At 34.6% G+C, this 57,671-nt stretch carries 53 protein-coding genes, 1 tRNA gene and 1 other annotated feature (2 of these 55 running past the window's edge); of the genes, 29 read left to right on the forward strand and 25 right to left on the reverse strand.

The features are described 5' to 3' along the window. The 7 genes from J3U63_RS06300 to hemA form a co-directional block, all read right to left on the reverse strand. Window positions 1-75: the beginning of a hypothetical protein gene (locus tag J3U63_RS06300; RefSeq protein WP_267370990.1), read on the reverse strand. The gene continues 1,305 nt to the left of window position 1, outside the view; only the first 75 of its 1,380 coding nucleotides appear in the window; the start codon lies at window positions 73-75; the stop codon falls past the left edge of the window. Window positions 76-1,545: 1,470 nt separating this feature from the next. Next, window positions 1,546-3,006: a hypothetical protein gene (locus J3U63_RS06305; protein ID WP_267370992.1), complete on the reverse strand. Its 1,461-nt coding sequence runs from the start codon at window positions 3,004-3,006 to the stop codon at window positions 1,546-1,548. Between the two features lie 943 nt (window positions 3,007-3,949). Further along, window positions 3,950-5,575 (reverse strand): hypothetical protein, encoded by a 1,626-nt coding sequence (locus J3U63_RS06310; protein ID WP_267370994.1) that lies wholly within the window; start codon window positions 5,573-5,575, stop codon window positions 3,950-3,952. A gap of 531 nt (window positions 5,576-6,106) precedes the next feature. After that, entirely contained in the window at window positions 6,107-7,750 is a 1,644-nt protein-coding gene (locus tag J3U63_RS06315) for a hypothetical protein (RefSeq protein ID WP_267370996.1), read from the reverse strand. Between the two features lie 475 nt (window positions 7,751-8,225). Continuing rightward, window positions 8,226-8,312 (reverse strand) — tRNA-Leu (locus J3U63_RS06320). Window positions 8,313-8,413: 101 nt separating this feature from the next. Then, a complete protein-coding gene (locus J3U63_RS06325) occupies window positions 8,414-8,653 on the reverse strand; it encodes a zinc ribbon domain-containing protein (protein WP_267334259.1) in 240 nt (79 codons plus the stop codon). A 395-nt stretch (window positions 8,654-9,048) separates the two neighbouring features. Next, complete coding sequence (gene hemA / locus J3U63_RS06330; RefSeq protein WP_267334258.1) at window positions 9,049-10,320, reverse strand: glutamyl-tRNA reductase; 1,272 nt, start codon at window positions 10,318-10,320, stop codon at window positions 9,049-9,051. A 161-nt stretch (window positions 10,321-10,481) separates the two neighbouring features. Here hemA and lolB point away from each other — a divergent pair, with 161 nt between their 5' ends. Together lolB and ispE are read left to right on the forward strand one after the other, a co-directional pair. After that, on the forward strand, window positions 10,482-11,102 hold the full coding sequence (lolB, locus tag J3U63_RS06335) for a lipoprotein insertase outer membrane protein LolB (RefSeq protein ID WP_267334257.1): 621 nt from the start codon (window positions 10,482-10,484) through the stop codon (window positions 11,100-11,102). 9 nt (window positions 11,103-11,111) lie between these two features. Continuing rightward, window positions 11,112-11,951: a 4-(cytidine 5'-diphospho)-2-C-methyl-D-erythritol kinase gene (gene ispE, locus J3U63_RS06340; protein WP_416379667.1), complete on the forward strand. Its 840-nt coding sequence runs from the start codon at window positions 11,112-11,114 to the stop codon at window positions 11,949-11,951. A 105-nt stretch (window positions 11,952-12,056) separates the two neighbouring features. Here the strand turns inward: ispE and J3U63_RS06345 are convergent, their stop codons facing one another. The 4 genes from J3U63_RS06345 to J3U63_RS06360 all read right to left on the reverse strand — a co-directional run bounded on the left by J3U63_RS06345 (window position 12,057) and on the right by J3U63_RS06360 (window position 16,460). Beyond that, the gene (locus J3U63_RS06345) at window positions 12,057-12,707 is read right to left on the reverse strand and encodes a DUF421 domain-containing protein (RefSeq protein WP_065634602.1); all 651 of its coding nucleotides are present in this window, start codon (window positions 12,705-12,707) and stop codon (window positions 12,057-12,059) included. 140 nt (window positions 12,708-12,847) lie between these two features. Beyond that, window positions 12,848-13,615 (reverse strand): transporter substrate-binding domain-containing protein, encoded by a 768-nt coding sequence (locus J3U63_RS06350; protein ID WP_267344071.1) that lies wholly within the window; start codon window positions 13,613-13,615, stop codon window positions 12,848-12,850. Between the two features lie 713 nt (window positions 13,616-14,328). Beyond that, the gene (locus J3U63_RS06355; RefSeq protein WP_267344070.1) at window positions 14,329-15,012 is read right to left on the reverse strand and encodes a response regulator transcription factor; all 684 of its coding nucleotides are present in this window, start codon (window positions 15,010-15,012) and stop codon (window positions 14,329-14,331) included. Between the two features lie 2 nt (window positions 15,013-15,014). Continuing rightward, complete coding sequence (locus J3U63_RS06360; protein WP_267370998.1) at window positions 15,015-16,460, reverse strand: sensor histidine kinase; 1,446 nt, start codon at window positions 16,458-16,460, stop codon at window positions 15,015-15,017. A 1,284-nt stretch (window positions 16,461-17,744) separates the two neighbouring features. Between J3U63_RS06360 and apt the strand changes: the two genes are divergently transcribed. The 4 genes from apt to J3U63_RS06380 all read left to right on the forward strand — a co-directional run bounded on the left by apt (window position 17,745) and on the right by J3U63_RS06380 (window position 21,500). Beyond that, on the forward strand, window positions 17,745-18,296 hold the full coding sequence (gene apt, locus J3U63_RS06365) for an adenine phosphoribosyltransferase (RefSeq protein WP_267334254.1): 552 nt from the start codon (window positions 17,745-17,747) through the stop codon (window positions 18,294-18,296). A gap of 338 nt (window positions 18,297-18,634) precedes the next feature. Further along, entirely contained in the window at window positions 18,635-18,862 is a 228-nt protein-coding gene (locus J3U63_RS06370; protein WP_267370999.1) for a PTS glucose transporter subunit IIA, read from the forward strand. Window positions 18,863-19,277: 415 nt separating this feature from the next. Beyond that, window positions 19,278-20,048, forward strand: coding sequence for a dimethylargininase (gene ddaH / locus J3U63_RS06375; RefSeq protein ID WP_267334252.1), 771 nt, complete (start codon window positions 19,278-19,280; stop codon window positions 20,046-20,048). Window positions 20,049-20,099: 51 nt separating this feature from the next. Then, entirely contained in the window at window positions 20,100-21,500 is a 1,401-nt protein-coding gene (locus tag J3U63_RS06380) for a basic amino acid/polyamine antiporter (protein ID WP_267334251.1), read from the forward strand. Between the two features lie 24 nt (window positions 21,501-21,524). On the opposite strand, the gene J3U63_RS06385 is transcribed toward J3U63_RS06380, so the two are convergent. Further along, window positions 21,525-22,271 carry a tRNA1(Val) (adenine(37)-N6)-methyltransferase gene (locus J3U63_RS06385; RefSeq protein ID WP_267334250.1) on the reverse strand — a complete coding sequence of 249 codons (747 nt, stop codon included), beginning with the start codon at window positions 22,269-22,271 and terminating at the stop codon, window positions 21,525-21,527. Continuing rightward, complete coding sequence (gene nfi / locus J3U63_RS06390; RefSeq protein WP_267371001.1) at window positions 22,261-22,932, reverse strand: deoxyribonuclease V; 672 nt, start codon at window positions 22,930-22,932, stop codon at window positions 22,261-22,263. Before nfi ends, J3U63_RS06385 begins: the two co-directional genes overlap by 11 nt. 54 nt (window positions 22,933-22,986) lie before the next feature. On the opposite strand from nfi, the gene J3U63_RS06395 reads away from it, so the two are divergent. Beyond that, window positions 22,987-23,568 carry an IMPACT family protein gene (locus J3U63_RS06395; protein ID WP_267371003.1) on the forward strand — a complete coding sequence of 194 codons (582 nt, stop codon included), beginning with the start codon at window positions 22,987-22,989 and terminating at the stop codon, window positions 23,566-23,568. Between the two features lie 1,055 nt (window positions 23,569-24,623). On the opposite strand, the gene J3U63_RS06400 is transcribed toward J3U63_RS06395, so the two are convergent. Further along, window positions 24,624-25,259 (reverse strand): hypothetical protein, encoded by a 636-nt coding sequence (locus J3U63_RS06400; RefSeq protein WP_267371004.1) that lies wholly within the window; start codon window positions 25,257-25,259, stop codon window positions 24,624-24,626. A gap of 314 nt (window positions 25,260-25,573) precedes the next feature. On the opposite strand from J3U63_RS06400, the gene J3U63_RS06405 reads away from it, so the two are divergent. Next, a complete protein-coding gene (locus J3U63_RS06405; protein ID WP_267334246.1) occupies window positions 25,574-26,068 on the forward strand; it encodes a GNAT family N-acetyltransferase in 495 nt (164 codons plus the stop codon). A gap of 49 nt (window positions 26,069-26,117) precedes the next feature. Next, the gene (locus tag J3U63_RS06410; protein ID WP_267371005.1) at window positions 26,118-26,876 is read left to right on the forward strand and encodes a rhomboid family intramembrane serine protease; all 759 of its coding nucleotides are present in this window, start codon (window positions 26,118-26,120) and stop codon (window positions 26,874-26,876) included. Between the two features lie 54 nt (window positions 26,877-26,930). Here the strand turns inward: J3U63_RS06410 and lolE are convergent, their stop codons facing one another. From lolE to lolC, 3 genes are read right to left on the reverse strand one after another with little or no spacing between them, the layout of a single operon-like run. After that, window positions 26,931-28,172 carry a lipoprotein-releasing ABC transporter permease subunit LolE gene (gene lolE, locus J3U63_RS06415; RefSeq protein ID WP_267344060.1) on the reverse strand — a complete coding sequence of 414 codons (1,242 nt, stop codon included), beginning with the start codon at window positions 28,170-28,172 and terminating at the stop codon, window positions 26,931-26,933. Between the two features lie 2 nt (window positions 28,173-28,174). Then, entirely contained in the window at window positions 28,175-28,891 is a 717-nt protein-coding gene (gene lolD, locus J3U63_RS06420) for a lipoprotein-releasing ABC transporter ATP-binding protein LolD (protein ID WP_267367123.1), read from the reverse strand. After that, complete coding sequence (gene lolC / locus J3U63_RS06425) at window positions 28,884-30,086, reverse strand: lipoprotein-releasing ABC transporter permease subunit LolC (protein ID WP_416379668.1); 1,203 nt, start codon at window positions 30,084-30,086, stop codon at window positions 28,884-28,886. The genes lolD and lolC overlap by 8 nt, the downstream gene beginning before the upstream one ends. Window positions 30,087-30,242: 156 nt before the next feature. Between lolC and mfd the strand changes: the two genes are divergently transcribed. The 4 genes from mfd to mmuM all read left to right on the forward strand — a co-directional run bounded on the left by mfd (window position 30,243) and on the right by mmuM (window position 37,667). Then, window positions 30,243-33,701 carry a transcription-repair coupling factor gene (mfd, locus tag J3U63_RS06430; protein WP_267344057.1) on the forward strand — a complete coding sequence of 1,153 codons (3,459 nt, stop codon included), beginning with the start codon at window positions 30,243-30,245 and terminating at the stop codon, window positions 33,699-33,701. Window positions 33,702-33,737: 36 nt separating this feature from the next. Continuing rightward, the gene (locus J3U63_RS06435) at window positions 33,738-35,243 is read left to right on the forward strand and encodes a YdgA family protein (RefSeq protein WP_267371009.1); all 1,506 of its coding nucleotides are present in this window, start codon (window positions 33,738-33,740) and stop codon (window positions 35,241-35,243) included. A 92-nt stretch (window positions 35,244-35,335) separates the two neighbouring features. After that, window positions 35,336-36,733, forward strand: coding sequence for an S-methylmethionine permease (gene mmuP / locus J3U63_RS06440; RefSeq protein WP_267367128.1), 1,398 nt, complete (start codon window positions 35,336-35,338; stop codon window positions 36,731-36,733). After that, window positions 36,726-37,667 (forward strand): homocysteine S-methyltransferase, encoded by a 942-nt coding sequence (mmuM, locus tag J3U63_RS06445; RefSeq protein ID WP_267371011.1) that lies wholly within the window; start codon window positions 36,726-36,728, stop codon window positions 37,665-37,667. Before mmuP ends, mmuM begins: the two co-directional genes overlap by 8 nt. 104 nt (window positions 37,668-37,771) lie before the next feature. On the opposite strand, the gene J3U63_RS06450 is transcribed toward mmuM, so the two are convergent. Next, a complete protein-coding gene (locus tag J3U63_RS06450; RefSeq protein ID WP_267334237.1) occupies window positions 37,772-38,386 on the reverse strand; it encodes a riboflavin synthase subunit alpha in 615 nt (204 codons plus the stop codon). A 428-nt stretch (window positions 38,387-38,814) separates the two neighbouring features. Between J3U63_RS06450 and crcB the strand changes: the two genes are divergently transcribed. Together crcB and J3U63_RS06460 are read left to right on the forward strand one after the other, a co-directional pair. Continuing rightward, a complete protein-coding gene (crcB, locus tag J3U63_RS06455) occupies window positions 38,815-39,192 on the forward strand; it encodes a fluoride efflux transporter CrcB (RefSeq protein WP_065634622.1) in 378 nt (125 codons plus the stop codon). A gap of 104 nt (window positions 39,193-39,296) precedes the next feature. Further along, on the forward strand, window positions 39,297-39,695 hold the full coding sequence (locus J3U63_RS06460) for a SulA-like leucine-rich domain-containing protein (protein ID WP_267334236.1): 399 nt from the start codon (window positions 39,297-39,299) through the stop codon (window positions 39,693-39,695). 222 nt (window positions 39,696-39,917) lie between these two features. Here J3U63_RS06460 and J3U63_RS06465 read toward each other — a convergent pair whose 3' ends face one another. Continuing rightward, a complete protein-coding gene (locus J3U63_RS06465; RefSeq protein ID WP_267334235.1) occupies window positions 39,918-40,247 on the reverse strand; it encodes a hypothetical protein in 330 nt (109 codons plus the stop codon). A gap of 763 nt (window positions 40,248-41,010) precedes the next feature. On the opposite strand from J3U63_RS06465, the gene J3U63_RS06470 reads away from it, so the two are divergent. Beyond that, window positions 41,011-41,442: a hypothetical protein gene (locus J3U63_RS06470; RefSeq protein WP_267334234.1), complete on the forward strand. Its 432-nt coding sequence runs from the start codon at window positions 41,011-41,013 to the stop codon at window positions 41,440-41,442. 3 nt (window positions 41,443-41,445) lie between these two features. After that, entirely contained in the window at window positions 41,446-41,907 is a 462-nt protein-coding gene (locus tag J3U63_RS06475; protein WP_267334233.1) for a MarR family winged helix-turn-helix transcriptional regulator, read from the forward strand. 538 nt (window positions 41,908-42,445) lie between these two features. Here the strand turns inward: J3U63_RS06475 and J3U63_RS06480 are convergent. Beyond that, window positions 42,446-43,078: a TetR/AcrR family transcriptional regulator gene (locus tag J3U63_RS06480; RefSeq protein WP_267371014.1), complete on the reverse strand. Its 633-nt coding sequence runs from the start codon at window positions 43,076-43,078 to the stop codon at window positions 42,446-42,448. Window positions 43,079-43,260: 182 nt separating this feature from the next. Here J3U63_RS06480 and J3U63_RS06485 point away from each other — a divergent pair, with 182 nt between their 5' ends. From J3U63_RS06485 to J3U63_RS06495, 3 genes are all read left to right on the forward strand, one after another. After that, window positions 43,261-44,469, forward strand: a complete 1,209-nt coding sequence (locus J3U63_RS06485; protein ID WP_267349013.1) for a Tm-1-like ATP-binding domain-containing protein — start codon at window positions 43,261-43,263, stop codon at window positions 44,467-44,469. Between the two features lie 12 nt (window positions 44,470-44,481). Continuing rightward, on the forward strand, window positions 44,482-45,309 hold the full coding sequence (locus tag J3U63_RS06490; protein WP_267371015.1) for a phosphoenolpyruvate hydrolase family protein: 828 nt from the start codon (window positions 44,482-44,484) through the stop codon (window positions 45,307-45,309). A 233-nt stretch (window positions 45,310-45,542) separates the two neighbouring features. Further along, window positions 45,543-45,827 (forward strand): hypothetical protein, encoded by a 285-nt coding sequence (locus tag J3U63_RS06495; RefSeq protein ID WP_065634630.1) that lies wholly within the window; start codon window positions 45,543-45,545, stop codon window positions 45,825-45,827. Window positions 45,828-45,960: 133 nt separating this feature from the next. Here J3U63_RS06495 and J3U63_RS06500 read toward each other — a convergent pair whose 3' ends face one another. The 3 genes from J3U63_RS06500 to J3U63_RS06510 form a co-directional block, all read right to left on the reverse strand. Then, window positions 45,961-46,851, reverse strand: a complete 891-nt coding sequence (locus tag J3U63_RS06500) for a DUF4261 domain-containing protein (protein WP_065798263.1) — start codon at window positions 46,849-46,851, stop codon at window positions 45,961-45,963. A gap of 73 nt (window positions 46,852-46,924) precedes the next feature. Next, window positions 46,925-47,806 (reverse strand): DUF4261 domain-containing protein, encoded by an 882-nt coding sequence (locus J3U63_RS06505; RefSeq protein ID WP_267371017.1) that lies wholly within the window; start codon window positions 47,804-47,806, stop codon window positions 46,925-46,927. A gap of 129 nt (window positions 47,807-47,935) precedes the next feature. After that, on the reverse strand, window positions 47,936-48,838 hold the full coding sequence (locus J3U63_RS06510; protein WP_267334229.1) for a LysR family transcriptional regulator: 903 nt from the start codon (window positions 48,836-48,838) through the stop codon (window positions 47,936-47,938). Window positions 48,839-48,978: 140 nt separating this feature from the next. Between J3U63_RS06510 and J3U63_RS06515 the strand changes: the two genes are divergently transcribed. Then, window positions 48,979-49,392: a DoxX family protein gene (locus J3U63_RS06515; RefSeq protein WP_267344049.1), complete on the forward strand. Its 414-nt coding sequence runs from the start codon at window positions 48,979-48,981 to the stop codon at window positions 49,390-49,392. Window positions 49,393-49,850: 458 nt separating this feature from the next. Here the strand turns inward: J3U63_RS06515 and J3U63_RS06520 are convergent, their stop codons facing one another. Then, the gene (locus J3U63_RS06520; protein WP_267371019.1) at window positions 49,851-50,408 is read right to left on the reverse strand and encodes a hypothetical protein; all 558 of its coding nucleotides are present in this window, start codon (window positions 50,406-50,408) and stop codon (window positions 49,851-49,853) included. Window positions 50,409-50,529: 121 nt separating this feature from the next. Next, window positions 50,530-51,081, reverse strand: coding sequence for a cysteine hydrolase family protein (locus J3U63_RS06525; protein ID WP_267371020.1), 552 nt, complete (start codon window positions 51,079-51,081; stop codon window positions 50,530-50,532). 107 nt (window positions 51,082-51,188) lie between these two features. On the opposite strand from J3U63_RS06525, the gene J3U63_RS06530 reads away from it, so the two are divergent. The 8 genes from J3U63_RS06530 to hisF all read left to right on the forward strand — a co-directional run. Beyond that, window positions 51,189-51,581: an Lrp/AsnC family transcriptional regulator gene (locus J3U63_RS06530; RefSeq protein WP_267371021.1), complete on the forward strand. Its 393-nt coding sequence runs from the start codon at window positions 51,189-51,191 to the stop codon at window positions 51,579-51,581. A 191-nt stretch (window positions 51,582-51,772) separates the two neighbouring features. Next, window positions 51,773-51,898 (forward strand) — a sequence feature (His leader region). 37 nt (window positions 51,899-51,935) lie between these two features. Continuing rightward, complete coding sequence (hisG, locus tag J3U63_RS06535) at window positions 51,936-52,835, forward strand: ATP phosphoribosyltransferase (protein ID WP_267334224.1); 900 nt, start codon at window positions 51,936-51,938, stop codon at window positions 52,833-52,835. Between the two features lie 5 nt (window positions 52,836-52,840). After that, window positions 52,841-54,136, forward strand: a complete 1,296-nt coding sequence (gene hisD / locus J3U63_RS06540) for a histidinol dehydrogenase (protein ID WP_267334223.1) — start codon at window positions 52,841-52,843, stop codon at window positions 54,134-54,136. A gap of 15 nt (window positions 54,137-54,151) precedes the next feature. Further along, complete coding sequence (hisC, locus tag J3U63_RS06545; protein WP_267334222.1) at window positions 54,152-55,210, forward strand: histidinol-phosphate transaminase; 1,059 nt, start codon at window positions 54,152-54,154, stop codon at window positions 55,208-55,210. An 8-nt stretch (window positions 55,211-55,218) separates the two neighbouring features. Then, window positions 55,219-56,286 carry a bifunctional histidinol-phosphatase/imidazoleglycerol-phosphate dehydratase HisB gene (gene hisB / locus J3U63_RS06550; protein ID WP_267334221.1) on the forward strand — a complete coding sequence of 356 codons (1,068 nt, stop codon included), beginning with the start codon at window positions 55,219-55,221 and terminating at the stop codon, window positions 56,284-56,286. Beyond that, on the forward strand, window positions 56,286-56,873 hold the full coding sequence (gene hisH / locus J3U63_RS06555) for an imidazole glycerol phosphate synthase subunit HisH (protein WP_065634642.1): 588 nt from the start codon (window positions 56,286-56,288) through the stop codon (window positions 56,871-56,873). The genes hisB and hisH overlap by 1 nt, the downstream gene beginning before the upstream one ends. Before the next feature lie 2 nt (window positions 56,874-56,875). Next, a complete protein-coding gene (gene hisA / locus J3U63_RS06560; protein WP_267371023.1) occupies window positions 56,876-57,628 on the forward strand; it encodes a 1-(5-phosphoribosyl)-5-[(5-phosphoribosylamino)methylideneamino]imidazole-4-carboxamide isomerase in 753 nt (250 codons plus the stop codon). Next, window positions 57,610-57,671: the start of an imidazole glycerol phosphate synthase subunit HisF gene (hisF, locus tag J3U63_RS06565; protein WP_267371024.1), read on the forward strand. It continues 715 nt past the right edge of the window; only the first 62 of its 777 coding nucleotides appear in the window; the start codon lies at window positions 57,610-57,612; the stop codon falls past the right edge of the window. The genes hisA and hisF overlap by 19 nt, the downstream gene beginning before the upstream one ends.

The raw sequence follows: 57,671 nt of genomic DNA on the forward strand, positions 1-57,671 counted from the left end.
TTCACTACCTTGAATGATTTTAATAGTAACAGCCGAAAGTGCCTTTACATTAAATGAGCAAAACAATAATATCAATACAACTACAAAAAAAAGCTTAAAAAACAAACGTGATATTAAAGAAAATAAACAAGATAAAAGTAATACTGAAAAGAATTTGGAACTTAAAACATAGATCTGATAATGCCTGTAGCCATAATAATACTGCATAACATTTCATCCGTCAGTTGTTATTGTTTTATTTAAGTTTTTTTACCTTCCATTATTTATAAAAATATCTAAATCCATTTGTTGAAAAGTATAATTCTTTAATAAAAAATAATCACCTATTAACACAATAGATTTGTAAAGAAATGTAAATTTTAGATAATTATTTAGTAGTAATCAAAATTAAGTGATTAGTGTAATCAACTTTTTAGATTAAAGCGTTCAATAATATTTATATAAATATAATATTTTCCGGTCAAAATTAAGGATGCTTTTTTATTATTACATACTGAAAAAATTAGAAATTTAACTATATCAAGCATTTTAGGCTCTTCAATATTATTCTTTATTGCTAAAAAGCAGCCAGCATCTACATAATTGTTATGTTGTCTATTTTCACACCTTAAGCTTGAAACTAGCGGCTTGCAACAAAACAGGATTCACTTAAAATGACCAACAAAGTAACAGATCATTTAACTTACAAACTGTGCTGACTGTATTGGTAGTTTAATCTACCGTCGGAGCGGTTTTTACAATTAAAGTCTGTGCGCTAGTTTACTAATGATCATGTGCTTTACCATTCATTGGTGAAATTAAAATAATCGTCTAGTTCTAAGTGTATTAATAGCAATAGAGGAATATCTGTTCGGTTGCCATGAGGATAAAATAATTAATGTTACACGGTTATAGCCTTATTTATAATTTATGTTACTAACCCCTATTTTATTTGTCTGTTGATAATGAGTAATAATTTTAGATCATGATTGAATGATTAATTCATCATTTGTTACCGTTTTGCTTGTTTGCTCAATATTGGATTGCTTTGATTTTTTATTTAACATTGTAGTTGGTGGTATTGGTATAGCTAATCGTTTACTTCTTTATACTTCAAATGCCATAGTAGCGAGATTAGTAGCCGCGGCGGATTTAAAATCCACCGCTGTTATCTAAATCATCATTCGTTATTGACTCGTAAGTACAAATGATAGAGGACTACATTTGGATAGCATTAATTAATGAAATTTTCCTAAAAATCACCATGGATAATAATTTGATCAAATTTTTCATAAATTAAACTATCGGTTCGAACTTAAACCACAATAATTACTTAATCACATAAAACGATTGAAGAAATGCTTTTAAAAGCATTTCTTTTATCAAGACAAGAATTCCACTTTCTCTTAATGCTAATTTTTTTAATTTTATTTATACAGCGTTTGATTGCTCTTTTTTGGAATCGGCAACTTGGTCTGCTCGGGTTACCCCTGCCGCTACAACTTCCCATTAGCAGTTTATCCTTTATTACCTATTATCTACTACCCACCACTTAAGGACTAAGCACTAAGGATAGACGCAAACCAACCATTGTTGATCATTTTTGGTAAAACGGTTAACGGCGCCGTTGCCAGCATAAGCAGCGAACAACAAGTCCGAACCATCGCTAGCGGTAGCCCAGTAGGGGCCTATGTAGAAACCGGCAGAGAGATAGTAATGCCAGTAGTACATATCTCCCCATTCAGTAAAGAGACCAGCACCGATATTACGCTCATAATAATCACCACTGGATGGCGGTATGCCGGGTGTCGGTAACGGCTGCTTCCCACCACTACACACAGAAGTCGCCCAACACCAATCAGAATGTCCAATTGAGTTAGTTAACTCTTTTACCAGTGGCAGACGATAACCACCACCTAAACTGTCACACCAGGATAAGGCGTTATCAAGTGCGAGAGGATCGCCTTGGCGGTTGACGAACCACTGCTTTAACTCAAAACCATAGCTTAATACCGTTTTATTACGACTATCTTTACCCTCTATCACAAAAGTCTGCGGTAAGCTAGGTGTAGCCAAACTACCCGGTAATGCTGAATCCTGTTGGGCTTTTGTTGCTGCTGGACCAGTAAGCGTGACGCGTATGAAATTTGGATTAGCGGGTGATGGTGTCATGGTAGCGGTAATACCACCTTGAGTGACAGTTGGCCAGGTTAATGTAGAGCTATCAATATTTTCTATGTCTAAATCAAAAAACAGATTATTAGCACCGGTAGTCGGGAAGTTAAGCTTGTACTGTGATGGCCCAGCTGCTTGCTTTACAAAACCCCGTTTTGGATCAAAAGGGCCGTCTTTGCGGTGTCGGGAAATGAGCATATTCGGCCTGGCGTAACAGATTTTAGGCACGGATTTAGGTCTGGTGATATAATAGGCAGCCGTGCTACCACTAAAATTACCACTATTTGGTACTCCATACTGGGTGGTTAAACTACCATCAGTACTGGTTAATTCTACTTTATAAGGTGCCATACAGCTATCTATGTTGGCACTATGCGTCACGGCTCGATTCAATTTATCGGTAATGCTCACGCTTAAATTACCAGTCGCGGTAATTCCATTAGTACCCTGACCATCACCATCATCATCCCCCCAATAATTGTAAGGCTCACCAATTAAATCGTTTAAGGCGATAGCGTTAACAGTGGCAGGAACCAGCATACCAATATCGCTAAAGTGTTCATTAGCTTCTGGGAGAACGATTGGATTATCCGCGGTTGAAGTATTATTGTCCGGTGTGTAGGTGGTTTGAGTAGTGCCGTCAGAAACGGTAATACCTAACAGCCCCTCAGTCGTAGTGACCTTAGTGACCCCATTATCAGAGGTTAAATACGGCGCACTACCATGAATGACTTGCGCCGTCGTTGCCGACAACGCTTGAGCCGTAGCGGCATACAGCAATAATAACCATGGTATCGATGCTAAAGCCAGTTTAGATAACGGGCCTGATGCTTGAGTTGGCGTAAAAAACAAGGTTAGACGTAAGATTAACCTTAAATTTATCGCTTTAATTAAGCGATAGCATAACGCTAAACTAAATGTGCATCTTTTGCTTACTCTGATTGCTGAAAAACGATGGTGAGTTACCTTACTTTGATGAAATAAGTTAGGTGTAGAAGTAAGCGTTGAATTAAATTTTAGCCTAAAGAGAGATTGGGGAGTTTTTAAAACATTGTTTTGCCAGCGCTGGTGTCTGGTGTCTGGTGTCTATAATTATACTGCATGGCGTTCCATCCGTCAACTAATCTGTTATTTTATTTGATTTTTCTATGTTAAATGGCTATAAATCGAGCTTAAATAAGCTTAATTTTTTGAAATTATAAGGCTATGATAAAAAAAAGTCACTCATTCAGCTGAATTATTTGTAAAGAAATGTAAATAACACCATAAATAATAAATGTTAATAGCCTTTAAATAGTCAAATATAGTTAAAATATAGCGGATTATTTTTTTATTCAAAAATATATCACCCGCTTGTTTATTAAAGTTCTGAATAGATTTTATGGAATTTATATGGGTTAAGATTGTTGATTTTTAGTCGTTCATCTAAAACGATGTAAAAAGTAAAATAACTGAAGAAACACAATGCAACACTTTTTTCACTCAATAACGTTAACGTTTGTAAGGAAGATCTAAAATATAATCAGTTAGTTACTGTTTTAAATGAATATATTTCCATTATAAATCTTTAAAATTAAGATTATTTTTCCTAAAAAATTTATTTTAGTCTTTAAAATCGTGGTTTTGATCATTTAATAATTTTTAAGCGGAATTTAGGACCTTCTATCCCCGCTACTCAACTTTCTTGCGATAAACACACAACCCATTCGCCTCAATCGAGGCGAATGGGTTAAGTTTCGACATCATAAAGTTTTGGAAAATCTACGCTATTTTACTCTCCCCCAAAAAATAAGAACTAAGGTTTGAGTTCTGAAGCACAAATCCCGTAGTACAAACCTGCAGGCGTTACCCAATGAATAAGTCCGTAGTCGCCGTGCGCATAATACCAGTAGTCGCCATGGGAGTATTTGTCGTTAGTCCAATAATACCAATAAAAGTTAGCATTAGTGTAATATAGCATATAACCCCACTCAGAAAAAAGACCAGCCCCGATGTGACGTTGGAAATAATTACCCGATGATACAGGTGTAGCACTAATTATATCGTCATATGGATAAACAGCATTGGTTAAATCCCTTACATTAGGAAGTTCATAACCTATATTTTTACACCAAGATAGTTGGTCGTTGTAATTTCCCATAACGGTTCCACGATTGACAAACCACTGCTTTAATTCAAATCCATATTTAGCGACAGCGTTACCACTACTGTCACGACCAACTAACTCGAATGTCTGGGGTAAAGATGGTTTAGCTATTTTATCCGGCACTCGGGAATTCCATTGTGATGAGGTTGCAGCAGGACCAGTTAAGGTAACGCGAACACTAGTTTTTGTTGAATTAGTCATCGTCGCTGTAATTCCACTATGAGAAACCGGCTCCCAAGTTAATGCCTGATCAGTATTGCTAATATCTAAATCAAAGAACAAACCATTAGCTCCAGTAGTCGGGAAATTTGAACTATAAGATGATGGTGTAGCTGTTTGAGTTAGGAAACCTTTATTATAATGCCAGATATTTTCGGGACCTGCATAGATACCTATGTTATATACCAAATTACTCGGTTTAGCAAAACAAACCCCTGGTGATTCTTTAGGATTAAAATAATAGCTAACATTACCTGCACCGAACTTAATGCTATTAGGAAAGCCATAACGAGTGGTCAATGTGCTTTCGGCACTAGTTAATGTAGCTTTATAAGGCGCGTTACAATACATTGGTACAGTATTTCGTGATACAGTTCTATTATTTTTATCAACAATAGACAAACTTAGACTGCCTGTAGCTGTAACATCAGAATCACCATCATCATCCCCCCAATAATTATAATTTGAATCAATAAGAGTATTTAAATCGACGGAATTAGTATCAGTAGGAACCAACATCCCTATATCAGCAAAACTCTGATCTGCACCAGGTAAGACGATTGGTGTTACAGTTGAAGGGTTGGTTGAAGGTGTGTATTGTGTACCGTCGGATAAAGTAATACCTAACAGCCCCTCAGTCGTGGTGACTTTAGTTACCCCATTATCAAAAGTTAAATAGGGTTCACTACCATGAATGACATGCACCGTAGTCACCGATAACGCTTGAGTCGTAGTGGCATACAGCAATAGTAACCATGGCATCGATGCTAAAGCCAGTTTAGATAACTGGCCTGATGCTTGAGTTTGCGTATAAATCAATGTTGGACGTAAGATTAACCTTAAATTTATCGCTTTAAGTAAGCGATAGCATAACGCTAAACTAAATGTGCATCTTTTACTTACACTGACTGCTAAAAAACGATGGCGAGTTACCTTGCTTTGATGAAATAAGTTAAGAGTAGAAGTCAGAATTGAATTAAGCTTCAACCTAAAGAGAGATTGGTGAGTTTTTAAAACATTGTTTTCCCGTCGCCGAGGGCTATAATTATATTTCATGGTGCTCCATTAGTAAACTAATCCGTTATTTTATTTTATTTTTTTATGTTAAATGGTCATAATTTAAGCTTAATGAACTTAAATGAAACTTAAATAAAGCTTAAATAAGCTTAACTTTTGGAATTATAAGGTTATGATAAAAAAAAGTCACTCATTAAGCCGGATTATTTGTAAAGAAATGTAAATAATACCATAAATAATAAACTCTCATAGCCTTTAAATAGTCAGATATCTTTGAAATATAACGGAATATTTTTCTATTCAAAAATATATCACCCGCTTGTTTATTAAATTTCTGAATAGATTTTATGGAATTTAGATGGGTTAAAATTTCGGACGTTGCTTGTTTTGTAACGTTTTCTTTCGGTGAAAACACCCGAGTAAAGAGGAGTTTATGTGCCCTTCCCCAAATTACTCGTACCATCCATTTTTGCTAACCAACTCTGTCGGCTCGGCTTACCCCTGCCGCTGCAACTTTACATTTGCAGTTTAGCCTTTATTACCTCTTATTGCCTTCCTGTAATTTAAAGATTAAGGATAGGCGCAAACCCCAATATAAAAGTTGCGAGGACCGTCGCCTCGAGCGAGAACACTACCATCGGTAATCTTAACAATAAAGCTTTGAGAATTGTCATTGCCAATTGCCCAAATAGAGCCGCTAGAATTATTATTCAGGTCATTTCCCCATTCAGGGATCAAACCTGCACCAATATTACGATTTGAATAGTTACCTGTTACTGATGATGGTACCCCACCAGTCCAGGATCCTCCGGTGGCGTTTGTTAAATCTTTTATCTTTGGCATACGATAGCCTATCATTGCTGAACACCAGGAGTTTTGATTCGCAAAGGAAACACCTTTACTGAACCCTCGCAGGATAAACCACTGCTTTAATACAAATCCATATTTTAATACCGCTGTATTATTACTATCATAACCGACTATTTCGAAGGTTTGTGGCAAACTAGGAGTAGCAACAGAACCTGGCGATGCTGAATTCTGTTGGGCGGTTGTTGCCGTCGGACCATTGAGAGTGACTTCAACATAATATGGAAAATTTGGATCTGTTATCATATTGGCGGTAATCCCACCATGAGAAACGGGTGGCCACGTTAATGATGTGACATCAATACCACCTAAGTCAATATAAAAAGATAGTTCATCAGCACCGGTTGTAGGAAAATTACGACTGTAGCTTGCTGGCTCAGTTGATTGTACAAAAAAGCCTTTATACGGATCCCAGATATTGGTCGGACCGTATAAATTTTCAGGATAGCTCATCAGATCTGAACTTGGTTTAATGGCACAAATGGTCGGAGTACCTTTAGAATTAATATAATAAGTGGCACTACTACCCACGAAACTACGATTATTTGGTACCCCATACTGCGTAGTTAAACTAACATCAGTACTAGTTAATTCTAATGTGTAAGGCGCATCACAGATATTTAATATTTCATTACGATTACTTTGAAACAGTTCATATTTATTAGTAATATTGACACTTAAGCTACCCGTAATTGTAACGCCATTAGCACCCTGGCCATCACCATCATCATCCCCCCAATAATGATAAGGTTCGCCAATAAAAGCACTTAAGTCAATGGAATCGGCATCGGTAGGTACCAACATATCAATATCGGCAAAGCTCTGGTTAAGTTCTGGGAGTATTATTGGTTTAGCTTTGCTTGATGTGTTATTAGCTGGAGTGATGCGGGTACCATCGGATAAGGTAATACCAAGCAACCCATCACTAGTGGTAATTTTAGTTATACCATTATCAAGAGTCAAATAAGGTTCATTACCATTAATTACCTGCACTGTAACGGCCGATAGTGCTTGAGTAGTAGTGGTATAGGGCAATATTAACAACAGTATTAACGCTAAATAGCGCTTTATATTGAAAACAATATATGGCGGACGATTAACCAATAATAGCTGTCGTCGACAATGATGTTGGGAGCTGGGTTGGCGAACGTGCGATACTAAACCACATAGCAACCTCTGCCTAAAATTAGATACGCAATCACACTTTAATTTGAGCAGAAAACGAGGGACTAAATCGAATACTAAACTAAGTTTTAAATTAAGCTTTAGGTGTAATAAATCAACTAAGGTGTGTTGATATAGATTTTTGACGTAAGGCTGCCAATGCCTTGTGTCTTTATAAAGCATAACGCACAATCCTTTAAACAACTTTATGTTTTATTTACACTTTTCCATTTTGGTGCGCAAAAAAACTAAACGATTAATTTAACGCTCAAAGTATAGCATCTTAGTAAAATTTAACTACCGATTAACGGCGATTATTTGTAAAGAATGGTAAATGAATAGGGAATGTTATTACTATATGAAAGTTATTAATTTCTGCTCATACGTTATTTAGCTAAAATTGCGAGAAAGTAGAAAAATAGACTTAAGTCAGTAACGTTCTTGTCATGCTTATTAACCTTAATATATAAAGGCATTAAAGCCATTTTACCGATGCATGCCATTATTGAAGCCAATCTACCTGTCTGTGTATTTGATATTGTACTTGATTTGATTTAATACTGGTGAAAGTTGATTGATAAAAAAGCGAATTGATAGACCTATTCGAAATAGTTTTTAAATATAAATCAATTTTTAACTGGATTGATATTAGCTAGCTTGGTGCCAGTGGTCGGACTCGAACCGACACGCTTTTAAGGGCGGCGGATTTTGAATCCGCTGCGTCTACCAATTTCGCCACACTGGCACTTAATGTGTAAAGAAGTAAACGTTGGCATTATACTAAGCTTTACAATATCTGCAACAGTTATTCTTGCAAACTGTTTTAGTTGCCTAAAATTCCAACTATTACCGACGTTTCCATGCTGGAAGTTTTTTTAAGATTATATAAGCGGTTTGCTTAGCAACAGAATAATCTATATTGTGATTTTTTGCATAACGTAATGTGACTTCTTGCCATTTTTCGTCAAACGTTTTCATACTACCATCTTGATGTGCACAGTGTTTACAATAATTTTTAGACATATCGTGCAATGGATAATCACCAATAGTTGTCATTGGCATGCCACAAGCAATACACATTTTCATAGCAACATCTCGTTTTAATGATTAAAAAATTAAAAATTTTTTTTCAATACAATGTTGAAAATGCTACTCCGAGTTTAAGTCGATTACAAGACACCGTGAAGCAATAGACAATAAAAATAAAATTAAGTGATTTAATATAATAGTTAGGTCTTATTGTTAATAAAGATATAATTAGTTTAGGCAAAAAAACATATTTCCTATCTTAATCAAGATGTTAGATATTAAAAATTATTTTTAACAAAATATAATTCAGCCATTACTAACTCTGTTAGCAATATATACTTTTTATTTGATCATCTCAATAAAATCATAAGAAAATTTAATTCAAAGTTTAGTCAGCAACGATAACCGAATTTGAAGATTGATGATATTTATCAATCAAGATCAGAAATTAATTAATGATCTTTCAAACCTAAACCTTTACTTAATACTTTAAAGCAATCATCACAATCATGTGTCGCTGCTTGTAACAAGGTTTGCGTTGGTGCATGAATAAGTTTATTCGTCAATTTATGCGAAAATTCAGCAAAGACTTCATCTATATTGGCACCTTGCTTAATGGCATTAAGTGCTTTATATTCTAATTCTTTCTTAATATGTTCGGCATTAGTACGATATTGCTTAACAAAATTAACAGCCTGCCTAGCTTTAAGCCAATCGATAAATTGTTCAGCTTGTTCTTGAATAATATATTGCGCCTGCTTGGCCGCTATTGAGCGCTGCTGTAAATTACTTTCAACCGTTTTTTGGAGATCATCAATGGTATAAAGATGAACATGATTAAGTTGATTAATCTCTTCTTCTACATCACGAGGAACAGCTAAGTCTATAAATAACATTTTGCGGTTATTTCTTGCTACCAATGTCCGCTCAACCATGCCTTTACCAATAATAGGTAAAGGGCTTGCCGTTGAACTGATTACAATATCAACATCTTTAAGTCGATTGGCAATATCTGGTAATGAAATAATTTCTGCATCAATTAGCGAGGCAAGTTTTAATGCTTTTTCACGGGTACGATTTGCAACAATAACATGATTAAAACCGTGCGGCTTTAAGTACCGAGAAATAAGCTCGATGGTCTCTCCTGCCCCAACTAACATCACATTTAATTGTGGAGTATCAGTAAAAAGGTTTCTAGCAATTAAACAAGCAGCATAAGCAACAGAAGCAGTATTAGCACCAATATTGGTTTCACTACGAACGGTTTTGGCAACATGAAAAATTTTTTGAAATAATTTTTCTAATGTTAACGACAAACAATGATTTTTTTGCGCCTGCATATACGCAGCTTTTACTTGTCCTAAAATTTGTGGTTCACCAATAATCATGGAATCGATGCCACTTGCAACCGACATCAAATGTTCAACCGCTTGTTGACCTTCATACCAATAAATGGCGTTTTGATACTGAGCAATATCAACATGATGAAATTGACCTAACCAAATCTCAACAGACTGTTTTAATTTTAGAAAATCAGTATCATGCTCGTAACTTAAATAGATTTCTGTTCGGTTACACGTAGACACAATAACACACCCTTCAACTAAAGGATGTTGATAAAGGCTATATAATGCTTTATCCACAATTTCATTGGGAAAAGCGATTTTTTCCCTTAATGAAAGTGGTGCAGTTTTATGGTTAACACCTAATATTGTAATTGACATTGCTTTGTTTCTATTATGAGTGATATAACGATATTATTAAGCGTTTTATTATTTTTATTATACATAAAAAAACAATAAAGGTTAATTACAGTTACTTTTTCTTATTCTAACGATTTTCAGTTATAATAAATTTATATTAGGCAATTTTAATGGGCTAATTCATGACTAAAATCAATTATCTATTTATTATCGTTTTATCTTTGTTTATGACTGCTTGCCAAGTCAGCCAACAACAAAACTCGACATCTATTGTAAACCAATGGCAAAATCATCAGCACGATCTTGAACAGATAAATACGTTTCAAGTTAATGGAAGTATTGCTCATTTCAGCAACAAAACCCGTAGTTATGGTCGCTTTTTAATTAACCAACAATCAGATGATCGTTTCGACATAAAATTGACCACACCTGTTGGAACTAGCATCTTGAGCCTAAAAGTAGAGCCTAATTATGCACAACTTATTGATAAAGATGGTAATAACTATAATGGCAATAATATCGAAGATTTGATGAGTAAGGTGTCTAACGTTAATATTCCACTAAACTCCCTTCATAATTGGTTAAAAGGTTATTCTAATAATAGTTCTGCCGATAAATTAGATAAATCAGGCAGATTAACCGCGACTGAATTTATACAGAATAATAATAAATGGCAGTTAAAGATTGCGAGTTACTCAACGTATACTTTTAGAAATAAAAAAATTGATCTACCATCATCAATTGAGCTAAATCATAATGATGAGCTTATTCGTTTAAAAATTAGTAACTGGATCTTACGATAGTAGGTAATCATAATGAAACAGTGGTTATCGCCTGCAAAGCTGAATTTATTTTTATATATAACGGGTCGCCGCCCAGATAATTACCATAATTTACAAACGTTGTTTCAATTTATTGATTTATGCGACAGCCTCACTTTTAACTTGCGTAAAGATAATAAAATTAATTTATTAACGCCTTTTGATAACGTTCCTTATGATAAAAATTTAATCGTTATTGCTGCACAGTGTTTAAAAAACTATACTCAACGCCTCGATCTAGGCATTGATATTACCATCAACAAGAAAATACCTATGGGTGGAGGGCTAGGTGGCGCCTCATCAAATGCCGCCACAGTATTAGTTGCGCTCAATGAGTTATGGCAACTCGCTTTACCAATGGAAACATTAATTACTCTAGGACGAAAGCTTGGCGCAGATGTGCCTATTTTTATCTATGGGCACGCGGCATTTGCTGAGGGAATTGGTGACCAGCTACAATCTGTTGATTATCAAGAAAATTGGTATTTAATTACTTACCCCAATATTGAGATTTCGACAGTCGAAATCTTTAATGATCCCGGACTAAAACGTGATACTCCTGTTCGCACTATTGAGCAACTGCTTTCTCAACCATTCGAGGCGTTCAGCAACGATTGCGAAAATATTGTCGGTAAACGTTATCCTAAAGTACATCAAATTATTAGCTACCTATCGCAATTTGCGCCGACCAAACTGACAGGTACTGGAGCTTGTGTATTTAGCTTATGTCACTCGCAGCAGCAAGCGCAAGAAATACAATCAACACTTAATAAGTTTTCGGTAGAAAGTTTTATTACGCGATCGCTAAATACCTCACCGTTATATCAATAGTTATCTATAATTTTAGAGAAGCATCGGTTAAAAATACCTTAACTTTCACAATAAGGTTAAGGTTTATTCAAAAAAAATTCGGTTTAAAAACACCATTGTTAATTTTTATTGCTTGACCGATTCAACGGGAATAATAAATAGATGTTTATCATAATATTCAACGCAATATAATCCTTCATAGCTGGTATAGCCTTGCTCGTTCAATTTGGCTTTTAACCAATCTTCATTTTTATCAATCGATTGTAACGCTTCATCATTTGGTTTTTCGTTTTCAAGAACAATAACAGATATATCCTTATCACCTTTTTTCACAATAGTTAGCTGACCATTAGGCTCAAGAATTGCTTTTTCAACAGCATTAATAGTAAAAATATTTTTCATCCTTAATAATACTGCAAAGCTAGCAAAATCAATATTTACACCAGCAAAAGCATCTAACTTAATTTTACCTTTATCCATTAATATAATTGGATTACCGACAATAAAAGCTTTTGCATTTTGACTTCTTTTCTTCAGATAATTAGAGGTATACATAATAGTTGTCCACATCAACAACACCACTAAAAAATCAAACACTGTTAATTTAGGATTATAAATAATACCACCTGCAATACCACCTAAAATCATATTACCGATAAAATCAATACTCGACATTTGAGATAACGAAGTTTTTCCGGTTATTTTTAAAAATAAAATTATACAAATAAAAACAACCAATAATTTAAATGCAATAACTAAAAAATCATGATAATTCATACTTGTATCACCCCTATAATGATATTGCCAAAATTACACAATCAATGAAAAAGTTATTCAGCTTAAAACAGAGTTTTAAAGCCGAATTTCACTTTATTTTTATAACCTTCGCTATCAACTGAAAGAAGTAAATTTAATGATCAATTAAGATGTGTAATGACACCCCATTTTATTGCAAGCTGTTCTTTATTTGAATTTGGTAACCAATTATTAATTTCATCCATTAATTTTTTATTATTCAACTGTACCATGTAAGCTTTATAACTTTCGGTACCTTCGAATGGCTTAACTGTCGCTAAACATAAGACATTAGGCTCTTTGTTTTCATAATAATGACCTTCGATCAGATCTGTCACCATCATATCAGCGGTTTTATCACGTAACGCTTGAAGATTATCAATATTATTTTTTACACGAATGATGTGTGCAGTATGAATATTTTGATTTACAAAGCTTTCATTGGTCCCACCAGGGTTAACGACAACTTTAACATTAGGTTGGTTAATGGCGTCTAAATTTGATAATTGAGGTGCCATATCACATGCGGCTAACGCAATCTTACCATTAGGAACAACTTGGTCAGATAGTAAAAATTTAGCTGCACGATCTTTGGTGTAGGTCACGCCACCCATTGCAACATCATACTTATCAGCAGCTAAATCTTGGGAAAGTGTGGGCCAGCTTGTAATATAAAATTCAGGTGTAACATTTAATTTTTTAGCTAAATCTTTTGCCATATCAATATCAAAACCAACCAACGAATTTTGATTATCATAGAAAGCAAGTGGTGCATAATCAGCAGGCACACCAATTCTAATTGTTTTTGAGCTGATGATTTCATCATAAGTACGAGCTTGAGTAAGTCCTGAGCAAAGCAATAATGCCATAATGGCAGTTAACTTTTTCATCTAATTATTCCTTTTAATAACCTGTTAGATCCAAATAAAAACATAAATAAGACAAATTAAATCAATTAATTTCATCTAAAAAGATTTAATTTCAATAGTTAATTTACTTCAACTTTACTATTAGATTGGATATTAAGCCATTTAGCAATCAATTTCTCACCTTGTAATAGTTTGTTTTTAGACTTTTGGATGAATAACTGTGAGTTTTTGATAGTCAGCTAGATTATTTTATGATTATTAAATTACATAAAGCAAAAGTTATGATCACCATAGATTTTTTTGAAAAACAATGCTAACTATCGATAATTGCTGTTTTTATAGCAATATATCAAACAAAAGAAGCAAAAATTGAGCTTATTGAAGTTTAAACAGCATAACTAGGACAAACTTAATGACTGCCGTATTTTCTTCTCAAAAAACATAGTTACCCTAAATGTAAAACATCCCTCCCCAAAAAAAGATAACAAGTACATTGAAAAGAATGATTTAACATCCAACAGTAAAAATTTAAATGTCTACAATCTATTCAAACTAAAATATATAAGATAGATACAAAAAACATTATAGTCTGATTTCTTGAAGTTTATTTATGCCGCTCTATACCTGCAAGAACTAAAAATAGACAAAAATTGAATATAGAAAATTAGGAAGAATTCATAAAATAAATTCCCAAACATATTAGATCTATTGAATTGCACACAGAACCAACCCTTTTAATACCTATAACCAATACCATGAATTGTTTTAATCAAACAAGGGTTTAAAGGATTAATTTCAATTTGTTTGCGCAATTTTGAAATGTGTTGATCTATAGTTCGACTATTTGGCGAGTAATCATATCCCCAAACATAATCAAATAACGTGTCTCTAGTAACAACTTGATTTTTATGTTGATATAAGCATTCTAATATTCTGACTTCACGTAATGAAAGTTCGATAATCTGATCATTACGCTTAGCACATAATTCAATGGGATAGATTTTTAAATCCCCAAAAGGAAAAAAATCATTAACGAGTTGACTAGATTGCTTGGATTTCAAGCAACGTTTAACTATAGCTTTAATTCTAGCCCGTAATTCATGAACGCCAAATGGTTTACCCATATAATCATCTGCACCTAGTTCTAAGCCAATTACTCTATCAATCTCTTCATTTTTAACTGACAAAAATAAAATTGGAATATCTTCGTCAGATTTACGAATTTCACGGCAAACCGAATAACCATCAAGTTCTGGCATCATGATATCCAAAATAATAAAATCAGGCAGGCTTTGCCTGAATAATTTCAAAGCAATTTTACCATTGGCGGCTTCTATAACTTTATAGCCTTCTTGTTCTAAAATATCCGCAATTACCGTACGAATATTTTTATCATCTTCAGCAATTAAAATCTTCATGTTTACTCCGTCAAAATCAATGAGAAAGCAACACCTGGTTTTTGATTAGTTACTTCAATAGTTGCATTCAAATTATTTGCTAATTGCTTAGCAATTGTAAGTCCAATACCTGTGCCAGATAATCCTTCTGCAGATGATAAATTTATGCTGTAAAATGGTCTAAACATCTGTTCTAATAAATGATTAGGAATACCTTTACCATAATCACGAACAGTAACCATAATTTTATTTTTTTGTTTATTTAATACTAAATCAACTTTTTTACCATCCGATGCATATTTTTCAGCATTATTTAGAAAATTGCAGATTATATGCACAACACTATCTTCATCAGTATCAATAAAACACTCTTTTTTAGAGTTTATAATTAAATTGAATTGTAATGATTTACTGTCAAAAACTGGTTTAAATGTAGAATAAACTTGTCGAACAAGCTTTGTTATATTTACAGGCTTTATATTCAGTTTTATCATCTTATTAAAAGTCAAAACATTTTGAACTAACCGTGTTAACCGTTTGCTTTCACAAATAATAACATCTATATAATCAATTAGTTGACAGGGTTCATTACTTAATTTTTCTTTTAATATTTCGCTATATATTATGATATTAGTTAAAGGAATCTTAAACTCGTGGGAAAGTTGATCTGCTAAATTTAGTTTTGGCTCAGCCCTACATAAAGTTTGAAAGTATTTTCGATAAAAATATATGATTGTAAGAATAAGTAATATAGTAAACAAAATAATCAAAAAAACAAAAAACGCATAAAAGTAAGTTAAAGATTTTGTTTCAAAATAATGGAGTACTTTCCAATATGGGGAAAGATAATCAAAATTAATTTTGATATTATTGTTATATAGTTTTTCTTTTGAATGGCTCTGCTTATCATAATTAAATAAAATAAAATGATTAGCTATTAATACTTTATCAGCAAAGAAAGGGGGGGCAATGTCTCTATTTATTGAATAAAATTCTGAACCTATTATGTTATTATCCTTAATTAACCAATAGATTATATGATTATAATCTTGGTACCAGCCAAACTTAGCTGGAAATAATTCTGATATGATACTGCGATTACTTAAAGTAGCTTTTTCATATTTGATTGGTTCTGTTAATTTAGTCCAATGTTTATGATTTGAAGTAATTAAACAGCTAATTTTATTTTTCTCAATTTTCAAGTAGTTTTGTATACTATTTTGAGTTTCCAGCAAACATTGAATATCATTTTTTTCATTTTTTAAATCCAAATTAAAACGATTAAAATACATCGAGTATTGACTAAAACAAGATTCAATCATAGTATTTATATTTTCAAAGCAAGCCTGCACTAGTTTTTGTCGGTTATTTGGGGTTATAACACCTTTATTTTCAGTACTCCACCAACTTAAATAGCTAATAGCAATAATAAATATAAAAATTGATAAAATTGCTGTTAATGTTTTCATAAATTAATTTTTATAATAGCAAACTGTTTAAATTAACATTGTTTTCATTGATGTTTTTACGATAAACGTCACACCACTTTCAATTCAAATTACCAAATAAAAAATAACTTCCACAGGTGTTCAACACCTAAAACTACTATGAAATTTTTAATCTTTTTAAGATACTCATAGAGTAATGGAGATTAAAGTTCAATTACTAAAGCTAAATTTATAAACCTATCACTTATTTGAATTAAGCAATACCGACATCAAACAAATTTGGGTTTAACCTTGTTTTTTTCTTGATAAAAATAACCATTAAAAGCTAAGCAACAACTTATTTTTGATAATTAACCTTATAATTTTTCTGTGAAAAATTTGTGCAATTATCATCTTTTTGTTAATTAAACTGTCTAATTATTGTATTTAATTGCAAAAAATTGTAAAAAAGCCATTTACAAAAAATTATTGGAACATGTTTTTATTATTAACAATAATTTTAAATTTTAGTTATATTACTTTGAATATTTGTTAAAAAAATTACTGATAATTTGTAACATACATTTTGATATCATCAATACAAATAATGCATTTATACTGCTCATTATATTAATCAAATTACGAGAAGTTATGTCAAAATCAATGATAATATTGAAATCATTTCGTTAGATTTACATATCATTTTCGATTGTAGTCAATTTTTATTAAATTTGACACATTTTCAATTAGTTGATGATATAACTTGATAATCTAATTGTTACAACTAATTTAGATCTATGACAATGTATTGAACCACAAAGAAAAATAATAAATCACTCTTATAATAGCAAGCTATTAATAGATTCATCTATCATAGGTGATCATGACAAAAAAATAAATAGCTATAAGTGTTGTATAAATTATTTATAAAGAAAAAGAAAAAGAAAAAGAAAAAGAAAAATAGTGTTTAGTTTTTATTTATTAATTCGTAAGTTAATTTTACAAAAAAATATCACTCAATTATTTAACCAGTAAATTGCTTATATTTTTCAATATAATAAAATAAAATTAATTATAAAATAATTAGGATTATTACTTTAACTAAGTGTTTAAGTAGCAGTCAAATTAAATCAACTATTCGAATAAACTTTCAAAAAAACGTCTAACTTTACATAATATTTACTGAATTAAATATTGATAATTAGATACAACTAAAATGGTAGTTACTAAAGTGCTAAAGACTCATTGATTATTGCCAGCATTGAGCGCAAAGGTATATAATAGAAGATTAGCCATTGTTATAGAAAAATGTAGAGAACATCTAACATGACTCATATACAAGAAAAACTTACACTGATTAAAAACAGTATTATCACTATTCCAGACTATCCTAAAAAAGGCATTTTATTTCGCGATATTACCAGTTTATTGGAAGATCCTATCGCGTTTAAGGCGTCTGTCGATCTATTAATTGATCATTATAAAGATAAAAAAATCGATAAAGTTGTGGGTACTGAAGCGCGAGGCTTTATCTTCGCTGCACCCATTGCATTAGCTTTAGGTGTTGGTTTTGTGCCGGTTAGAAAACCAAATAAGCTACCGCGTCATGTATTTAAAGAAGAATATCAACTTGAATATGGTACCGATACGCTCGAAATTCATTCCGATGCGATCAAATCGGGAGAGCGCGTATTGATTATTGATGATCTGTTGGCTACGGGTGGCACAGTTGCAGCGACAGCAAAATTAATACAACGATGTGGTGGAATTGCACAAGATGCCGCTTTTGTTATTAACTTACCTGATTTACAAGGCAAAACCAAATTAACTCAAGCTGGAATCAATTGTTTTACACTCATTGATTTTGAAGGAAAGTAAATCACCTTTATAGTAGGGCGAAACTTTCGCCCTATTGCACTTGTAGCGTCCCATCTTTTCATCAATGTTATCGTAGAAAATCAAAATAATTTTTTATCTATTGCACCTGCTCAAAAAAAACACTTATCGATGCAACATTCTGGACTGGCTATCGATTCCAAAGGGATTATTATGCTATTGGAATAGATATCAAAAGCAATATCAATTGTTGAAAATAACCTTGTTATGCATAATAAATTAGTTAATACCCCCCCTACAGAACAAATACTCAATGAGATAGTTCAAAACGTACCCTGTTACATTAGAAACAATCAACCAATAAGACATCTATTTACCAATTGAGGGCAGTTGAATCAATTAACAAAGTGCCTGGCACTATCTTTTCTGAAAAAGTTGTTGATAAAAGTGTTGTCATTGAGCCACTTAAAGTCATCGTTTATGCGCCTTTTGGTGGTAGAGAATGTGAGCTATTTCATACCAAACACGCCATGAGTTTAACATCCAAATTAGGTATTAAATTACTGATTCATATTGGACAAGAAACAGTCGCACTGGAAGGCAAATAGTTTAACACACTTATCAATACTGGCGACAAAATCAAAAAAGGCGATAACTTATTTAACACGATATCAATAGCTTAAAAAAGAAGAATATAATTAATTTGTTAACATCAATTGCGATAACCAACCGTAATAATTTTATGACAATTATAATACCCTTAGCCAACAATGATTAGCCATGATCGATTAATGATGCTATCAAAGCAAAGCTAAGCTAAGGATCACAAAACCAAGCACTCAAATAACAAAATTGTTACGTTCTATCATTAAAAAACCCGTCAAAGTCACAATCGTAAACTTCATTATTGACAAACAAATAAAATAATTGCATAAAAAATCACATTAATACTTGATTAAGCGCTTAATGTGAATTATTATTCAAAAATAAAGCATAATTATTAAAAAAGGAAATAAATAGAAAATGAAAAAATTTAGTCATATTATTGCCAGAACACCCGCTAAATCACTAATTAATGGGCTAACGTCAGCTAATTTAGGTAAACCCGATTATCAAAAAGCCTTAAATCAACATAATGATTACATTCGCGCTTTACAGCAATGCGATGTTGACATCACCATTCTTCCCGCTGATGAACGTTTTCCTGATTCTGTATTTGTTGAAGATGCCGTACTTTGTACGCCGCATTGTGCAATAATCACAAGACCGGGCGCTGAAAGTCGACGAGATGAAACAACTATCATTGCCGATACCATTGAACGTTTTTATCCAAATAAAGTCGAAGCCATTACAGCGCCGGGAACGGTTGAAGCTGGCGATATTATGATGGTTGGTGATCATTATTATATTGGTTTATCGGCGCGTACCAATCAAGCTGGTGCCGATCAAATGATTGCCATATTAAAAAAATATGGTATGACAGGATCGGTTGTCACTTTAGAAAAGGTTCTCCATTTAAAAACAGGCCTAGCCTATTTGGAAAATAATAATTTACTTGCAGCAGGCGAATTTATCACTAAGCCGGAATTTCAACACCTTAATATAATTGAGATCCCTGAACAAGAAAGTTATGCCGCTAACTGTATTTGGGTTAATGATCGCGTCATTATGCCAGCCGGTTATCCGATCACAAAAGCAAAAATCGAAGCATTAGGCTATCAAGTCATTGAAGTCGATACCTCTGAATATCGAAAGGTTGACGGTGGCGTCAGCTGTATGTCATTACGATTTTAATGTTGATGTATTAAATGACGCTATTTTTAACCCTTTAAAAAAGATAACAACATGAATACACCTACAAAAACAAAACTTGGTATTTTGCCACTAACCTTGTTAGTGGTAGGCAGTATTGTTGGCAGTGGTATTTTTAGTTTGCCGCAAAATATGGCCGAAGCATCAGGGGCTGGTTCGATTTTAATTGCTTGGGTAATAACCTTAATTGGCATGTTAATGCTAACACGAATCTTTCAATATTTGTCGATTCGATTTTACAAGATCAATGATGGATTATACGGTTATGTCCGTGAAGGTTTTGGTGATTATATCGGCTTTAATGCAGCATGGGGATATTGGATATCCGCCTGGATGTCTTGTGCCAGCTATTTAGTCATTTTATTCAGTGCATTAGGCTCGTTTGACTGTTTGCGTTTTTTTGGCAATGGAACCACATTGCCTGCTGTCATGGGTGGTTTGGTCTTTTTATGGATTGTCCATACTTTTATTTTAAAGGGAATTTATCGCGCATTTTTATTAAATTGTTTAGTCACATTGGCTAAAATTGTGCCCATTGGTTTATTTATTATTTGCGTGATTCTTGCATTTAAAATCGATACCTTTAACACCAATTTTTGGGGAACACCACAATTAGGATCGGTCATCGATCAGGTCAAACATACCATGCTTTACACGGTATGGGTTTATTTAGGTATCGAAAGTGCGACGGTTTATGCGTCACGGGCAAAAACAATTTTAAGCATTAGCCGAGCAACCTTTTTCGGCTTTGCAATCACTAGCCTATTATTAGTATGTGTTTCGGTTTTATCGCTAGGAATCGTACCCCAACAAGAACTTGCCGAAATGAAAAATCCATCCATGGCTTGGGTGATCGAACGAGTGGTTGGCAGTTGGGGAGCGACATTTATAAATATTGGTTTAATTGTTTCGGTCAGTGGTGGGTTACTCTCTTGGTTATTACTTGCAGCCGAAATGCTATTTTTAACCGGACATGGTAACAGACACACTGTACCGAGTTATTTTGGTAAGATCAATAAAAACGGCACGCCTGTTAATGCATTGTGGCTAACTACCGCGCTAATTAGTGTTTTAATCATTCTTGCCCACTTCTATCAATCTGGCTATAACACCCTAATTCAACTCTCAACGTCAATGGTACTAATCCCCTACTTACTTTCGGCGCTATTTGTTTTTAAATTGGCGGTTAAACAACGAAAAACCGACTTAATTTTTATTGGTAGTATTGGTTCAATTTATGGATTTTGGTTGATTTATGCTGGAGGCATTGTTTACTTATTGCTCTCTATGATTTTATACAGTGTAGGTTTATTATTTTATCTCTATGCACGAAAACAACGATCACTCCCAGCTTTTAGTTTTTTACACGACAAAATCTATGCCTTAACTATTGTCATATTAGGGATGACTGCAATTCTATATTTTTATATGTAAAGCTATTAAACGAATTATCAAGCGTTATTTTCGAAACAGATAAAAATCGACCAATAAAGCTCGAAAATCATCGGAATAGCGCCCATCCTCATCTCGCATACAAAGATGCTGTTCCAAAACAGCATCACAAGGCTGAAAAGCAAAAGTCATTAATGACAAAGAAAAGGATTTGTTGGCAGAGTACTTAACTTTGAGTTCTTGCTGTAAATATAAATGATTAGACTTTGCTAATAACTTAAATTGATTGGATAAGTGATAAGGCAAAACCAAACAAAACCTACCCGTTATGCTTAATAACCGTTTTACAACATCAAGCAGCTGTTGATAGCTCAAACTTTCAGTATAGCGAGCCAGTTGCCTTTGGCGATCACGGCAATCAACGGCAGATTCAAAATAGGGAGGATTGGTAACAATCAGATCATAACAACCAGATGACTCTATTCTAAATTGATTGATATCTCCCTCAATGGCGTTAACCTTGCTAAAATCAGCAGAAAAGGCATTTTGCTGACACTGGTTTACAGCCTGTTTATCAATATCAATAGCATCAATCTGACAATCACGATTAATAAGGCGCGCGGCTAACATTAAAGCAATCACACCACAACCCGTGCCAATATCAAGTACCTGTTTAGGTGCATGTGTAATCGGTGCCCAGGCGCCTAATAAACAACTATCGGTTGTTACTTTCATTGGGCTTTTATCATGAGCGACAAAAAAATGTTTAAAGGTAAAACCACCTTTTTTGAGTGATAAATGATTATTTGGCATCAAGACTCTTTTTGAATAACGGTTTATTCGAAGCAATAGCATCAGCCCAACGCGTCGGTTCAGGCAAACGATAACCACGTAAACATAGATTAACCCATTTTAACGCACTATCTTGGCTAACACGATGACCAGATGAGATGAATAGTGGATTACAATTATTTTTACTTTGTAACACCCAACCAATTTGTTGTTGCTTATCAACTAATGGGGTAACTTGACCTGCTATTTTAGCGATCGGCGAAAATTGACCACATAGGCGTTTTTTTGCCACACCAATAGTTGGCATATCTAACAATAATCCTAAATGGCTGGCAATACCCAAACGCCTTGGATGCGCAACACCCTGACCATCGACCAACAAAAGATCCGGTTTATGCTTCACTTGCTGCCAAGCGCTAAGTAAAGCGGGATATTCACGAAACGATAAATAACCGGGAATATAAGGAAATTCAGTTTTTAAGCGTGCAATATGATACTCAACTACTTTAAAATCAGGATAAGTTAAAATGACAATAGCCGCTCGCGTGACAATACCATCATCTTCAAATCCAACATCGGTCCCCCCCACTAACTTTATTGCGGGATTAAAATCATCAACCATTTTTACCTGATTGGCTAAGCGTTGCTGGGATTGCTTTAATTGTGCTAAATTGATAGACATTTTTATTCTGCTGGGTATTATTATCGGCAATAAAGTGATTTTAACAGAATTAGTATGCGATATACATTAACAAATCCAGTTGAATTGACTGAAGAAATAAAAAAAAGCCGTTTTATCGTCAATGCTGCGCCCGTCACCACTGCCGATCAGGCAAGCCAATTTATTGAACAAGTTAGCGATATTAATGCTACACACAACTGCTGGGCATGGAAAATCGGTCAACACTACCGCTTTAATGACGATGGCGAACCCACCAGCACCGCAGGTCGCCCAATTCTATCAGCAATTGAAGGACAGGATTGTGATCAAGTCGTGGTAGTGGTTACGCGCTATTTTGGTGGCATAAAATTAGGTACAGGTGGATTAATTCGTGCTTACGGTGGCAGCGCCAGCCACTGCTTACAACAAGCCCAGTTGATCGAACTCATAACCCGTATTCCTCTGCAATTTCACTGCTACTATAACGAATGGCCGATTATTGAAAATCGCCTAAAAGAACTTGATGCCATTATCGAACATCAAGATTTTGACGCCGAAGGCGTAGAAGTTAGCTTAGCAATCACCCAAGATAAAATAACAACATTACAAAAAAATATCAGTGATATAACACGTGGTAGAGTGGTGATAGAGAAATAACATTCTGAAAATGTTATGTTACTATTTTTTATGATTTAGGACATTAATGGTTTGACGATGTTGAGGTTGATACTAAAATGCCCACTTTACTTCAACATCTAAGAAAGAATTGTTTCCATTTATTAAGAAATTCGTTTCTTTAATTCTTAATTTCTGGGGCGCTAATAATTGGCTGATTTTTCTTTTCAGTAAAAACGCCCGAATTGGGAGATTTGTGCAAAATCCCCCGAAGCTACCTGTGTCATCTAGGATACTTACCTCTTCGAACCATCATCTGTTCAAATTTTTTCCATAAAAATTTGCGCCACAAAATGCTAGAAAGGGGGCTGCAACGTCCCTTGTTCTTCGCGTTGTGTAGTTTGCTGATTTGTTGCTAACAAAGGCCGTACCTTACCTAACATCCCTATAGACATGCACCACTCTCATTTGTCAGCGTTTTATCATTGTGCAAATATTAACTTTAACAATATCAATAACTTATTTATCTATTTTTATATTCGTGAGTGGAATTGTTTTAGATTTTTTAATAGACTTTGTCATTTTAGGAAGGCTATACGAAAACGCACGCCTGTCCTTGGATTTTGGGTAGACTTTTAGTCTGAGAGGATTATTTAACTACCTACACGGCAGTGAACTAATGAACACATCGAAAATGGGCATGAGATACTTTCTAAACTACCTACACGGCAGTGAACGTATTATTATTTTATGTGAGCGAGCGCCAGATTTTCTAAACTACCTACACGGCAGTGAACATACATTTCTAAATATTTCAAGGTTTATTTATTTTCTAAACTACCTACACGGCAGTGAACTAGCGTGTCAGATACTATAAACTGTGTTTGGGCAAAGGTAAATAGTGTTTTGGATGGTTCAAACCCTTTTTTTGATGAATTTGTAATTTATTGATTTTATTCGATTTAAAACAAGGTCAAAAAAAAGGGTTAAAACTCGCATAAATTTGGATTAGGTAGAATTTCGGACGTAAATAGTTTAATGTTTTTTCATAACGATAATTACGTCCAAAAGCTAGACTAACCCAAAATCCCCCATGTCTACCTAAACTCAACCAGATCACCAATTTGTTGGCTAAGGATTATCATCAATTCGAGTATTTGTCGATCGCCATGAATGAACATGTAAAAGGTATCTAAGCGTGGGTAGAATTTTTTCATTTCTTTGCCTTTTGGTGTTTCGGCTGGGCAAAAGTTGAAAGAGAGTACTTCATGCGTTACCATAATACACATAAAGTCCTCCCAGTAGAAAACCCCTTCCATGTCCATTGCTTTATAATAGAAGCCTTCTTCATAAAAAGCACAGTATGACTCACATGGCCATTGTGCATTTTTGTAAAGTTTTTTTAATCGTCTTATTTCGGTAAAGACCGCAATATAATGACTAATTAAAGAGAACACCATACCAATTCCAAAGAGCATAATAATAAATGCCACACTAGTCATCATTTTCATTGGCAGACCAAATGTTGCCGTAATTAAAACAACGAGGATAAAAGCAACGATCGATCCACCTAAACACAAAAACCTTTTTTTAGGGAGAAACATGTGGTGAATCATTTTAGCAATTTTGGGGAGGATTTCATCGCGTGATTCTAATTTAAAATGGCGATCAAATAAAAATGTTGCCTGTTCAGGATCAAAAGCAATATAGGGTTCTTTTACCTGTTTTTTCATTATTTTTTCCTTATTACTATTTTATTTAGATTTTAATTGTCTTTTTTGTAAAAAATCAAAATATTTTCCATAAAATAATATTATTTTGCGAAAATGGCTATTGAATTTTTTGACTGGTTGTTCTGTTGACTAAAAAATATAAACAATTTAATCGTTATATAACGATTATTTACTGCGAAACTCTTTGTTGTAAGCAATCATCTTGAAAAGTATTTTTGTTCATTTTTTCAGTATAGATTAGTACAATTCACTAGTTGCTTGATATAGATAATCTCATTACAATGATGTGAAAATAGTTTTTAATAATTGAAAATATGATCACCTACCGCGATGCCACTTTAGCTGATTTACCTTTTATCGTTGATGTCTACAATTCAACCATTGCTAGCCGCATGGTCACTGCCGATACTGAAACTGTTTCAGTACAAAGCAAAGTGGCTTGGTTTGAACAACATAACCCTCAAAACCGTCCGCTTTGGTTAATTCAATACCATAATCAACCATGCGGTTGGGTTAGTTTGTCATCCTTTTATGGACGACCCGCCTATAATAAAACAGTCGAAATTAGCCTTTATATCCATCAAGATTTTCGTGGTCAACAAATTGGGCAAAAAGCCGTTGAGCACATTGAGGAATTTGCTCAAAAAGTAGGAATAACCGCTATTATGAGTTATATCTTTGGTCATAATATTCCAAGCTTAGCATTGTTTAAAAAAATGCAGTATCAACAATGGGGGCTATTTCCTAATATTGCAGAGCTTGATGGGATCAAACGTGACTTAATTATACTTGGTAAGCGATTGTCCTGATTTTCATCACTGCTTATTATTCCCTACTGTTATAAAGGATCTTTTTTTAATGCGCATAGTCAATGTATTAAAAATACTTACATCACAAGCTAAAATCACAAATGTTTTAATAATGTTAAATGTGGGTTATTTTGTGGTATCACGATTATTAGGTTTCACTACATTAACCTATATGACTGATGAACAATTTCTTATTCTTTGGGGAGCAGATAATGCGGAATTAACCTTATTTTACCATGAATATTGGCGCTTATTTACCAGTATGTTTGTGCATGCTGATTTGACACATTTAGTAATGAACATGCTTGCCTTATGGAGCGTAGGCCCTATTTTAGAAAAACGCATACCAGCTTTTGTGTATATTGGCATCTACTTGTTTTCCGGTTTGTTTGGTAACTTAATCAGTGACTTTTTTTTACTTTATCAACATGTGGTTAGCTGCGGTGCGTCGGGCGCCATTATTGGTGTTATTACCTCACTATTAGCTTATAGTTTAGTATTTAAAACTAATTTCGAAGAGATGCCAATCAAAGCTATCTTAATTAGTTTAGTCTTAACCGCAGGACTGGGATTGTTACCGTCTATTAATAATATTGCCCATGTAGCGGGCGCGATTAGCGGATTTATCATAAGCTTTGCTTTCTTTACTTGTCTTAAATTGGCCCATTATCCAAGTAAATTAGGCATGATACTGCTTTTAACTTTACTTGTAATTGTAGCGGCTATATTCGTTTTATTGGTCTATGAATTAACCCCATATGAAGAATTATTTTACAAATATTTGGAGCTATATCATAAAAATGACTGAAAAAAAGCGCGAATGATTCATTTCATACCGCGCTTTTGTAATGAAAGTAAATCGCTAAAAACTATTTAAAATACGAGCAGGATCAACTTTACAAGCTCGCTTAGCAGGATAATAACTCGCAACTAAGCTTAATAACATAGCTGTAACAAATACTATTGCGACATCGGTAAAATGAATTTCTGAGGGTAAAAAATCGACAAAATAGATATGGCTATTTAAAATTTTATGTCCCATCAGTGATTCGACTACTTTCATAATATTTGATAATTGCCATGCAACTACAACACCTAATATTACGCCCATTAAACTCCCAATCAATCCAGAAATAATGCCATACCAAATAAAAATATGTTTGATCAGACCATTGGTTGCACCAAGCGTTTTAAGTATAGCAATATCACGTTGTTTATCTTTCACAGCAATAACAAGTGTAGATACAATATTAAAACAAGCAACGCCAATAACTACAATCATCGCCAAATACATAATTTGTCTTATCATCTGAATATCTCGGTACATAAAGCCATAAGCGTTTTCCCAACTATTAAAAGACAAATTCATATCCAAACCCAATGCAGCTTGAGCAATAATACGGCTTGCATCGAATACTTTATCAACATTAACCATAACACCCGTGACACTGTCACCCATGTCTAGCAACTTTTGTGCATCAGCTAGAGGCACTAAAGCCACATTGTTACTTAAGCTACCACTTAAATCTAAAATACCAACAACGTGTAAACGTACGCGCTTTGGTTGTTTAAGTTGAGTTGAGCCATTGGTTGATACTGGAAGCAATAACGAAACCCAGCTGCCCTCTTTAATTGATAATGTTTTGGCTAATCCTGCACCAATAATCACCTGTTGACTATCAGATTTAAATTCTTGCCATTTGTTATTCAATACAAATTTAGGCAGCGCACTTGTTTGGCTTTCTTGTTCAGGATCGATACCTTGCACTTCAACCGCCCCAAGTTTGCTACCATTTTCAATCAAACCAGTAAAATTGACAAAAGGCACTGCTGAAACAATATTCTTATTTTCTTTTAACTCCTTTTGCACCTGACGCCATTGTTCTAAATTGCCATATTGTGGATATAATTGTCCATGCGGTACAACCGATAAAACACGATTATGTAATTCGCGTTCAAAGCCATTCATCGCACTTAAACCAATTATTAAAGCAGCAATGCCAATAGCAATACTCAGGGTTGAGATAATCGAAATTAAAGATAACATGCCACTTTTACGACGACCTTTTCGAAATTTAATAGCCGTCAATAATGATAAATTCATAGTTAATTTTCCAGTAACGGTTTGTCTGACTCACAATTACTCAACAATTGCCCATCGCTCATAGTTAACTGTTTATCTAATTTTTTTGCCAAACTTAAATCATGCGTGACAACTAAAAAAGCGGTGCCATGTTCACGATTTAAACGAATTAACAAATCAAAAATAGTATCGGCAGTTGATTTATCCAGATTTCCTGTTGGTTCATCAGCCATCACTAATGCAGGATTATTGATTAATGCGCGACCAATAGCGACTCGTTGGCGTTCCCCACCCGAAAGTTCAGCCGGTCGATGGTTTGCTCGTTTCACTAAGTTAACCGATTCTAACATTGCCATTGCCCGTTTTTTAGCTTCGTTAGCCGAAACACCGCCAATTAATAACGGCATCGCCACATTTTCAAGTGCAGTAAAATCCGGTAAAAGGTGATGAAACTGATAAACAAAACCAATTTCTTGGTTACGTAAATGCGCTTTTTGCACTTCAGACAATTGATTAAGCTGTTGTGATTTAAAAAAGATTTCGCCAGATGTTGGCTTATCTAAGCCACCAAGTAAATGTAAAAGTGTACTTTTCCCCGATCCTGAGCTACCAATAATAGCTAACATATCGCCACGATAGATATCAAATGATACATTTTTTAACACTTCGGTCACCATTTTGCCTTCTTTATAGGTTTTATAAAGATTTTTAGCGCAAAGTAGTCTTTCTGAATTATTCATAACGTAAAGCCTCGGCAGGTTGAATATTGGCTGCACGATAAGCAGGATAGATAGTTGAAATTAGCGATAACATAAGCAATCCAATAATAATAAATATAATTTGTGATGGTTCAACCAACGAAGGTAACTCAATACCTGCAAATGATAATCCCAAAACTTGCATAAGTTCATTTAAATTCAAAGCAAGAATTAGACCAATAATACTGCCTAATAAAGTCCCCATCACGCCCGAACTGGCACCTTGGATAATAAAAATTAGCATAATTTTAAATCGCGATAACCCTTGAGTTTTCAGGATTGCAACTTCACCTTGTTTTTCCATCACTAATAAACTTAACGAAGTGATGATATTAAATGCAGCGACAATAACAATTAAGCTTATCAATAATCCCATCACATTCTTTTCCATTTTTATCGCTTGAAATAACTCACCGCGTTTGGCTCGCCAATCATTAAATATTAAACCATCGGGCAAAGGCGTATTTGTTACCGCTGCGATATTTAGAGGGTTATCTAAAAATAGACGCCAGCTTGTAATCATATTAGCGGGATAACGTAACAGATTTCTTGCATCGGATTGGTTAATATAAATTAGCGCTTGATTGATATCATGATTGACCGAAAATAACCCAACAATATTGAATAAACGCTGAGAAGGGATGCGCCCTACTGGGGTAATTTGGCTGGCATCGGTGACCATTAAACGAATTTTATCACCGACTGTCACCCCTAATTGATTTGCTAATGTTTGCCCTAAAATTACGTTATATTGCCCAGCTTGTAGATCAGCTATCGAGCCACTATAAATATAATCATTGATAGGATCTTCATCTTCCGCTGTAATGCCCATTAATGTGCTTACGGTAATACTTTGTTCACTTTGTAATATTACATCGCCAGTCACTAATGGTGTGATTCGATTGACGCCCTTAATGCTATTAAAAAGCGTACTTGGTGTAAGATTAGGATCGATTCGACCTTGCGTTGAAGTAATTTGTGCTTGAGGAAAAAATTTCAAAATACTATTTTGCATTTGATTTTCAAGCCCATTCATTACCGACAACACGACAATTAAGCCAATCGAACCTAGCATAATCCCTATCATCGATAACCACGAGACAAAACGACCAAAGCCATCTGTTTTTTGACCATAAACATAGCGTAAGCCAATATAAAAAACTAATGGGCGAAATATTTTTGACATAAACGTTTATATTACCTAAAACTTTTAATAAAGTTTACTCGTTAAGTAGAATTTGCTTATCATACAGGATTAAACAGTTATAGAAAACAACCACGTAATTACGCTATAATCCTTCGATAACTTTTTTTGATATCAAAAAAAATTCCTATGCCTAAAACAATCAATCTATCAACACTTATTCCACAAAAACCTGGGGACATAAAACACTGTGGTCAACTAGTTGGCTCAGCTTTATCACTATTTTGTGCGCAAGCAATTCAAGCTCATAACGGATTAGTGGTGATTATTACCGATGATATGCAGCAAACCTCACGCATACACGAAGAACTAAAACAATTTTCGCCCTTTCCGTCTATTTTTTTCCCAGATTGGGAAACCTTACCTTATGACAGTTTTTCCCCACATCAAGACATTGTATCGGCACGCTTATCTTGCTTATATCACCTTGGTCATTTAACCAAAGGTGCTCTGATCTTACCAATTAATACATTAATGCAAAAAGTTTGCCCGCAAAGCTTTTTAGGTGGGCATGTATTCATGATGAAAAAAGGTCTGCAGATAAGCCGTGAACACCTACGTTTACAATTAGAAAATGCGGGTTATCGCTCAGTAAGTCAAGTAATGGAACATGGTGAATATGCCACACGCGGCGCATTATTTGATATTTTTCCAATGGGCAGTGATAAACCTTATCGTATTGATTTTTTTGATGATGAGATTGATAGCATTCGAACTTTTGATGTTGAAAGCCAACGCACTTTTGAAGAAATTGAGCAAATTCAACTGCTACCTGCACATGAATTTCCATTTGATAAAGCAGCTATTGAGCTATTTCGTAGTCAATGGCGTGAACAATTTGCAGTGAGACTTGAGCCAGAAAGCATTTATCAGCAAGTCAGTAAAAACATCCTACCAACAGGTATTGAATATTGGCAAGCGTTATTTTTTAATGAGCCGTTGGTGCCGCTGTTTTCATATTTTTTAGATAATACTTTGATTATTAATACGGCAAATATTGAACAGTTTGCCAATAAATATTGGCAAGACATTAATCAGCGATACGAAAGTCGCCAAGTTGATCCAATGCGTCCACTATTATCACCCTCAGTTATTTGGTCTAAAACCGATGAAATATTTGCGCAATTTAAACATTATCCGCGACTTATTGTAGCAAACGAAGCCGTTAATCAATCAACTAAAAATATTAACTTACCTTTTAGTGCATTACCTGATGTTGCAATACAAATTCAACATAAAGATCCTTATTTTCATTTTGAACAATTTAATAAAGAGTTTGCGGGTAAAATTATATTTTCGGTCGAATCAGAAGGACGTAAAGAAGCGCTTCAAGAAATACTTGGTCGTCTACGTATTTATCCCACAACAATTACCCAATTAGATCAACTAGACAATATAAATGATCGCTTTTGTGTCATCGTTGGCGCAAGTGAACAAGGGTTTATAGATTTACAGCACAATTTTGCGTTTATTACTGAAAACGAATTGCTAGGACGACGAATTATCCGCCGTAAAAAAGAGTCAAAACAATCAATCAATACTGATTCTTTAATTCGTAGTTTAGCTGAATTAACACCGGGTAAACCTGTGGTACATTTAGAACATGGGGTTGGACGATATGCAGGATTAACCACACTTGAAACCGGTGGTATTACAGCAGAATATCTAATTTTACTCTATGCTAACGAGACTAAACTTTATGTACCTGTTTCGTCGCTGAATCTAATTAGTCGTTATTCAGGCGGCGATGAAGAAAATGCGCCCTTAAATAAACTAGGTACCGATGCGTGGAGTAAAGCACGGCAAAAAGCGGCTGAAAAAGTCCGCGATGTGGCAGCTGAATTACTCGATATCTATGCTGAACGTGAAAGTAAACCCGGTTTTGAATTTAAACAAGATCGTGAACAATATAAACTCTTTTGTGAAGCTTTTCCTTATCAAGAAACGGAAGATCAACAAAATGCCATTGGTGCTGTTATTGGTGATATGTGCTCCCCTTATGCTATGGACAGATTGGTATGTGGGGATGTAGGATTTGGAAAAACCGAAGTTGCCATTCGAGCGGCTTTTTTAGCGGTAATCAATCATAAACAAGCCGCTGTTTTAGTGCCAACAACGCTATTAGCACAGCAACACTACGAAAATTTTTGCGATCGTTTTGCCAATTGGCCAATACGTATTGAAAGTTTATCCCGCTTTAAAACAGCAAAACAGCAACAAGCGGTAATTCAAGCACTGGCTGAAGGCAAAGTAGATATTGTCATCGGCACACATAAATTACTGCAAGAAGACGTGAAATGGAAAGATTTAGGCTTACTTATTGTTGATGAAGAACATCGGTTTGGGGTTCGACAAAAAGAGCGGATCAAGGCTATGCGAGCCAATATTGATATTTTAACATTGACCGCAACGCCAATTCCAAGAACGCTTAATATGGCAATGAGTGGTATGCGCGATCTCTCGATTATTGCAACGCCACCAGCGCGCCGTTTAGCTGTAAAAACGTTTGTCCGGGAATACGACGATTTAGTTATTCGTGAAGCCATTTTACGAGAAATTTTACGTGGTGGTCAGATCTACTATTTGCATAATGATGTATCAGATATTGAAGCTGTTGCTGAAAAACTAGCCGAACTGGTACCGGAAGCGCGAATTGCAATTGGTCATGGACAGATGCATGAACGCGATCTTGAAAGAATAATGAATGATTTTCATCATCAACGATTTAATCTTCTAGTCTGCACAACTATTGTCGAAACAGGTATTGATATTCCCAACGCCAATACCATTATCATTGAACGGGCAGATAAATTTGGTCTGGCACAATTACACCAACTGCGCGGACGCGTTGGGCGTTCTTACCATCAAGCTTACGCTTATCTGTTAACGCCGCACCCTAAATTACTCAGTAAAGATGCTAAAAAACGGCTTGACGCTATCGCCACATTAGAAGATTTAGGTGCAGGTTTTGCCCTCGCAACGCACGATCTTGAGATTCGTGGTGCCGGTGAATTGCTCGGCAGTGATCAAAGTGGGCAAATTGAGACCATTGGCTTTAATTTGTATATCGAATTGCTTGAAGATGCCGTTAAATCATTAAAAGAAGGTAAAGAACCAACACTTGAATCTTTACTGAATAATCAACAAACCGAGATAGAATTACGCTTACCAACATTAATTCCTGATGATTTTATTCCCGATGTTAACACACGTCTATCCCTTTATAAACGTATCGCAAGTGTCGATGATTTAGATGAGTTAACCGATATTCAAGTGGAAATGCGCGATCGCTTTGGTCAATTACCCGATGCTGTTTTGTTTTTATTAGACATTACTAAAATTCGTCATCATGCAAGCCAACTTGGCATTACTAAAATTGAATTGGGTGAAAAAGGCGGTTTCATCGAGTTTGGCCCTAACAATAAAATTTCGGTCGATTATTTAATAGAAATGATTCAAAAAGCGCCAAAAAATTATCGCCTAGAAGGCACAAATCGATTAAAATTGTTGAAATCAGAATTACAACGTCTTGAACGTATTGAATATATTAAAAATTTATTGGTTGATTTTGCTAAACATCAAGCTTAACAACATAATTCATAATTAATTTAAAAGAGAAATATAATGAAAAAAAGCACACTGGCAGTTGGTATTATTGCAATATTAGGAATTGGATACGTTGGCACAGCATGGTATACAGGTAATATCATTGAAACTAACATCGATAGTAAGTTAGAGCAAATAACAGAAATTGCCAATAAATATCAAGATGACTTTACCGTAAAATTTGCTTACAGCAATTATGAAAAGCATATTTTTTCAACAAAAATGCATTTAACCATTACCCTATCGCCTATCGATTCCCCTAATGATAGCATCAATTTATTTAACGATGATATTACTATCCACCATGGCCCTTTCCCAATTGCCGCCCTAAGCAAAGGTTGTTTAACACCACAGATGGCTTGGATAGATTATACCATGACCGAACAGGCTTACCCTGAGCTTTGGAAACTTGCTGATAACAAGCCACTGATTACAGGGCATGCGGGTGTAAGTTATGGTCAATATTTGACTGTTGCATTGGCAAATAAAGCCATTACCATGACAAATGCCCAATGGGATGGGCTTGACGGTAAACTCGATCTTTCTGAAGGAAACTACACATTTGAAAGTAATAGTGATGCATCAAGCATTAAAAGTACGGCCAATTTAGACAAATTTGTTTATCAATTAAATGATAAAAGTTCAATTTCATTAAATAAATTAAAATTATCAGCACAACCAAATAGTGAAAAAGGCAAGATAAATTACGAGATTAGCTTTGATAACTTTAAAACTATTATGGATGATTTTGATATACAAGGCAATGTTGAAGTCAGTAATGTCAATAGCAAAGGTGTCATTGATTCGAATGATGTTAATATGGATATCGAAACAACGTTTGATAAATTTACCTTTATACCAACAGGCAAATATTCAAATATAATGTCACAAGTTGAACTGCAAAAATTTGATTTCAAGCAAAAATCTGTAGTTAACTCAACCAATACTGTCGATGGTTCAACAAAATCAACAATTGGTTCTATCATTTTAGGTCAACAAAACTTAGGCTCAACCCTTTTAGATCTGGATTTTAAAGGTGTTGATAAAAGATTCATTTTTTCAAATATAAATGAATCTTATAGTTACAACAGTGACACTTCTAGCAATCCAGTTAATACTAAGGTAACGTTAAATAAGTTTAATTTTCACAATGCTAGTGGCGATATTAATATGACCGCAAATATTGATATTTCTGGTGTTGACAGTGATGATTTAACCATCAGTGATATTGATAATATTAATGCTTTGCAATTTAGCCTACATGCACCATTTGATGTTATGGCGCGTTTTGCTGCACAAATGGATAACCCGAAAAGCAACGAAGTCACCGCAGATCAACTATCTAAAGCTAATCAAACAGTTCAAATCATGGCAAAAATGTTCTTAAGTGGTTCTGATGCATTCGTATTTAATAACGGCAACACTAAAGGTGTATTCTCTGACATAGATTTTTCTAAAGATAAAGATGAGGTTTTAGTGAATGGTAAAACAATTGCTAAAGATGAATTTTTAAATAATCTATAATTACCTATTACATAAAATCTGATAACAGATGAGCTATTGCGCCGGTCAATTCTGGCGCAATGTTTTTTTAAATCATTGAGCAAAAACAGGTTATGAACACAAACTCCCCATCTCACAACGAAAATCAATTTAAACGTACCATGAAAACTCGGCATTTAATAATGCTATCGCTAGGGGGCGTGATTGGTACAGGGTTATTTTTTAATACAGGTTATATTATCGCAACGGCCGGCGCAGTTGGCGCAATCATCGCTTATTTAATTGGCGCATTGGTGGTTTATTTAGTCATGCTATGTCTTGGCGAACTGGCTGTTGCCATGCCCGAAACGGGCGCATTTCATACTTATGCGTCGCGATTTATCAGTCCAGGAACAGGCTACACTGTTGCTTGGCTTTATTGGTTAACTTGGACTGTAGCACTAGGTTCAAGCTTTACTGCTGCTGGTCTATGTATGCAGTATTGGTTTCCTACTGTTTCGGTTTGGATTTGGTGTCTAATTTTCTGTGTCGTGATTTTTGCTCTAAATATTATTACCGCTCAATTTTTTGCGGAAAGTGAATTTTGGTTTTCAATCATTAAAGTGGTCACCATTATCATCTTTATTATTGCTGGCTCAGCTGCAATATTTGGCTTTATTCCAATGAAAAACGACATGCCAGCACCTTTTTTACATAATATAACTGACAATGGTTGGTTTCCAAATGGCATTATTCCGATTATTATGACGATGGTTTCAGTTAATTTTGCTTTTTCTGGGACCGAATTAATAGGCATTGCTGCTGGCGAAACGCATAATCCTGAAAAGAGCATACCGTTAGCAATTAAAACCACAATTTTAAGATTGATTATCTTTTTTGTTGGCACTATTTTTGTGTTAGCCGCGTTATTACCGATGGATCAAGCTGGCGTAATTAAAAGTCCATTTGTTATGGTATTTGAAAATATTGGTTTACCTTATGCAGCTGACCTATTTAATTTTGTTATCTTAACTGCAATTTTGTCAGCAGCAAACTCTGGGCTATATGCATCAGGACGTATGCTTTGGTCACTTTCAAATCAAGGTACACTACCAAAATGCTTTAGCAAATTAACCCAAAAAGGCATTCCAACTATTGCTATCGCAGTCAGTATGCTAGGTGGGTTATTAGCACTATTTTCAAGTGTTATTGCGCCCGACACGGTATTTGTTGCACTAACTGCTATTTCGGGATTTGCCGTAGTTGCAGTGTGGTTAAGCATTTGTGCTTCACACTACTTTTTTAGAAAACAACTTTCAGTCGCTGAGCTAAAAACACTAAAATATAAAGCCCCATTGTACCCAATTGTACCTATATTAGGTTTTATATTATGCTTAATTGCCTGTGTCGGTCTTGCGTTCGATCCAGAGCAGCGTATTGCATTATATTGTGGTATTCCTTTTGTTATTGTTTGTTTTATTGCACATCATTTTACCGAAAAATACCAAAAAAAGAGTCATGCCAATGAATAGTTGTAATCCAATAGCTGCTTTGCTAAAGCAGAAAAAATACATTGTTATTGATGGTGCGCTTGCCAGCGAATTACAACGCCGTGGTTGTGATTTAAATGATAGTTTGTGGTCTGCTAAAGTGCTTATTGAGCAACCCGAATTAATCAGTCAAGTCCATTATGAATATTTTAAAGCAGGCGCTGATTGTGCTATCACGGCAAGTTATCAAGCTACTCCGCTCGGGTTTGCCAAAAAAGGGATTGATTTAAAACAGTCCATAGCCTTAATCAAAACAAGTGTTAAACTTGCTAAGCAAGCCAAACAACGTTATTTAAATGAGCTAGCTGATAACAAGTCACTCCTGATTGCAGGATCAGTTGGCCCTTATGGTGCTTATTTGGCCGATGGTTCAGAATATACGGGCGATTATCAACTAACTGAACAGCAATTTATTCAATTCCATTTGGATCGAATTAAAGCGTTAATTGAGGCAAAAGTCGATATTCTTGCTTGTGAAACGTTACCCTCTTTTCCCGAAATTCAAGCGTTAACCAAGCTTATTGCACAATTCCCAACGATAACTTGTTGGTTTTCTTTAACGTTAAAAGATGAAAATCATTTAAGTGATGGTACCCCAATATCAAAGGTGATTAACTATCTAAACAACGTTGATCAGATTGTAAGTGTTGGCATTAATTGCATTGCGTTAGAAAAAGTCACGCCAGCATTAGCGGTAATGAGTAAGCTGACAACTAAGCCTATTATTGTTTATCCTAATTCTGGTGAGCAATACGATCCTACCACCAAGCAATGGCATAAAAACCATCAACATTGCTGTACCTTTGCAAATCAAATTGATATATGGACAAAACTCGGGGCGAAATTAATCGGTGGGTGTTGCCAAACCACACCAAAGGATATTGTAGAAATAACAGCGTTATTAAATCGTCAATAAACCATTGAGCTTATAAACCTATTGCTCAATGTTATAGTTGAATATTGTAACGTTTATCGCCCATCAATTGGGATTTGATGGGTTTATATCAACACTAAATTGGCTTAGTTGTGAGTTCTTGCCGCTAGAACTCGTTCAACGGTATCGACAATTGCTTGTGTTTGCGAATCTATTTCAATATTGACATGATCACCTATTTTTTTGCTATCTAACGTGGTGATTGCTAATGTTTCAGGAATAAGATGTAAATCAAAACAATTTTGCTGTATATCACCAACAGTTAAGCTGGCACCATCAACACCAATAAATCCTTTATAGAGTACATATTTCATAAATTGGGCTGGCATAGCTAAAGTCATTTGACAATTAGTTGCTGTTTTTTGAATATTGGTAATGGTTGCCACGCAAGAAATATGTCCGGACATAACATGCCCTCCTATTTCATCACCATATTTTGCACTACGCTCAATATTCACGTAATCATTAATTTTTTTAGCGCCCAATGTAGTAAGTGCTAAGGTTTCTTGCATAATGTCAAACGACACCCAATCTTGTTCAAAACCGGTCACAGTTAAGCAACAACCATCATTGGCAATAGACGCGCCAATTTTCAAATTGTGATTTAGCTCATCAGGCAATTTGACCTTATAAGTGCGCAGTTTATCGTGATCGATAATATCAATAATTTGCCCCACACCTTGCACAATTCCTGTAAACATAATGTATCCTTAATAAAAAACGGTTATTCGATATTATTTTAACTTATTTAGGACAAAATTAGCTAGAATTAGCATAGTTAACTTAATTTGAAAACCAAATAGAATAATATGTTTAAACAGTTTGCCACCAATCCATGAGCCATTTATGTTACAAAAATAAAATTAACTGCACATTTTTAACTGAAAATAGTCATGAATTCGCTAAATAGAATGGCTTATTTGTAGGCAGCTATTTGTCTTGATTGTCATTGAATTAGTGATCCTAATCATTGAAATAAAGTCTTATACAATTTTATTGCTTAGCTAATAATAAGATTATAACCCAAGGTATACATTTTGTTATGATCTCGGTTATAGTTAACCACATTTGTCAACAAAACAGATAAAATATCATTAAATAAAACTATCGAATTTGTAAGGATCTTTATATGTTAAAACTTATTTTAGCTATTTCGGTTGGTTCTGTGGCTGGAGGATTATTAAGATGGTTTTTATCATTAAAATTAAATGTGATTGCCTTTGCCATTCCTATTGGTACTTTACTGTCTAATCTGATTGCGGGTTACGTTATCGGTTTTGCTATTGCATTTTTTACACATAGTCATCTTTCAGCAGAATGGCGACTGCTGGTTATTACTGGCTTTTGTGGGGGGTTATCTACCTTTTCAACATTTTCAGCCGAAATAGTTAACTTTATACAAGAAGGCAAAATAACATGGGCACTAACAACCATTGCTGTTCACGTTATTGGTTCAATATTAATGACTTTTTTAGGTATTTTATCTTATCAATATTTTCGCTCTTGATTTTATATAAACAGATTTACCTTAAAAGAATCATCAAACAGAGTTTACAACCGCAAAATACTGTATTAATATACACTGTATATAAATACAGTTTAGAGGTTATTATGTTTATTGAACATTCAACTCCACAACTTATTGCGGTTGATTTTGAATCACCTTTTCAACAATTATTACAACAACAGCAATCTTTATTAAAATCATTAAATAAAGCCAAAAAATGGCAATTATGGCTTTCAGATAGACCGATGCTAAAACGTTCATGGTTTAATACAGCTGGGCTTGATAAACAAAAAGTGATTCAATTGGCTAATTTGAAAAATGAAAATTTAATTGCAACTATTGAAAAAGCCCTGCAAAGCGAAACTTGTAGCTATATTGCTGCTTGTATTCATAATTTGAATGAACAGGATAAACAACGCTTGCAAAAGGCGGTATCAAATAGTGATACATGCTTATTATTAGTTAATGATGAACAATATCAACAGCAGACACAATATCATTAATCATTTTGAGTATTACACAGCAAAACCTTATTTAGTCATTAAATGACTAAGTTTACTATTCGCTGTTTAATGACGTGCTTGAAGAAAATTCATAGTTAACTGCTAATATTCATTTTATGCAAACAAAGTTAAATCAATAAATATAGCGTTATCATCATACAAAGGTGAGTTTAAACAACTAAAAAGATCTTTTTTTTGGGATCTTTTTAGTTGCTTGGGCATTTAATCGTACATAAAATTAATATTGACTCTATTTTTATCTAAATCAATCATCAATTCACATCCTGTCCATATTGTCTTACCGTTAGTTAAATTATTATCGATGTGAAATTGCCTTAATTTGATTAGATAACTTAATATTCCTAAATTCACATATCTTGAAGTCGTAAACCAATTTCTTTCATTAAGATCGTTGATATAATCATATTCATAATGGCAACGCTGATCATTTGATAAAAATTTAGCTTTCATAATCACTTTTTTCGCTTCTATTGGCGCGACATTAAGTAAAATTTGGCTTATACCATTATAGATACTACTATCCTCTCTCATTGCTTATCTCCTAGGATATTTCAAAAAAAATTGACAACTAACATTTTGAGTTCACGTTGAACATAAAATTAATAGGGATAATCTACAACTGATATTAAAGTACTATTTAAAATGTATTGCTTTAAATACTAAGCAAAAATCAACGGTTTTGATAAGCTTAATATTTGTCTTATTTGATCAATAAATAATGTTATTACGAATTACTAAGTTTAAAAGCAAATCTGATTTGATAAAGTGAAAGTCTAACTAGCATAATGAATGCTTAACATAATTAGATTCATCACTAGGTATATATAGTTAAAATATTGCTGGGCATTCTACGATAAAAGTGCTAAAAACCAAAACTATTAATCAATACTTGTCAGCTATTTAGTACTGTTTATTAAATGTAATGGATAATGACATGCATGACACTTATCGTGCAATCAGCCTATAAAACATTTAAAATCAAATGTTAACCATTTTTTTAACCATTACTCTTTACAAGAGTTTTCCACCATAAAAACCATTTAATTTACATTATAAAAGCCTTAATTAACAAAATAACAGGTGCAGATAGACAAACCTGAGTATGCCAGAGATGATTCAACATAAAATATAAATGACTATTAAATCGCTACAGCAAAAATCTAGCTAGTATTCAATAAATTGAATAACAAAAAATCGTTCCGTTGTTGATAATACTAAATTCCAAAAATATACTTTACTAATTTAATATGTACACTTATAATAATAACACTTATTAAAATCATGGAAGAACACTATGAATACTATTACAACCTCGTTTTTACTCCCTACTACGGCTAAACCTGAACACGTATGGCAATATTATGTTGATTTATCTTTAAGAAAATTGTGGGAAACCGATCTTGAGGATTTTAAATTATTCGGTGAGATGAAAACGGGTGCAGAAGGTATATTTAAATTACAAAATACACCAGAAATGCCCGTTACTTTATCAAAGGTTATCGTTAATCAAGAATTTACTGAACAATTTATGATGCCAGAGATGGGCGTTTTCTATTTTTCACATCAAATTGTGCCAATTGCAACAAATCAATATGCATTAAAATCAGAAATATCATTAAAGCCTAATCAAAACGTAGCGGATAGTGCATCTTATCATTTCATAAAACAACTGTCTGATGATATTATTGACAAAACATATGCATTGAAAAATTTAGTTGAAAGGTAAATGATGATTCAGGACAATAAGTTTCGTACACAATTTGTAAAAGACGCTGACTCATTAGGATTTGTCTTTATGCGCACTTATTCGTCCTGGCAGACCAAAATCAAACAATGTCTAAAAAAATACGCGATTACTCACCCCCAATTTATTGTACTGGCAACGCTTGCTTATCTATCCCAATCTGATGACGAAATAACCCAAGTAATATTAGCGACCAAAACCAATATTGATGTCATGACAATTTCGCAAATTTTAGATAATTTAGAAAAAAAAGGGTTAGTAAAGCGATCGACCTCAATCAAAGATAGCCGAGCAAAGCGTATTAATTTGACACAAAGTGGTTTAGATAAAGCCAATGAAACAGTATCTTTAGTGGAAGCGATCGATAATCAATTTTTTTCAGTATTGGGCAATAACACGCCAATTTTTCATCAAATGCTATCAAAATTGTTAGAACGTAATCATTGAACTTATGCTAGACAACAAGTTAGCCATAGTCGATTAAACAACTAAAAACAACAACAACCGGATGAGGCAAATCCCACAGATTTACTTTTAATTTTTCCCTCCTTTTCATCAATCACTATTAAATAAAAATCTGTACTCAGTTTTAGCGTGCTAGCGTTTTACTTGTTATTAGCATTTTTGCGGATAAAAGCCCAGTTGTGTCTAGTCATTTTAGGTTGGTCTACATATAAACATGCTGGATAATAAATCATAGCACTTTAAGTTTAGAGGTAATCAGCATTACACACTCAATACTATTTTCAATTTTATTGCTGAATAAAAGATAAGGCACTTTTTCCAATATGCTTTTAACGTACTTGCTTGTTTTAATTAAGCTAAGTTGATGTTCTCACGTTGCTAGGGCTGATAAGGCTAAGGTATTTTTTATCATTTTACTTTGTGCTGATACTACACTTTTAGTGTAGATTATTATCAACAGATTCAATAAACTTTAATGTAGTTCCATTAATTAGAGCGTTGAGCTGTTAGCATACTGCGTTTATTGAATTTTTAGCGCATCTTGTTTAGCCTGATTAATGACTGCTTTAGCCATCCATTGTGACAAAGATACTACCTGTTGGTTATCGAGTTTCCAGATATCTTTCAGCACTAAAAATATTTCTGACCCATAAATAACCGAAATCGCATGCAAAACATTATTATAGATTTGTTCAGGCATTTGAGATTTAAGTGGTTTTAAAATAGTTGATAAAATTTCCTTCCGGTTACCACGAACTAACTTATCACTTTGTTGAGATGACGTTGTTCTTTCTGCTGCCCATTGTTGTAATGAAATTCTTAATGCTGCACGAAGTGCCCCTTCATGTTTTAACATTTGTGGAAAGGCAAAAGCTAAAAAATCCAATATTTGTTGATCTGGATCTTGATTATCGGATTGCCAGTTAAAGATCGGCTCTAATGCGCTTTCTACAACAGCAGCAATTAAGTCGCTTTGAGTTGGAAAGTAACGATAAGCTGTGGCTCTAGATATACCCGATTTATCTGCAAGTTCAGTAATCGTCAGTTCACACCCCTGCTCTAGGGCATTTAGTGCAGTATTGATTAAACGATCAAACGTTCGTTTTTTCACACCGCTATATTTAGGTGATGAAGCTAAGCTGTTATGAGTCATACGGTCAATTTTCTAATTACATTTTTAATGTATATATCATACTTCAATTTTCGGTATTCAATAAATTTTATGATTTAACAAAAAATGAGACTAAAGTCTCATTTTTGATTTATAATATGTGGCAGACTATCACCCCATAGGTCAAAGTATCGAATTTTAATTTATCCATAAAGGAGGGATAAATGACATCTAACAATATGATTTATTTAGTATCGACACTTGATACCAAAGGGGAAGAGATTGTTTATATTAAAAACCTGCTCGCTGAAAAAGATTTAATCTGTAAAATTGTCGACTTATCAACGCAGCCCCATGCTTTTAATCATCTGGCTGATGTCAGTGCCAGTCTGATTGCTAGTTTTCATCCTGAAGGTAGTAGTGCTGTTTTTTGTGGAGATAGAGGAAAAGCCATTGTCGCAATGGCGAAAGCGTTTGAGCTATTTTTATCTAAACAAAACGATATTGGTGCAATACTGGGGTTGGGCGGTTCAGGCGGCACTGCATTAATTACACCGGCTATGCAGTCATTAGCAATTGGTATACCTAAATTGATGGTATCAACCATGGCATCGGGTGACATTTCGGGTTATATCGGTGCTAGTGATATTGCCATGATGTACTCAGTTACTGATATTGCTGGGATAAACGTTATCTCAAGAAAAATTTTAAGCAATGCAGCAAACTTTATCGCTGGTTCAATATTATTTAAAAAGCAAGAAGTGGTCGAAGATAAACCAGCGATAGGGTTAACGATGTTTGGTGTAACAACACCATGTGTACAATCTGTTTCAGCTCAGCTTCATGATCAATATGATTGCTTAATTTTTCATGCCACGGGTAGTGGTGGAAAGGCAATGGAAAAATTAGCCGATAGCCACCTTTTACATGGCGTGCTTGACATTACAACAACCGAAGTATGCGACTATTTATTTGGCGGTGTATTGGCTTGCGATGATAATCGGTTTGATGCGATAGCTAGAAGCCAAATACCTTATATTGGATCTTGTGGGGCACTCGATATGGTTAATTTTGCAAGCCCTGATACCATTCCTGAAAAATATCAAAATCGATTGTTCTATCCACACAATCCGCAAGTAACATTAATGAGAACCACACCAGAAGAAAATCAACAAATGGCGAATTGGATTGCAAATAAACTTAACCAATGCCAAGGATATGTCACCTTTATCATCCCCGAAGAAGGATTTTCAGCCTTAGATATAAAAGGCGGTGCGTTTTGGTCACCAGACGCTAACAAAGCCTTTATTGAAGAGTTCGAAAAAACGTATATGGTCACCGAAAAAAGACGATTAATTAAAGTTCCTTATCACATAAACTCACCACAGTTTTGTGATCTAATTATCAACGAATTTAAAAAAATAATGAAATAAATGGAGAGAATTATGACAAGTAAACGCGCACAGTTGTTAAAAAAATTTCACGATATGATAGCTAAAGGCCAACCAATTATTGGTGGCGGTGCTGGTACTGGATTGTCGGCTAAATGCGAAGAAGCGGGTGGTATCGATCTCATTGTTATCTATAATTCTGGCCGTTATCGTATGGCGGGTCGTGGTTCGCTAGCAGGTTTACTTGCTTATGGGAATGCCAACGAAATTGTTATGGATATGGCAAAAGAGGTGTTACCGGTAGTTAAAAATACCCCTGTGCTAGCTGGCGTAAATGGCACCGATCCATTTTGTCAATTTGATCAGTTTTTAGATAAATTAAAAGAAACCGGTTTTGCTGGCATACAAAACTTTCCAACTGTTGGTTTAATCGATGGTAACTTTAGGGCAAATCTTGAAGAAACAGGCATGGGGTATGCGTTAGAAGTTGAGATGATTCGTCAAGCAAATCAAAAAGATTTACTGACAACACCTTATGTATTTAGTGAACAAAATGCTATTGATATGGCAAAAGCCGGCGCAGATATTTTAGTACCTCATATGGGACTAACAACCGGCGGAAGTATCGGGGCAGAAACTGCACTAAAACTTGCTGACTGTGTACCACTAATTAATCAATGGGCAAAAGCAGCGAAGGCAATTCGACCTGATATCATCATACTATGTCATGGTGGTCCAATTGCAACCCCTGAAGATGCTGAGTATATTTTACAAAATTGTCCAGATTGTAATGGTTTCTATGGTGCAAGCTCAATGGAACGTTTACCGACCGAAATTGCTCTAAAACAGACCACCCAGCAATTTAAAGCGATTCGTCGTTAATCTATAATCGCCAAAAACTGCACAAAATTATTAAAGAACGGCTCAATTATCCTAGAGCCGTTACTTTAACATTAAATACCTCAAGCAATATTCTTTATAAAATACGTATAGCCATAGTATCCAAAAGATCGAGATAAAGATTCAATCAAATTTGATAAAATAATTGATAACAGATAAAAGGCCAAGTATAACTACACATAATAACTTGATTTAACTTCGTATAAAGGTAGCAAATGCTAGACATTCTTAATTTTATTGAATCATATCAGAAACATCATTCTGTATTTGATCGAAAGTTAGCGTTAATAAAACAGTTAATTATTTATCTCGATAAACATGATTTTCAAGGTCATATTGACAACATTTTGCCCATTTTGGATCAGCACACCGGTTACAGTGAATTCCGAATCATGAATGATTGTGAATCGAACAATCCGAATTTATGGATAGAATACCAATATCATGGCAAACATATTCGACTTAGTCCTGGCGATATTGTCATTACCATGAAAAAATGATATCAATGCTAAGTGATATCATTTTTCATAAATTTATAATGATTTTTTAATTTATTTAATCATCGGTAATGAAATTAAAAATGATAAAAACCATTACGTTGATAATGTCATCGCAAATGAGTGAGTCATTCAATTAAGAATTAACTTGACTATCATGGATTTCAACAACGAGCACATTACCTTCATCTTTTAGGAAAGATTCATCATTATTTGGTGCGCGTAGAGACATCATTTTGTCATCGCCACATTCCATTGTATCGCCCGCAACCATGGTTGCGCCACTTTCACGTAAATAATTGAGCACATTACTAAATAACGTAAAGTAGTATTCGCTTTCATCATGACTTTTCGCTAATACAGCAAAATCTGGCAGCCCAAATGCATCGGCACCATAGGTACGCATCCAGACACCGTCGACGTTTTCCACTTGATATTTAACAAACCCACAGAACAATGTTGGTAAAGAAGTGGATAGTAAATCAATTCCATCTTCATCAGTAACTAATTCTAACAGTGATTCAATTGGGAAAGAAGTATGAGCTTGCTCATTTATGACGGCTAACGCATTAAACGTTGCAAAACTTGCTGCTAAACGCGCCAATGCTAAATATTGTTCGAGGACATCTTGCTCATAGCCTTTATAAAATAACATTAAATGACTATCGTGATGACGAACTTGTTCTTTGATATCTTGGCTATAATGTGCTGAGGCAATACAAGGCTCTAACGCATTGGCAGGATAAGGATGATTCATACCAATTAATTGAATAACATGTTTATCCCAACCAATTAACAAGTAACATCCTCCATCTAATTGCTCGAATGGTGTTTCATATTGAATATTTTTTATTGAAGGATCTATCTTAAGTAGCGCTTCTTTTAATTGATTTTTATCAAAATCCAATTTGCCCTTAAACAAAACACTTAGGCTTATGGCATTGTCAATATTTGGATTAGCCACTAATGTGCCACTCTCTAACATTGATTTGTTTTTTTTACCAAAAAGACGTGAAAAAAAATTCATTGATACCTTCCTTTATCATATACAATCAAAAAATAAGCACTAAATTGTCATTAGTGCAGGATGTTATTAAGAATTATACTTTACGATATTGCGCCACTAATACCAAACTTCCATCTTTTAAAAAGCCCTCTTCTGCTGAGGGTTCACGCAAAAGCATTATTTTACCGCGATCATCTTCGATAGTATGCCCTGCTGCTATTTCTGCATGAGTCTGATGCAAATACAATAATAGATTATTGAATATATTTAGGTATTTATCTGTTTCATCAAAACTTTCAGCAAACACAGCAAAATCGGGAAATCCTAGCTGACCAGCACCATAAGTTCGCATACAGATGCCAGTATGAATATCTACTTTCATGGCTTTAAAACCGACAAAAAATAGGGGTAAACATTCACAAAGTAATTCAATCCCATTATCACTCTCAACTAACGCACTAACCACATGAGTTGACAAAATAGTCTGTGCCTTTAGGTTAAGTAGCCCTACCATATTAAAATGTTCAAAGCCAATAGCAAATTGCGTTAATATCAAATACTGTTTAATAAGATCATCTTCATAACCATAATAAGAGATTATAATATGGCTATTATGATTTTTAATCGTTTCAATTAAATCTTGATTATCCCTGGCAAATTCAATACTTTGCTTTACTACCTCGGGTGAGCAAGCCGTATCAAAACCAACAACTTTAATTAAGTGTTGGTTCCAACTCGCTAAAGCATTAAATGCTTCACCCTTGCCACAAGGCAAAGACTGGAACTTGACTTTCTTCATTGAAGAATCAACTTTGCCTAGAGATCGAGTTAATTTATTGAAATCAAAAGAGAGAGTACGATCAACTAAAATAGTTAATGAAAGCGGATTTTTTATAGCGGGATTTTCAATGATCGCACTGTCTGATTGCGCTACATTACTTTTTTTAAAAGTAAACAGTCTAGACAAAATACTCATGAAAATTTCCTAATACATTGTTGTGTTATAACATTATTTATAACAAAATATGACTTTAATCATTTTTATGTATACCTTATATTATTTATCTATTTTTTTCAAATAGTATCGTTTTTTTCAACAACAACTTTACCACTGTACCTGTTCAAGCTCACTGATTAAAAAGTCGATTAAGCAACGAGTACGAAGTGGCAATAATTTACGGCTTGGATACATTGCATAAATATTATAATCTTCAACATAATAATTAGTTAAAACCGAAACTAACTGACCGGCTTTAACATCTTGACCAATAATGAAGTCAGGCTGCTTTGAGATACCACCACCTTGAAGTATTATTTGCCTGCATGTATCGCCATTATTACAATAGACATTTGCACTCAAATTTACCGAATAACAGCGATTATTTTGATAAAAATTCCATTGCTCTTTTTTTGCCCAGTGACTGTACATAATAATTTTATGTTGTTTAAGATCATCGGGATTTATTGGCATACCATAATGAGCAATATAATCAGGAGAAGCGGCTACAATCATTTTAGTTGTAGCTAATTTACGACTAATTAAAGAAGAATTGTCTAAATTACCAATTCGAATAGCTAGGTCATATCCCTCTTCCAATAAGTTAACAAAGCGATCGGATAGAGTGATATCTAAAATGATTTGAGGATATTTTTTGCTAAATTTTTGCCATAATGGTGCTAAATGCAAAACACCAAAACTAACAGGAACATTAACTCGTAAAATACCTTGTGGGCTAGCTTGCTTTAAACTCAGACTTTCTTCTGCTTCTGCTGTAGCATTAATAATGGCTTTTGCTTGCCAGTAAAAGGTTTGCCCTTCATTAGTTACAACCATATTACGTGTTGTACGCTGTAATAATCTTACTTGTAGGCGATCTTCTAAAGCTTGAATATAACGCGATACCGCTTGTTTAGACAAATTTAATTTACCCGCTGCTTCAATAAAACTGTTACAATCAACAACGGTGACAAAAACTGTCATCTCCAAAAATTTATTTGATTTATTCATCCATTTTCACCTAGTCAAGTAATTGTTCCACTTAATGAGACAATAAGTCACATAATAGCTTATTTATCTACAAATAAATAACCATTATGATGAACTTACCATTTAAATGATAATAATTGTTAACATATAGGAAAAATAAAATGAAACAATATCGAATTGATTTAGCCTCACTTATTTTACGCATTACGCTTGGTGTCATGTTTTTAGCGCATGGTTTTACTAAATTAGTTGTGTTTACCCCTGCTGGCACTGCCCAATATTTTGAGTCACTTGGTTTTCCAGGTTTTGTGGGGTATTTAACTATTTTGTTTGAAATTGGGAGTGGTGTTTTATTATTGTTAGGGATTTTCACACGCATAATCAGCTTTTTAGCCGTAATTCAGATGATTGTTATTACTTATATTCATTCAGCAAATGGATGGATGTTTACTAATACGGGGGGCGGCTTTGAATACCCTGCATTTATGGCAATGACAGCATTAAGTTTATTGCTATTAGGTACTGGATGCTTTAGCCTTTTCTCTAAAAGGTATCAATTAATCAATCTGCTATAAAAAACCAAACAATAAATTAAACTAAAAAGTTAATAAGAAAAAACAAAGGAAAGGCAAAATTAAGCAACAAGCTTATTGCCTTTCCTAATACAGTTGCGATGAAAATATTAAGGAAATTAATTTAGGCTCATCTCTTCAATAATAGCACCAACAATTTTGTGTGCTTTGTGCGCTTTTTTTAATCACTTTACCACGTTGTTCATGCCCAATTACTGTCGGCAATATCATGGGACAATTTAAGCTTAATTGCTAAGATTTATCCTCCTCTTATGTTACCGAGTTAATATAATAATTTTTTTGATTTACTGTGGTTACCGAATCACAAAAATTGACAGTTGAAACATCAGTAGAATTGATCCCAAAATTTGCATCATAACCTTACTTGGGATAAACACGATAAATCGTATCGTTAGAAAAAAGACTAACCGCTACTTTGTTAACATTCATTACTTGGAAGTTTACTCAATCATAGTAGGGATAATCAGATAAATAGGCCAAAAGCATGTAGACAAAAACGGTAAGATAAAATAGATCACATCAAAAAATTTCTGTTTTTTACCTTGGTACGTTTTTCTATGTAATTGATAATATCGAATAGCAAAGGCAAAAAGAATACCTGTTATTGGAAATAATAAAAGGGAAAATTCCCTATAACATAGACTGTATGATAACCATCCAATGATAAGTAATGTCGCAACTTGAGTACAACGATACAAATCAACTTTATAGTTATTAGATTTATTTAATCTGTGAGCACGATGGTATCGAATTGTGATCGGAAAAAGAATAGTAAAAATGGATAACAGCACTAATACCATCACACCCATATCCATATAGATATAATCAAACAAGTCAAAGCAAAGTAAACCAATAAAAATGACTAAACAATATTTAACAAACCAATGATATCTAATCCCAAAAAACAAAAAAGCACTTAAATAGGGTAAATAAAAGAAAGGAAACATAAACAGCCATACGAATATATAGCTATCGGTATGATCTGAAGGATGCAACATGACGAATTCTTATAATAAATAACCTTTTTTCATATAGTTAAATTATATCACATTGCAAATCAACAATAAAATTCAATAAAAACATCAAAAGAATCGATTTAATAATTGTTCATTCTATGACTTAACTAATCTCAATAAACTGTTCACAACTTATTACAGATGCAAAATTCATTAAAGCAGACATAAAACTGTTATGGACAGTTTTAGCCGGTATCCATTCACCATTAAACTCAAGATCTCGAGTAGTGCAAGCATCATCAATCAATATTGGTTGATAACCTAATTCGCTGGCACATCGCGTCGTGGAGTCAATACACATATGACTCATCATGCCACAAATAACTAATTGTTTAACATTTTGCTGCTGTAATTTTTGTTGTAAATCGGTTTGAAAAAAACTATTGGGATAAGACTTTTGTATAATTTGTTTATATTGATTGCTCGAAGCTAGCAAATCTGGGTGAATGTCGGCACCATGACTCCCTTTGGCAAAAAAAGCTGCATTAGGATCTAATTTAATATGTTGAATATAAAAAATGGGTAAGCCATTTTCGGAAAAATATTTTTGTATTGTTAAGATGTTGTTTAGGACACGTTCAGTATCAACTAATGTAAATTTACCTTGCGGAAAATAGTCATTTTGTACATCAATAATTACTAATCCTTGTTTCACTGCTTTCTCCTGTCATTGTTTTATACAACTAAATTATGCGATAATTTGTCATTGCCTAACATAGTGTATTGAAAGCATTTAGATAAATTAACTTTCAGCGTGAAAAAATGGATAAAAAAGATCGAGCTATTTTAAATGAACTTAAAAATAACAGTCGACAATCCTGGAAAGAGATTGGTGAAAAAATCTATCTGTCTGGTCAAGCAGTCGGTCAACGAGTAGTAGAGTTACAAATTAAAGGTATTATTGAAAAATTTACAATCAAAGAAAAAACCAAACATCTGCAATTCATCACTATTTACATGAACACGAATCAATTTGAATCTTTCGAGCAGCTAATTAAATCTTATCACGAAATAATTGAATTTTATAAAATTACCGGAGATGGCTGTTATTTTATAAAAAGCTGTTTTGATCCCCAAGCACTAACAACTTTTTTAGAAAAAATAGAATATTTTTGTCGTTATAAGGTCAGTCACCAGCTAAAAAATATTCTATAAAATGATCATGTTTATTCACAATAAAGAGGTCAAATCGACGTTAAGGTAAATTTTTTTTAGATTTTTTTGATCAAAACTAAAAAAACAGTTGCCAGTAAGCAAAAACTGTTATATTTTGTACAACAGTATTTATAGTCAATTAAATTATTGGTTTATTTTATGAATTGTTTTTGCGCTTTAGTTATTAAACATCATCACCATCATCATTCCTGAATAGTCTTCGGGCGATAGGTGCTGGAAGACATTTGATCTTCCGGTGATAACGCAAAAGCAAATAGAAAACCCTCGGAAGATCAAACTTCCGAGGGTTTTTTGTTTTTAGTTGATAAATTTTGGTTAAGTTGGAGAATAAATATGTTGGATAATTCACGTTTACGCATTGCTATGCAAAAATCGGGACGCTTAAGTGATGAGTCAAAAAAATTGCTTGCGCAGTGTGGTATTAAAATTAATCTTCAAGAGCAACGTTTAATTGCTTTTGCTGAAAATATGCCAATTGATATTTTACGTGTTCGTGATGATGATATACCTGGTTTGGTAATTGATGGAGTCGTAGATATTGGTATTGTTGGTGAAAACGTTCTAGAGGAAGAAGTGCTAGACCGTCAAGCAGAAGGTGAAAATCCACAATATAAAAAATTACGGCGTTTAGATTTTGGTGGCTGCCGTTTATCAATCGCTGCGCCGCGTGATTTTGATTATACTGGCCCTGAATGTTTAAATGATTTACGTATTGCCACTACTTACCCACACTTATTGCGTCGTTATCTATCACAATACAACGTCAACTTTAAAACTTGCTTGCTAAATGGTTCGGTCGAGGTCGCTCCGCGCGCTGGACTTGCCGATGTGATTTGCGATCTTGTCTCTAGTGGCGCCACGTTAGAAGCCAACGGGCTACGAGAAATTGAAATTATTTACCAATCTAAAGCTTGCCTGATTCAGCGACAAGGTGAAATGCCACAAGTCAAACAAGCCTTAATCGATAAAATAATGACACGTATTCAGGGTGTTATTCAAGCACGAGAATCAAAATATATTATGTTACATGCTCCAACTGAAGTGTTAGACCAAGTCGTTGCATTGTTACCCGGCGCTGAGAATCCAACAATCCTCCCGTTGACAGGCGAACAAAATCGAGTTGCGCTGCACATGGTTAGCAGCGAGTCACTGTTTTGGGAAACCATGGAAAAATTAAAAGCATTAGGTGCCAGCTCTATTTTGGTATTACCAATTGAAAAAATGATGGAGTAATAAAAATGAAAATCTCATATTGGCAACAATGTTCAGATAAACAACAGCAAGCACTACTCATGCGACCTGCCATTGCTGCATCAGATACTATCAGTCAGGCTGTTACGGCAATTTTAGAACAAGTAAAACAAGACGGTGATAAGGCACTAATAGCACTTAGTAATAAATTTGATAAAGTCCAAATTAAACAAATAAAATTAACTGAAGCTGAAATAAAAGCGGCAACTGCTCGAGTCAATCAAGAATTGAAGCAAGCCATGCAGTTAGCGGTATCAAATATCAAAAAATTCCATCAAGCCCAAGTTAAACCTGTCATCAATGTTGAAACGATGCCAGGCATAAATTGTCAACTAGTCACTCGACCTATTGATTCAGTAGGGTTATATATTCCAGGTGGTTCAGCCCCCTTATTTTCAACGGTATTAATGTTGGCCACTCCAGCAAAAATTGCCGGATGTCGTAAAGTAATTTTATGTTCGCCCCCTCCAATCGCTGACGAAATTTTATATGCTGCTGAACTTTGTGGCATAAGTGAAATTTATCAATTAGGTGGAGCCCAAGCTATCGCGGCAATGGCATTTGGCACAGAATCCGTCCCTAAAGTTGATAAACTTTTTGGACCCGGTAATGCTTTTGTGACCGAAGCTAAACGCCAAGTGAGTCAACGCCTTGATGGTGCTGCTATTGATATGCCAGCGGGCCCTTCTGAGGTTTTGGTCATTGCTGATAGTTTGGCAAATCCAGCCTTTATCGCAGCCGATCTATTATCTCAAGCAGAGCATGGCCCAGATTCACAAGTGGTTTTGCTTACCCCTGATGAAAAAATCGCGCAAGCAGTATCTACTGAAGTGGACAAACAACTTAGTACATTATCACGACATGAGATCGCCCAAAAAGCTTTACAAGAAAGCCGTTTGATTGTGACTAAAGATTTAGAAGAATGTGTAACAATTAGTAATCGCTATGGGCCAGAACACTTAATTATACAAACCCGAAATGCAGATGACTTAGTTGATAAAATAAACAGTGCTGGATCAATCTTTTTAGGTGATTGGTCGCCGGAATCTGCTGGTGATTATGCATCGGGTACCAACCACGTACTACCCACTTATGGTTATACAGCAACTTACTCAAGTCTTGGGCTAGCTGATTTTCAAAAACGTATGACAGTGCAAAAACTCACTCAAGAAGGGTTGAAAGAGATTGGTCATGCCGTTGAACTCATGGCAGAAGCAGAGCAGCTAACCGCCCATAAACAAGCGGTTAGTTTACGATTAGCGACACTAAATACAACCAAGTAAAATTAGGGATAAACAATGGACATTAATCAACTAGTCAGAAAGAATGTGCAAAAACTGACCCCATATCAATCCGCCCGTCGTATTGGTGGTAAAGGTGATGTATGGCTTAACGCTAACGAATACCCTGTTGCGCCTCATTTTGAATTAACTGAACAAACCTTAAATCGCTATCCAGAACCACAACCTGAACAGGTAATTAGCCGATATGCGCAGTATGCAGGAGTCACTAATGAACAATTAATTGTCAGTCGAGGGGCAGATGAAGCGATTGAACTATTAATGCGAGCATTTTGTGAGCCAGAACAAGATAGTATTTTATATTGCCCGCCAACTTATGGTATGTATCAAGTTAGCGCTGAAACACTCGGAGTTCAAACCAAAACAGTCCCTACTAAAGCAGATTGGCAACTCGATCTTGACGCAATTAAACAAAATCTTGATAGCGTAAAATTAATTTATGTCTGTTCACCCAATAATCCAACTGGCAACCTAATTAATCCTGATGATATCAAATCATTACTTAATATGGCAAAAGACCGCGCACTGGTTGTTATTGATGAGGCTTATATCGAGTTTTCGCCTGAATCTTCTGTGATCAAATGGCTAGCGACCTATCCACATTTAGTGATTTTACGGACTTTATCTAAAGCATTTGCTTTGGCAGGATTACGCTGCGGGTTTACCATCGCTAATAAACCGGTGATCGATGCATTACAAAAAGTCATTGCTCCCTATCCATTAGCAACCCCTGTAGCAGACATTGCCGCTCAAGCTTTAAGTAAAGACGGCATAAATACCATGAAACTTCACGTTATCAATCTCAATAACCAAAAAGAAAAATTTGCAAACGCACTGAATCAATTATCGATTGTTGAAAAAGTTTATCCTAGTCGATCTAATTATTTATGTGTTAAATTCCAAGATGATAAAGATGTATTTAAGACCCTTTGGAATCAAGGTATCATTTTGCGAGATCAAAGCAAATCCATTGGACAAAAAAATATTATTCGAATATCTATTGGCACACAAGCCGAATGTGAAGCTGTAATATCAGCACTCAAAGCGATAAAATAGGAGCAATAATGTTACAAAAATATTTATTTATTGATCGTGATGGTACATTAATTACCGAACCACCTATTGATTTTCAAGTCGATCGTTTTGAAAAATTGGCTTTTGAACCTAATGTTATTCCTGCCCTACTTAAACTCCAATCAGCAGGCTATAAATTAGTCATGGTCACAAATCAAGACGGACTTGGCACTAAAAGTTATCCGCAACAAGATTTTGATGGACCGCATAATTTAATGATGCAAATCTTTACATCACAAGGAGTTAACTTCGAAGAAGTCTTGATCTGCCCTCATTTTCCTGAAGATCATTGTCAGTGTCGAAAACCTAAAATACAACTGGTTCTTCCTTATCTTACCAGTGGCAAATTAGATAAAGCGCATAGTTATGTAATTGGTGACAGACTTACCGACATGCAACTTGCCGAAAATATGCAAATAAAAGGATTGCACTATAATCCCGAAACACTCAATTGGAGCGAAATAGCCCAAAGGCTAACCACAGCTGATCGTTATGCTAAAGTTGAACGTAATACTAAAGAAACTAAAATTTTAGTTGAAGTCTGGCTTGATCGTCAAGGTGGTAGTCAAATCAACACCGGTATTGGTTTTTTTGACCATATGTTAGATCAAATAGCGACACATGGCGGAATTAAACTCAATATTCAAGTACAAGGTGATTTACATGTTGACGATCATCATACTATTGAAGATACTGGACTTGCCTTAGGCGAAGCCTTAAAACAAGCTCTAGGTGATAAACGGGGTATCACACGTTATGCTTCGGTCATTCCAATGGATGAATGTTTAGCAAAATGCGCAATGGATATTTCGGGCCGACCATATCTTGTTTTCTCGGCACATTTTACTACACCAAAAGTTGGCGATATGAGTACACAAATGGTTGAACACTTTTTTTACTCACTAAGTTATGCAATGGCAATTACTTTACATATCGAAACTGAAGGTGTTAACGATCATCATAAAGTAGAAAGCTTGTTTAAAGCTTTTGCCAGAACATTAAAACAAGCTATTAAGATTGAAAGTGACAGATTACCAAGCTCAAAAGGAGTCCTGTAATGAATATTGTCATTTTAGATACCGGTTGTGCTAACCTTTCATCAGTAAAATATGCCATAGATCGATTAGGTTATAAATCGATAATCAGTCTTGATCCTAATGTGGTACTTAATTCAGATAAACTGCTTTTACCTGGCGTCGGCTCGGCTTCATCGGCAATGCAAAAACTCAAAGATCGCGATTTAATTGATCTCATTAAAGTTTGCACCCAACCAGTATTAGGGATTTGCCTTGGCATGCAACTTTTAGCTGATTTTAGCCATGAAGGGCATGTTCATACTTTAGGCATTATCCATGAAACAGTAACTGAAATACCTGATCGTGGATTGCCACTACCTCATATGGGATGGAATCAGGTCTATCCTAAAGCCGGACATCATCTGTTTCGTGATATTCCAGATGGTGCTTATTTTTATTTTGTACATGGATACGCGATGCCATTATGCTCAGCAACTATTGCAGAAACCAATTACGGCGAAAGCTTTACCGCTGCCGTACAAAAAGACAACTTTTACGGCGTACAGTTTCATCCCGAGCGTTCTGGCTCGGTCGGTGCAACGTTGCTAAAAAACTTTTTGGAGATATAACAATGTCAACATTTCCAAATATTATACCGGCACTTGATTTAATTGATGGTTCAGTTGTCCGTTTACATCAAGGTGATTATGATCAAAAACGCAATTACGGTAACGATCCTTTAACTCGGTTACAGTCTTATGAAAAGCAAGGTGCAAAATTACTACATCTTGTTGATTTAACTGGTGCCAAAGATCCAAACGCACGGCAGATAGCCTTGATTAAAACGTTAATAAGTGGCGTTAACGTACCGGTTCAAATCGGAGGTGGCATTCGCACACAAGCAGATGTCACAGCCCTGCTCGATGCTGGCGCTGCACGGGTAGTTATCGGCTCGACAGCAATAAAGCAACCAGAAATGGTTAAACAGTGGTTTGAGCATTACGGTCCTGAAGCTTTGGTATTGGCACTCGATGTTCGAATTGACAGCCAAGGCAATAAATACGTTGCAATACATGGCTGGCAAGAGGACTCAAAGCAAAAACTTGAACAAGTTATTGATAACTACCTACCTTTTGGTTTAAAGCATGTTTTGTGTACCGATATTTCGAAAGACGGAACCTTAAGCGGTTCAAATGTTGAATTATACCAAGAAATCAGTCAAAAATACCCACAAATCGAGTTTCAAGCCTCTGGTGGGATTGGTCAATTAGACGATGTTAAAGCATTACAAAACAGTGGTGTAGCAGGCGTAATTGTTGGGCGAGCATTACTTGAAGGTAAATTTACAGTTCAGGAGGCAATTTCATGCTGGCAAAAAGGATAATTCCTTGTTTAGATGTTCGTAATGGTCAAGTAGTAAAAGGTGT

This window comes from Gilliamella sp. B2838 (assembly GCF_026536185.1).
Taxonomy (GTDB): Bacteria; Pseudomonadota; Gammaproteobacteria; order Enterobacterales; family Orbaceae; genus Gilliamella.

Bases quoted from the DNA above. Each gene is read 5' to 3' on its own strand.
- J3U63_RS06310 (WP_267370994.1), bottom strand. From the start codon at position 5,575: ATGAAATATAATTATAGCCCTCGGCGACGGGAAAACAATGTTTTAAAA.
- J3U63_RS06315 (WP_267370996.1), bottom strand. From the start codon at position 7,750: ATGCTTTATAAAGACACAAGGCATTGGCAGCCTTACGTCAAAAATCTA.
- J3U63_RS06325 (WP_267334259.1), bottom strand. From the start codon at position 8,653: ATGAAAATGTGTATTGCTTGTGGCATGCCAATGACAACTATTGGTGAT.
- hemA (WP_267334258.1), bottom strand. From the start codon at position 10,320: ATGTCAATTACAATATTAGGTGTTAACCATAAAACTGCACCACTTTCA.
- lolB (WP_267334257.1), top strand. From the start codon at position 10,482: ATGACTAAAATCAATTATCTATTTATTATCGTTTTATCTTTGTTTATG.
- J3U63_RS06345 (WP_065634602.1), bottom strand. From the start codon at position 12,707: ATGAATTATCATGATTTTTTAGTTATTGCATTTAAATTATTGGTTGTT.
- J3U63_RS06350 (WP_267344071.1), bottom strand. From the start codon at position 13,615: ATGAAAAAGTTAACTGCCATTATGGCATTATTGCTTTGCTCAGGACTT.
- J3U63_RS06355 (WP_267344070.1), bottom strand. From the start codon at position 15,012: ATGAAGATTTTAATTGCTGAAGATGATAAAAATATTCGTACGGTAATT.
- J3U63_RS06360 (WP_267370998.1), bottom strand. From the start codon at position 16,460: ATGAAAACATTAACAGCAATTTTATCAATTTTTATATTTATTATTGCT.
- apt (WP_267334254.1), top strand. From the start codon at position 17,745: ATGACTCATATACAAGAAAAACTTACACTGATTAAAAACAGTATTATC.
- ddaH (WP_267334252.1), top strand. From the start codon at position 19,278: ATGAAAAAATTTAGTCATATTATTGCCAGAACACCCGCTAAATCACTA.
- J3U63_RS06380 (WP_267334251.1), top strand. From the start codon at position 20,100: ATGAATACACCTACAAAAACAAAACTTGGTATTTTGCCACTAACCTTG.
- J3U63_RS06385 (WP_267334250.1), bottom strand. From the start codon at position 22,271: ATGCCAAATAATCATTTATCACTCAAAAAAGGTGGTTTTACCTTTAAA.
- nfi (WP_267371001.1), bottom strand. From the start codon at position 22,932: ATGTCTATCAATTTAGCACAATTAAAGCAATCCCAGCAACGCTTAGCC.
- J3U63_RS06395 (WP_267371003.1), top strand. From the start codon at position 22,987: ATGCGATATACATTAACAAATCCAGTTGAATTGACTGAAGAAATAAAA.
- J3U63_RS06400 (WP_267371004.1), bottom strand. From the start codon at position 25,259: ATGAAAAAACAGGTAAAAGAACCCTATATTGCTTTTGATCCTGAACAG.
- J3U63_RS06405 (WP_267334246.1), top strand. From the start codon at position 25,574: ATGATCACCTACCGCGATGCCACTTTAGCTGATTTACCTTTTATCGTT.
- J3U63_RS06410 (WP_267371005.1), top strand. From the start codon at position 26,118: ATGCGCATAGTCAATGTATTAAAAATACTTACATCACAAGCTAAAATC.
- lolE (WP_267344060.1), bottom strand. From the start codon at position 28,172: ATGAATTTATCATTATTGACGGCTATTAAATTTCGAAAAGGTCGTCGT.
- lolD (WP_267367123.1), bottom strand. From the start codon at position 28,891: ATGAATAATTCAGAAAGACTACTTTGCGCTAAAAATCTTTATAAAACC.
- mfd (WP_267344057.1), top strand. From the start codon at position 30,243: ATGCCTAAAACAATCAATCTATCAACACTTATTCCACAAAAACCTGGG.
- J3U63_RS06435 (WP_267371009.1), top strand. From the start codon at position 33,738: ATGAAAAAAAGCACACTGGCAGTTGGTATTATTGCAATATTAGGAATT.
- mmuP (WP_267367128.1), top strand. From the start codon at position 35,336: ATGAACACAAACTCCCCATCTCACAACGAAAATCAATTTAAACGTACC.
- mmuM (WP_267371011.1), top strand. From the start codon at position 36,726: ATGAATAGTTGTAATCCAATAGCTGCTTTGCTAAAGCAGAAAAAATAC.
- J3U63_RS06450 (WP_267334237.1), bottom strand. From the start codon at position 38,386: ATGTTTACAGGAATTGTGCAAGGTGTGGGGCAAATTATTGATATTATC.
- crcB (WP_065634622.1), top strand. From the start codon at position 38,815: ATGTTAAAACTTATTTTAGCTATTTCGGTTGGTTCTGTGGCTGGAGGA.
- J3U63_RS06460 (WP_267334236.1), top strand. From the start codon at position 39,297: ATGTTTATTGAACATTCAACTCCACAACTTATTGCGGTTGATTTTGAA.
- J3U63_RS06465 (WP_267334235.1), bottom strand. From the start codon at position 40,247: ATGAGAGAGGATAGTAGTATCTATAATGGTATAAGCCAAATTTTACTT.
- J3U63_RS06470 (WP_267334234.1), top strand. From the start codon at position 41,011: ATGAATACTATTACAACCTCGTTTTTACTCCCTACTACGGCTAAACCT.
- J3U63_RS06475 (WP_267334233.1), top strand. From the start codon at position 41,446: ATGATTCAGGACAATAAGTTTCGTACACAATTTGTAAAAGACGCTGAC.
- J3U63_RS06480 (WP_267371014.1), bottom strand. From the start codon at position 43,078: ATGACTCATAACAGCTTAGCTTCATCACCTAAATATAGCGGTGTGAAA.
- J3U63_RS06485 (WP_267349013.1), top strand. From the start codon at position 43,261: ATGACATCTAACAATATGATTTATTTAGTATCGACACTTGATACCAAA.
- J3U63_RS06490 (WP_267371015.1), top strand. From the start codon at position 44,482: ATGACAAGTAAACGCGCACAGTTGTTAAAAAAATTTCACGATATGATA.
- J3U63_RS06495 (WP_065634630.1), top strand. From the start codon at position 45,543: ATGCTAGACATTCTTAATTTTATTGAATCATATCAGAAACATCATTCT.
- J3U63_RS06500 (WP_065798263.1), bottom strand. From the start codon at position 46,851: ATGAATTTTTTTTCACGTCTTTTTGGTAAAAAAAACAAATCAATGTTA.
- J3U63_RS06505 (WP_267371017.1), bottom strand. From the start codon at position 47,806: ATGAGTATTTTGTCTAGACTGTTTACTTTTAAAAAAAGTAATGTAGCG.
- J3U63_RS06510 (WP_267334229.1), bottom strand. From the start codon at position 48,838: ATGAATAAATCAAATAAATTTTTGGAGATGACAGTTTTTGTCACCGTT.
- J3U63_RS06515 (WP_267344049.1), top strand. From the start codon at position 48,979: ATGAAACAATATCGAATTGATTTAGCCTCACTTATTTTACGCATTACG.
- J3U63_RS06520 (WP_267371019.1), bottom strand. From the start codon at position 50,408: ATGTTGCATCCTTCAGATCATACCGATAGCTATATATTCGTATGGCTG.
- J3U63_RS06530 (WP_267371021.1), top strand. From the start codon at position 51,189: ATGGATAAAAAAGATCGAGCTATTTTAAATGAACTTAAAAATAACAGT.
- hisG (WP_267334224.1), top strand. From the start codon at position 51,936: ATGTTGGATAATTCACGTTTACGCATTGCTATGCAAAAATCGGGACGC.
- hisD (WP_267334223.1), top strand. From the start codon at position 52,841: ATGAAAATCTCATATTGGCAACAATGTTCAGATAAACAACAGCAAGCA.
- hisC (WP_267334222.1), top strand. From the start codon at position 54,152: ATGGACATTAATCAACTAGTCAGAAAGAATGTGCAAAAACTGACCCCA.
- hisB (WP_267334221.1), top strand. From the start codon at position 55,219: ATGTTACAAAAATATTTATTTATTGATCGTGATGGTACATTAATTACC.
- hisH (WP_065634642.1), top strand. From the start codon at position 56,286: ATGAATATTGTCATTTTAGATACCGGTTGTGCTAACCTTTCATCAGTA.
- hisA (WP_267371023.1), top strand. From the start codon at position 56,876: ATGTCAACATTTCCAAATATTATACCGGCACTTGATTTAATTGATGGT.